This window comes from Pseudomarimonas arenosa (assembly GCF_014841215.1).
Lineage (GTDB): Bacteria > Pseudomonadota > Gammaproteobacteria > Xanthomonadales > Xanthomonadaceae > Pseudomarimonas > Pseudomarimonas arenosa.
This window is the reverse complement of the sequence record NZ_JACYTR010000014.1, coordinates 1-57,671: the sequence shown is the minus strand read 5'-3', so window position 1 is coordinate 57,671 and position 57,671 is coordinate 1. Positions and strand designations below refer to the sequence as shown.

At 64.7% G+C, this 57,671-nt stretch carries 19 protein-coding genes (1 of these 19 running past the window's edge); 4 read left to right on the top strand and 15 right to left on the bottom strand.

Annotated elements, in window-relative coordinates:
• The 14 genes from IFO71_RS09130 to IFO71_RS09065 form a co-directional block, all read right to left on the bottom strand.
• A protein-coding gene (locus tag IFO71_RS09130) for an SDR family NAD(P)-dependent oxidoreductase (protein ID WP_192029326.1) crosses the window boundary here: on the bottom strand, positions 1–6,727 show its 5' portion. The gene continues 3,851 nt to the left of window position 1, outside the view; only the first 6,727 of its 10,578 coding nucleotides appear in the window; it begins with the start codon at positions 6,725–6,727; its stop codon lies beyond the left edge, outside the window.
• A gap of 252 nt (positions 6,728–6,979) precedes the next feature.
• On the bottom strand, positions 6,980–7,972 hold the full coding sequence (locus IFO71_RS09125) for an NAD(P)-dependent alcohol dehydrogenase (RefSeq protein ID WP_192029325.1): 993 nt from the start codon (positions 7,970–7,972) through the stop codon (positions 6,980–6,982).
• Positions 7,969–8,376 (bottom strand): PaaI family thioesterase, encoded by a 408-nt coding sequence (locus IFO71_RS09120; protein WP_192029324.1) that lies wholly within the window; start codon positions 8,374–8,376, stop codon positions 7,969–7,971. Before IFO71_RS09120 ends, IFO71_RS09125 begins: the two co-directional genes overlap by 4 nt.
• 14 nt (positions 8,377–8,390) lie before the next feature.
• A complete protein-coding gene (locus IFO71_RS09115; protein WP_192029323.1) occupies positions 8,391–9,425 on the bottom strand; it encodes an acyltransferase domain-containing protein in 1,035 nt (344 codons plus the stop codon).
• Between the two features lie 6 nt (positions 9,426–9,431).
• Positions 9,432–10,670, bottom strand: coding sequence for an ACP S-malonyltransferase (fabD, locus tag IFO71_RS09110; protein ID WP_192029322.1), 1,239 nt, complete (start codon positions 10,668–10,670; stop codon positions 9,432–9,434).
• 33 nt (positions 10,671–10,703) lie between these two features.
• The gene (locus IFO71_RS09105; protein ID WP_192029321.1) at positions 10,704–11,936 is read right to left on the bottom strand and encodes a beta-ketoacyl synthase N-terminal-like domain-containing protein; all 1,233 of its coding nucleotides are present in this window, start codon (positions 11,934–11,936) and stop codon (positions 10,704–10,706) included.
• Positions 11,937–11,970: 34 nt separating this feature from the next.
• A complete protein-coding gene (locus IFO71_RS09100) occupies positions 11,971–12,225 on the bottom strand; it encodes an acyl carrier protein (protein ID WP_192029320.1) in 255 nt (84 codons plus the stop codon).
• Between the two features lie 63 nt (positions 12,226–12,288).
• Positions 12,289–13,056: a polyketide synthase gene (locus IFO71_RS09095; RefSeq protein WP_332309353.1), complete on the bottom strand. Its 768-nt coding sequence runs from the start codon at positions 13,054–13,056 to the stop codon at positions 12,289–12,291.
• Positions 13,038–13,832 (bottom strand): enoyl-CoA hydratase/isomerase, encoded by a 795-nt coding sequence (locus tag IFO71_RS09090; RefSeq protein ID WP_192029319.1) that lies wholly within the window; start codon positions 13,830–13,832, stop codon positions 13,038–13,040. Before IFO71_RS09090 ends, IFO71_RS09095 begins: the two co-directional genes overlap by 19 nt.
• Entirely contained in the window at positions 13,832–15,091 is a 1,260-nt protein-coding gene (locus IFO71_RS09085; protein WP_192029318.1) for a hydroxymethylglutaryl-CoA synthase family protein, read from the bottom strand. The genes IFO71_RS09090 and IFO71_RS09085 overlap by 1 nt, the downstream gene beginning before the upstream one ends.
• Before the next feature lie 42 nt (positions 15,092–15,133).
• Complete coding sequence (locus IFO71_RS09080) at positions 15,134–19,204, bottom strand: SDR family NAD(P)-dependent oxidoreductase (RefSeq protein ID WP_192029317.1); 4,071 nt, start codon at positions 19,202–19,204, stop codon at positions 15,134–15,136.
• The gene (locus IFO71_RS09075) at positions 19,201–32,085 is read right to left on the bottom strand and encodes an SDR family NAD(P)-dependent oxidoreductase (RefSeq protein ID WP_332309352.1); all 12,885 of its coding nucleotides are present in this window, start codon (positions 32,083–32,085) and stop codon (positions 19,201–19,203) included. The genes IFO71_RS09080 and IFO71_RS09075 overlap by 4 nt, the downstream gene beginning before the upstream one ends.
• Positions 32,086–32,142: 57 nt before the next feature.
• Entirely contained in the window at positions 32,143–41,802 is a 9,660-nt protein-coding gene (locus tag IFO71_RS09070) for an SDR family NAD(P)-dependent oxidoreductase (RefSeq protein WP_192029315.1), read from the bottom strand.
• Complete coding sequence (locus IFO71_RS09065) at positions 41,799–52,838, bottom strand: beta-ketoacyl synthase N-terminal-like domain-containing protein (protein ID WP_225444515.1); 11,040 nt, start codon at positions 52,836–52,838, stop codon at positions 41,799–41,801. Before IFO71_RS09065 ends, IFO71_RS09070 begins: the two co-directional genes overlap by 4 nt.
• Before the next feature lie 1,127 nt (positions 52,839–53,965).
• Here IFO71_RS09065 and IFO71_RS09060 point away from each other — a divergent pair.
• Both IFO71_RS09060 and IFO71_RS09055 read left to right on the top strand, forming a co-directional pair.
• Positions 53,966–54,742 (top strand): metallophosphoesterase family protein, encoded by a 777-nt coding sequence (locus IFO71_RS09060; protein WP_192029313.1) that lies wholly within the window; start codon positions 53,966–53,968, stop codon positions 54,740–54,742.
• A 111-nt stretch (positions 54,743–54,853) separates the two neighbouring features.
• Positions 54,854–55,639: a 4'-phosphopantetheinyl transferase family protein gene (locus tag IFO71_RS09055; protein ID WP_192029312.1), complete on the top strand. Its 786-nt coding sequence runs from the start codon at positions 54,854–54,856 to the stop codon at positions 55,637–55,639.
• 272 nt (positions 55,640–55,911) lie between these two features.
• Here IFO71_RS09055 and IFO71_RS09050 read toward each other — a convergent pair whose 3' ends face one another.
• The gene (locus tag IFO71_RS09050; protein ID WP_192029311.1) at positions 55,912–56,232 is read right to left on the bottom strand and encodes a hypothetical protein; all 321 of its coding nucleotides are present in this window, start codon (positions 56,230–56,232) and stop codon (positions 55,912–55,914) included.
• Positions 56,233–56,271: 39 nt separating this feature from the next.
• Here IFO71_RS09050 and IFO71_RS09045 point away from each other — a divergent pair, with 39 nt between their 5' ends.
• The gene (locus IFO71_RS09045; RefSeq protein WP_192029310.1) at positions 56,272–57,138 is read left to right on the top strand and encodes a hypothetical protein; all 867 of its coding nucleotides are present in this window, start codon (positions 56,272–56,274) and stop codon (positions 57,136–57,138) included.
• Positions 57,139–57,284: 146 nt separating this feature from the next.
• Positions 57,285–57,671, top strand: a 387-nt coding sequence (locus tag IFO71_RS09040; protein ID WP_192029309.1) for a transposase, incomplete at its 3' end; no start/stop codon positions are given.

The following is a 57,671-nucleotide window of genomic DNA, read 5'->3' as shown; positions in this document are numbered from 1 at the left end:
GCAGCCCGCCGAAGCTGTCCTTGCACACGCGAACGAGTCGTTCGACATCCTCGCGCCGGGACACGTCGGCCGCTACGTACACTACTTCGGCGCCAGCGGCGCGCATGGATTCAAGCGCCGCTTCGGCTTCCGGTTTGAGCGCAGCGCGACCGCTCAGCACCAGCCGCGCCTGGAACTGCTTTGACAGATGCTCGGCAAACATCAGGCCCAGACCGCCTGCGCCGCCGGTAATGAGGTAGATGCCGCGATGCCGGATCGGCGCCGAACCCTGTATCGGAGCGCTGGGTTCGGGACAGTCGTGGATTCGGCGCAGATAGCGCACGCCTTCGCGGTAGCGCACCGCGAGCGCCTTGCTGTCGTCGCCGAATTCCGCTGCGATCGCGGCCACCGACGCCTGGTCGAAGTGAGATTCGACGCTTGAATCGGCGCCAACAATTTCGACCACCTTGCAGGCCAGTTTCGGGCTCTCCGCGCGCAGGATGGTCGCAAAGCCTTGGATCGCTTCGTTATGCGGTTGCGCGACCGGTGATGAGCTGAAATACAGATACTGCAGACGGACATCGGCCTCGCATTTCTGGGCGATGACCGCTTGGGTCAGAAACAGGAAGGCATACACGCCACGTTCCAGCGCCTGCATCGTGGCGTCTTCGACCGACAGAGCGTTGGCGTCCGTGTCAGGCTGCGCTGACCAGGCGAAGCACACCTGCAGTTTGGTATCGGACTGCTGGCGCAACGCTGACAGCAGAGTGTCGAAATCCTCGCGCTTGCCGGCATCAATGCAATAGCGATGGGCGTCGACACGGGCAAAACCGTCGCCGGGCAACACCGCGATCAGCCTGTCGGGATCGCCGCCGGAGGCGGCCAGCGCGGCGCGGTAAGCGTCGTGGCTAGTTTCATCAGGCGCGAACAGCACGATGGTCTGTCGCGAGGGCTCGCCCGCAGAAGCGGCGAGTGGCGATGGCTGCCAATCGGTGCCGAAGTACAGAGTCGAGAATGCGGCATCGCCCTCGCCCGCTGGCGCCGCCTTGGACGCGGCGCCCGGCTTCTCATGCACATCGAGCAACGGCACGCCGACCGAATCGCGCACCTTAACCAGCACTTTGCCCTGCTCATCGACGATGAGCACGTCCATCTTGGACACGTTGGACGACTTCTTCTCGTCCTTCGACTCGGTCACGTAGCTGTAGCAGACCTGCGTCAGCGGATGCAGGATCTCCACTTCGCCCAGCGAATACGGCACAAACATCTCGCCGCCTGCGTCCGCGAGCCGCGCGGCCATCGCCGCCTGGAACGAGGAATCGACCAGCGAGGGATGCAGCACGAACTCATCGAAGCGCGTGCCGTCCAGCGCCGGCATCTTCAACGCGCCCAGCACCTCGAAGCCGACCTGCGGATTGCGGTGAACTTCGGTCAGTGCCTGGAAGCTGGGCCCCAGGCCCAGACCGAGCTCCTTGAACAACGGATAGGCGCGCTCGCCCTCCATGACTTTTTCGCAGCGAGCGCGAATCGCCGACAGATCGACGTATTGGTCTTCCGCCGTATCATCCTGGGCCGTGGCGTAGAAGAGTTTGCCCTGGCAATACAGCTGTTTTTTGCCGTCGTCGCGTTCGCTGAAGACCTCGAACAGCACAGAATCGCCGGCGGCTTTCAGCTCGACCAACACATCGTTGGGCACCGCGTTCTTAACCGTCAGCGGGCTGACCCAGAGGATGTTGCGGATCCTTCGAACCTTGCGCCCCGCCGCGATTTCGCCGGCCTTGCGCGCCAGGTCGAGATAGGCCACGCCCGGAAGCGTTGGGATATCCGAGACCAGATGGTCGTAGATGAAGAATTCGCGGTCGGTAAAGACCTTGCGGAACAGCTGGCGCTCGAAGGTCGATTCATTGCTGTCGATCAGCGGATGCAGGCCAGCAACCTGCCCAGCCGTCATCGGGCCTGCATTCGACAGGCGAGGCGTTCTGCCTTCCGCAGGTTGCAGCCAGTGCCGCTTGTCGGCGAACGGATACGTCGGCAGGGAAATGCGCCTGCCCTGCCCGCCGGTCTGCATGCCCTGCCATTCAGACACCAGGCCGTCGATCCACAGCTGCGCCAGCTTTATCGGGTCGCGCGATTTCGCCAGCAGATCGATGAAGGCTTCCTTTTCCGATCGGCTGAGCATCTTGGTGATGCCTTCCGCGTTCTTCACGTGGCCGATGAGAATGTGCTCGTCGCGGCTGCCCGTCAGGAAACACTGTAGCCTGGCGATCAACCGCTCGTGACTGTCGGCCAGGAGGGCAACGCGGTGATCAAAGGATTTGCGGCCGAGCTGCAGGGTGAAAGCGATCTCGTCGAGACTTGGCTCGGAGGAATGGTCACGGTGCTTCTCGAGGAAGGATTTCAGCCGCATCGCGACCTGCCGCAGTTGCTCTTCGTTGCGCGCAGACAGCGGGAAAATCCGTACTCCACGTCCCACCGGCGCGCGATCGCCCGGCTTTGCGCTGTCGTCAACCGCTTCGAGAATCACGTGCGCATTGGCACCGCCCGCACCAAACGAGCTGACCCCTGCGCGCAGCGGCTGCAGTACGCCGTCCACCTCTTTCGGATGCCACTCAGCCAGCGCTTGCTGGACCACAAAGGGTGAGTGGGCAAAATCGATGAACTCGTTGAGCTGCGCCGAATGCAGCGACGGCACCAGGGTGCGGTGACGCATCTGCAGCAGGGTCTTGCACACGCCCGCGATGCCCGCGGCTGCTTCCAGATGGCCGATGTTGGTCTTGATCGAGCCGATGGCGCAGCTCTGCAGCGCGACCTGGTCTTTCTCGAACGCCTGGTTAAGGCCGGCGATCTCGATTGGATCGCCCAGTTCGGTGCCGGTACCGTGGGCTTCGATGTAGCCGATGCTGCGCGCGTCCACCTTGGCCTTTTTCAGCGCCGCGCCGATGACCTCGCACTGCGCCTTCGAGTTCGGCACCGCATAGCCGCTGTTGCGTCCGCCATGGCTGATCGCCGAACTCTTGATCACCGCATAGATGTTGTCGCGGTCGCGTCGCGCCTGCGCCAACGGCTTCAGCAGCAACGCACCGACGCCCTCACCCGGCACGTAACCGCTGGCATTGCGGCCAAAAGCGCGGCACAGGCCTTCTTCCGACAACAGACCACCGGCCACGGTGATTTCCTGCTTGCACTGGTGCACATCCAGGTTGACACCGCCGACCAATGCGGCCGCGCATTCGCCGTTGCGGATGGCATCGCAGGCGAGATGGATCGCAGTCAGACTGGCCGAACACGCGGTATCGACCGCGATGCTGGGGCCGGTGAAGTTCATGAAATAGGAAACGCGATTGGCGACGCTCCAAAGGAACGAGTTGGCGATCACCTTGTTGCCGGCCAGGCGCTCCTCCGCGCCGACCATCTGGTACATCGCCCACACCGCACCGACGTACACACCGATCCTCCCCCCGCCCAGTTCATCGCTCTGCAGGGCTTCGGGGTAGTAGCCGGCGTCTTCCAGCACTTCCCAGCTGACTTCCAGGAACAGGCGCTCCTGTGGGTCCAGGGTTTCCGCTTCGCGCGGCGAGATGTTGAAGAACAGTGAATCGAAACGATCGAGGTCGTCGAGAAAACCACCGCGGTAGCGGCCCAGCACATCGCGGTTGCGTCGGCGCTCGAACCGCGACTGCGGAATCTCACTGATGCAGTCGCGACCTTGGGATAAGTTCTCCCATAGCTCGTCGGCGTTTCTTGCCTTCGGCAAACGCGCCGCCATGCCGACGATCGCGATGTCCATGTCGATCGGCATCGGCGTGTCGGATTCGCGCGCTGCGGAGGCTTGCAGGCTGTGCGCCGCATCCGGCTCTGGCGCGTGTGGCGCTGAAACCTGCAGTTTAGTCTGCGACGGTTGCGCCCCAGAGCCCTGCGCTTTGTCTGTGTGTGCCGCTGCGACGCGCTGCGGCGACAGCAGCCGATGCAGGCTGAGCCGGGCGTTGAGATCGCCCACGCCTTCGGCGGCGCTGAGATCGGGAATATTGCCGATGTCTGCGAACGCATTCACCAGCCGGTCGCCCAGCTGCTTGACCTCGTCGGCTTTGAGGCCAACGGGAATGGCCAGCCTGACCAGCTGGTTGAGCGAGGTGTTCTGCTGCATACCGACGCTGTGTGCCCCTGCACGGATGCCGGTCGCCAGATACAGCCATGCCGCGAACGATGCGACCGGAGCGAGGAGATCACGAAACGCCGGAATCCGCTTGACGTCGATCAACACGCAGTGGGCCGACGCCGGGCGCACGACAGGCACTTGCCGTTCCGCCAGACGCATTGCCAGCGCACGCACGGCATCGACGCGGCGACGGACCTGAGTTTCGAGGTAGGCGCGGTTCTGCAGCGACGCCGCAATGCACTTCTTTTCGGTGACGTCCAGCGCTTTGCCACCGTGCTGTTGCAAAGCTTGCAGCCGATCGTGCAGCGCCTGATCGTTGCTGGCGATCAGCCCACCCTTGTTGACGCAGAAATCCTTGGCCAGGCTGACCATCACCACGTCGGCCTGCGACAACAGCGCCTCGGCGACTTGCCACAGCGAGGCATCGTGCCATTCGGGATCGTGCTCGATCACCTTCAGCGCGTTTTCCAGCACGCGCGTAGCGTCGAGCACCAACGGAATCCGTTGCGCTTGCAGCAGCGCCTTCACCTCGCGCAGGTGCGCCAGCGATACTGCGCCGCCGCCCGCAGCGTTGTCGGCGAGTTCGATGCAGACGTAGCCGATGTCCGCCGCATGGGCGGCGATCTCCGCCCGCAGCGCGGACAGATCGATATTGCCCTTGAACGGCGCGTCGGACTGCAGATCGAACACATCGGCAACCGGAAGTTCCACCGGCGAGAAGCCGTTGTCGATCTGATGGAAGATGGTGCTGGGGAACAGGATATTCTGCGGCACCCGGCCCTTCTTCTCCCACACCTGGCAGAACAGTGCTTCGGCGGCGCGTCCTGATTCGGCGAGGGTGAAGTGCTTGAACGGAAATACCCGGCGCAGGCCGGCGTTCACGTCGATCGGCCGCTGGATCTGCGCGAACAGCAAAGCCATCTGCTTGTCGATGGCGGTCAGCTGCAGCTGCGCCCAGGAGTCGGTCTTCAGATCGAAGTCGACCTGCTCGGCGGGGATGTTCAGCGGATTAAATCCGGCCGCTTCCAGCGCCTTCCAGCGCGGGTTGGATGCGATGTCGAACGTGACGGTTGTGGCGACGGTCGAGGCTGGCGCCGGAAGGCCTGGCGACGTCGGCGCCGCATTCGCTGCTGCGGCGGACGCTGGCGCGAGCGCCCCGTCGTCGGTTGAAAGTTCGTCGTCCATGATCGAGGGGTCGGCGATCATCAGGATAATGTCGAGGACGTTGTCCGCCTTGCCGGCATCCACCGCCCGGCACAGGAAGATGTCCTTGCTTTCGGGGCGGAACTTGTTCTTGAACTGCAGATTGCCGGCGTCGTTGAAGATGTCCTGGCTGCGCAGGTCTTCGAGGATGCTCTCGATCGCCGGGTCGGCGTCGGGCGAATCGGCGAGTTTGCAGCCGTAGGTGCCGCCAAGGCTGAAGACGCTGCAGCCTTCGTCGCGCAGGGTCTGGATAATGTTGACGATGGCAAATTCCAGCCCACCGAGCGGCATGTCCGGTCCGTAGAATTCGAGATCCATCAGATAGCCAGCGCCGGCCGCCAGCGGCGACACCAGGATCGCGTTCTGCAGGACATCGTCGACATAGGTCAGGAACAGCCGGTGCTCGCGGTCCAGGGTGCCGGCAAGGATCTCGGCCTTGACGATGTGGATCAGCGGATTGACCTTGGTGCGCGTCGCGCACCACCGATCGATGATGTCGGCCACCGCCTTGGCGGTCTTGGCATCGCTACCGCAGACGAACTCTTCGGTACGGCAGGCGCCGGCGTTGGCGAACTTCGACACCTGATAGCGCAGGCGCTTCATCTTCTGGCCTTCCAGCGTGAACGACGGCAGATTGGTCACCCGCTGCATCACCCCGAACGGCGTCGCAGAGAAACGCTTGCCGCACAGCTCGGGCAGCCGGTCTTCGACGAACAGATTGAACTGCAGGCTATGTGCTTCGCAGTACTGGTACAGCTGCTCAGCAAGCGGCGGGAAGTGCTCTGCCGGGCCGGTATAGCCATACGCCAGCAAGATGCCCTTGCCTTTGCCGCAGTTGAAGTAACCGTGCTGCGCGTCTCCGAAGAACAGCAGTGGCGCGATCATCGCGGTGCCGCGTGACACCGAGGATTCGTTCTTGTATCGATCGAAGATCTCGCGCCGGCGTTGTTCGAGTTCCGGGTAGCGATGCAGATGGTTGAGCGCAACCATCGCCGGCAGCTGCGCTTCGCCCGTCGGGATCGTAGCCGCTCGAGCAGTGTTGACTTGCGCTGGCGCCAGATGCGCGGCAGCATTCGCCAGCCGCGGCTCCGCCTGGGCGGGCGCAGACGGCGAGACGTCGGGGAATTTGCTTAACAGCACGTCGGTATGCGCCTTGACGAAATACCGGGCGAGATCGCGAACATTGAAGTTCTCGAACAGCAGGGTCTTTGGCAAGGTGCCGAAATCCTGTTCCAGGCGCTTGAGTATCTTCAAGACCAGAAACGAGTTAACACCGAGTTCGCCGAACGGCGTTTCTGCATCGAACACCAGCGCCGCATCCGCCGCGTCGCAGATCAGCGATTTGAGATAGGTCTCGGTGCGCTCGTGCAGGGTGTCGTGGTCGATCATTGCTCAGCATTCCTTGGGAAGCTCGGAACGAGTATCGAAGTTGCGGTTCTGCATGCGTTCGTATTACCTCCACATCCCCGCAAAGCCCTGCGCTGCAGGGCTTTGCCGCCCCTTGACTCAAGGGGCGAGTTCGCTTCGTCGGACGTGTTCAGTGGTTCCCATGCGTTCCGTCCGCGGCGCGCCGTGAGAATGTCGGCGTTCTTTGGCGAATCAAGGTCGCCGCCTCCGCCCGCGATGCTTCCCCGGCACAGGTCAGATTTCGACAACGATCTTTCCGCTCGCATGGCCTTTCTCCAGATGACGGAAGGCATCGGCAGCGTCCCCGAGCGGGAAACGCCGATCGATGACCGGGCGAAGCGCCCCTTGCTCCAGCAACCCGGCGAGGGTCGCCAGATCCTCGGCGGTGGGATTTTTCGCCACCACGATCCAACGATGTCCGCGGTCGATCAGCGACATCGCGAACACGTTCAGCGCGAGGCGCAGCGGGCCGACCCAATGGTTCGTGCTGGGTCCTCCCACCCAGATGAATCGACCTTGCGGCGCGAGCACGCGCCGGCAGCGACGCAGGGTTTGGCTACTGATCGTGTCGACGATCACGTCGTAGCGGTTAGAACCCTCGGTGAAATCATGTGTTCTATAGTCGATGACATGATCGGCGCCAATGTCCTGCATCAGCGAGCGCTTGGCTTCGCTGCACACAGCGGTCACCGTGGCGCCGAAATGCTTTGCCAGCTGCACGGCATGCACACCCACTCCGCCGCCCGCGCCGTTGATCAGCACCTGCTGTCCGGACGTCACTTGGCCATAGTCGCGCACGGCGTACAGCGCCGTGCAACCCGCCATCGGGACGGTGGCGGCTTCGGCGAAGCCGACTCCCTGCGGCTTCTTCACCGCGACCGCTGCGTCGACACACAGGTATTCAGCGAGTGCGCGGGTGCGACCGGAGGAATTGTGCGCGGTCTGGCCGAACACTTCATCGCCGACACGGAACCCGGTGTTATCGCTGCCGACGGCATCGACAACCCCTGCGAAATCGAGGCCAATACCGTTGTTCTTCGGGCGTTTCAGGCCGATCTGAAGCCGCAGCATGTAAGGGCTTCCGCGCAGAATATAGAGATCGGCAGGGTTGATCGAAGCGGCACGCATGCGGATGCGTAGCTCATGCGGGCGCAGTTCCGGCATCGCCATGTCCTGTAGCTGCAGAACATCGGGTGACCCGTACTGGTGGTAGACGACGGCCTTCATGCGGCCGTCCTGATATCGGTTTCGATCTTGACGATCGTGCCTTGTGCCGCCGCGACCAGGATGGATTCCTGTTTGCGAACGACGTAGACCTTGCATTCGCACACCGCCTGCCGTAATGCGAAGGACAGCACGGAGGACTTGGCGACCAGCAGATCGCCAATGGTCGGCATCACATAATTAATCTTGAATTCCGAGGTCACGCACTGACCCAGCACGGTCGCGCCGGCAAAGGTCAGGCAGTTGTCGGCCAGATAGCTGACGACGCCGCCATGCACGAAGCCGTAACTCTGCTTGAAATCCTCGCGGATCCGCAGCGACAGTTCGGCATAGCCCTCGGAAAGCTCGCACAGCTCCGTGCCCAGCAGTCTGCTGAAGGGCTGCGATACCAGCACTTGCTGGCCCATTTCGAAGAATCGGTTCAAACGAACGCCCTCCGTGCGGAATAGGAGACGTTGCCGAGTTCGTCCGCGGTGCTGGCGGCATCGCTGAGGCCGATCGCCTGCAGCGCGCCGCGGTATTTCTGCTCGTCCATGCCGAAGGGATTGATCACATCGTTAAAGGTTGATGCGCTGTCAGCCGGGAGCAGGTACTTGACGAAGGTCGCCAGGGTTCCGCTGGGGCCCACATCGAGGAAATGAAAGTCGCCCCTGTCGAGCAGACTGCGCACCGTGGAAGCGAATTCGACCGGCTGGCGGAACGTGGTCCACATGCGCCGCAGCCAGTCCTGGGGATCGCTGTCACCGTGGTACACCCGGCCGTCCAGACACGACACCATCGGCGTGCGCAGCGGTGCGAAGTCCAAGGTTCTTGCCAGCGCCATAAACGGCGCTTCGAGCGCCTGCTGCATTTCGGTGTGAAAGCCGTACTTAACAGACAGTACTTGATGCACCACGCCGTCTCGCGCCAGTGCTTCGCGCAAGGGTGCAATCGCGTCGACCGGCCCGGTCACCACGAGATGTCGGTCGAAATTGCGCGCGGTCACCCAGCACCCCGCGAACTGGTCGGCATAGCGCGTTTCGATGTCGGGCACGTCGACCACCGCCAGCATCGTCGCCAGCGGGCTTTCAGCCTCAATCAGCCGGGCGTAATCGACCGCCAAGCCGATGCCCTGCTCGATGGACAGCGCTTCGCCGACGATCGCGGCAGTGAGTTCGCCCAGACTGTAGCCAAGCAGATAGTCCGGGCTGGCGCCCGCTTCGATCAGCACCCGCGCCAGGCTGAACTCGAACGCGACCAGCGCCGGATTGGTGTGCAGCAGGCGATCGAACGGCTGTCCCTTGTCGCCGTCGCGGTACAGCACGTCGCAGAGCGAGCCGCCGATCAGCGGCGCGGCGATTTCATCGCAGTGGTCCATCCACAGTCGAAATCTGGGATGCCGGTCGTAAAGCTCGCGTCCCATCTGGTGGTACTGCGAGCCTTGCCCGGAAAACATGAAGACAAGAGGTAGGCGCATGGAGGATCAGGCCGCCGACTGTTGGTCAAGCGAATCGTCGAGTGACAGCTCGTCGAGATCGAAATAACCGTTGAAGCCCTCCATGTAGACGGCCGCACGATGGCCGAACAGCAGCACGGCCGGCGTACGCGTGACCAGCGCGCCGTGCTCCACCAGCGACTTCACTCGGGTGCCGACCGGATGGCGGCGGTTCCAGGCCGCGACCTTCTGCTCGGCGAGCGCGAAACGATCGGTGCGCGCACTGTCATTTGATTCTCCACGCGCGTTGCCGGCATCGTTCGCGGCGCTTGCCGACGTCGGCGCTACGGCATCGACGGCACGCACGTTCCGAGTCTCCGGTTTCTCCTCGGCTTGCGCTGGCGCTGGTGCTTGCGGCGCCTGCTCCGCGACTTCCTGCGCGGCGATCTGCTTGATCTTGAGGATCATCTTCGCCAGCACATTGCCGTGGCCAATCTCGACGAATTCCATCGCATCCGAGAGCGACATGAGGTAGTGGATCGTGTCGCTCCACTGCACCGTGCTGGAGATCTGCTTCGACAGGTATTCGACGACGGCAGCATTCGGGTAGGGCTTGGCCGTCAGGTTGGCAATCACCGGTATCTTCGGTTTGGAGAACTTGCGCTTCTTGAGGAAGGCCTCGAACTTCTGCCGCGCTGGCATCATCAGTCGCGAATGAAACGCGCCGCTGGTATTGAGCGGCACGTACATCACCCGGTCGAACTGGAAGATCTCCTGGCAGGCAGCGATGTCGGCGGTGGGCCCGGAGATGACGATCTGTTGCGGCGTGTTGTGGTTGGCGATGTCGACGTGGCTCAACCCGTTCTCTTTGAGCACGTCCTCGACCTGCTCGCGGCTGGCGTTGACGATGGCGGCCATTGCGCCTTCGGTCGCCGCGCTCATCAACTCGCCGCGCTTCTTCACCAGCTTCAGGCCGGTCTCGAAGCTAAAACATTCGGCCGCCAGCAGCGCATTGAACTCGCCAAGGCTGTGACCGGCCAGGTAATCGGGTGTCTCGCCGGTGTCCTGGATCCGCTTGTAGTACGACAGCGCATTGACCACGTACAGCGCCGGCTGGGTGAACTGGGTGTTATTCAGTTCGCGCCGCGGATCTTCCAGACACAGTTCCTTGATCGAGTAGCCGAGCAGCTTGTCGGCCTTTGCCGTCAGCTCCGGGAATTCATCGAACAGATCGCCGCCCATACCGCGTGCCTGCGAGCCCTGCCCCGGGAACATGTAGGTTTTCATCGAATCCTCCTGAAGCCTGTGTATGAAGTGGGATCAGCCGCGTTGCAGGCAGATCGCTGTATTAATGCCGCCGAAGCCCATGCTCATGTTGAGCGCGCGCTCGACGACGTGATCGATGGCAGTCGAACCCACCCAGCGGAATCCCGCGTCGATGGGTTGATCCAGATTGCGCGACGGATGCAGGCGCTTAACCTGCATCTGCAGCATCACCGCTATGAGTTCCACCATGCCGGCGGCACTGAGTGCATGCCCCAGCAGCGACTTGGTTGTATTGAGATAGGCGCGATTCAGCCCAGTGGCGCTTAGCGCGGCCAGTTCGGTTTCATCGCCGACCACCGAGGCGGTGCCGTGCGGATTGACGTAGTCGATCGCCTCCGCAGACAGCCCGGCCATTGCCAAGGCGCCGCGGATCACTGCAGTTTCGCCTTCCAGCGATGGGTTGGGATTGCGGTTGCCGTCCCAGGCCATGGCCCAGCCCCTGACTTCGGCGTACGGGGTGCGCGTGGCGTCGATGGCGCGGCGGACCACGATCGCTCCGCAGGCTTCGCCGTAGATGAAACCGTCGCGGTTGCGGTCGAACGGCCGGCAGGCCCGCTCGGGCTCACGGGCGAAACGATCCGAGCCCATCGCGCCCAGCGAACGGAACGCCTGGCACTCGAAGAACGAGAGATCCATCAGCGCACCCAGCGCAATGCAGACATCGACCTGCCCTGAGCGCACCGCCTCGATCGCCTGGATCGCGGCCAGCTGTCCGCTCGCAGACGCGCCACCGACAGTGATGGCGAGGCCGCGGATGCCGAAGACTTCGCTGCACACGCCACACAGATCGGTATCCATGAAGGTCATCGCATGGGTCGGACGCAGGAACTCCACTTGGTCCCGATACTTGGCCTGGCTCAGCGCCAGCTCGCGCTGCTGGATGTTGGACCCGCCAACGATCAGGCCGATCCGGCGCGGATCGACGTCATCGAGCCCGGCGTCTTGCCACGCTTCGTGCAGCGTCGCCAGCGCCACCTGGGCCGACCACGACAGGTTGCGCAGCTTCGCCGCGGCAATGGCTTCCGGCATGCGCAGCTCGGCGATCTCCGCGCCAATGAACGGAGCGCCGCCGTCGTCGGCCGCAGACGGCTTCTGCCGGCCAGGACGCTGCATTGCCGCGAACCGGTGTTCGCCGGCCAGCAGCGCATCAGTGAACTGGCGCCGGCCTTGGCCGATCGACGCGGTCACACCGATGCCGGAGACGACGATGGGCTCAGCGGAACGCATGTTCAGAGCCGTCCATCCTGAAAGCGATTCACGTTCACGCGGCGCAGGCTGAGAGCCGGGCGTGCATCAGGGTCGCCAGCTCGCCCATGTTTTCGGCTTTAGCAAATTCAACCATCGGCGCCTTCAATGACAGCGACTCGAGCGTCAGCATCACGACTTCAGAGCGCTCGATTGAATTCGCGCCAAGTTCGCGCAGGGAGTCGGTGAACCGGAATGCATACTCGTCGAGTCCGGGCACGACTTCTCGGGTGTGGTCGACGATGGTGGCAAAGATATCTTCAAGGGTCATGGCGATCTCGTTTGTTAAGTGTTCGCGTATGGATCTGAGCTTTGGTTTGGATTGATGCTGATTTCATGTACCGAACAGCGTGGCGATCTTTGCCTTCACCTCCGGCTGGGCAAAGGTCACCGCATGCATTTCGACCTCCTGCGCGATCGTGGCGGGCAGCGCCTGGCGCAACGGCGCGCTGAGATGGTCCTTGAACTTAATCAGCGAGACCCGCGGCTTCTCGGCCAGGGTTTGCGCGAGTTCCAGCGCATGCGCCACGACCTGGTCGCGCGCGACGACCGGAAACGGAATCCCACGCTGCTGCAGCTCTTCGCCGCGGTAGTTGTTCGCCGAGAGCATCATTTCCGTCGCCAGGCCCAGGCCCAGCTTCTGTGGAAGGATGAACGTCGCACCCATGCCCGGCGTGAAGCCGTAGCGCATGAAATTGGCGGTGTAGATATTCTCTCGGCCCAGTACCACCAGATCGGCGAACATGCCCAGCACGAATCCGCCGCCGATGCCGTGCCCCTGCATCGCCGAGATCACTGGCACCGGACAGTGCAAGGGCAGTCCATACAGCGCACGGTCGGTGAATGCGCCGCGGCCCTCGGACAGATTCATCAGCTGTTCCTGGGTGCCGCCGCTGGCGAAGTAATTGTCGTAGCCGGTCAACACCACGACCTTGCACTCCGGCAGCTGCTCGACCTGCGCGAAGGCGTTCATCAGTCCCTCGGTGAGTGCCTCGGAAAAGGTGTTCTTGCTCGCCCGGTCCTGCATCCTGATCTGCACAACGTGCGGAGCGACGAACTGCAGGTCGACGACGTTTTCGATGCTCACGCCGCGCCCTCCCACGGAAACTGGCCGGTCTTCACGTAGCGCGAGATCCGCTGCAGGTTCTCAACATCGGAGAACACCTCGCGATTGGCGGCCAGCGCCAGCGGCTCGGCCGCCACGATCGAAGTCTCGATCGCGCCCATGTAGCGCTTGTAGCGCGCAACGCTGGTCTTGTTGAGTCGGCGCAGTCTTAACAGGTGCTTGCGCAACAGGTTTTCGCTGTTGTCCTCGTAGGCATCGACCAAGCCCCACTCGCGTGCGACTTGCACTCCAACCGGCTGGGTCAACAGGGTCATGGCGTTGGCCTTGGCAAAACCGATCCGACGCACCAGGAACGGCAGCACGCAGGCTGGCATCAGCCCGAACAGCAGCTCGGAGAGGCTGAACATCGCCGCGGAATCGGCAAGCACGATGTCGCAGGCGGCGACAAAGCCAATCCCTCCAGCATTCGCCTTGCCGCGCACATGCGCGATCGACACATACGGCCCGCTCGCGAGACGCCGCCAGGCTTCATACAGCGGCGTTGGGTTCTGTTGCGGCAGGCCGCCGGCATCGAAGCTCTGCTGCAATTCAGCGAAGTCCGCCCCGAAGCAGAACACCTCGGGCAGGCCTTCGACCACGACAATCTTCGCCCGCGCCTCGCAGGTGTCCAGGGCCGACGCGAATTCGGCAATCAGACGATCATTGATCGCGTTGTTCGCGTCCGGCCGGTGGATCTGCAGGTACGCGATGTCGTCGTCGAAACGCATGCGCAGCGCGCTGAATTCGGCGCTGTTGATCGAGCTACCGTCCATCAGCCAACCCACTCGTAATCGCGGTGGAATTCCTTGATCTCCTTCAGGAACAGCACCGGCTTGTCCATCGCGCTGCGGGCGCGGGGAATGAAGGTGTCGTCGAGCACGACGTTGCGGGTGCCGAACTTGACCGCATTGCTGCCGACCAGGAGCCGGTCGTACTCCTCCATCGTCAGCTCGATGCGCTTATCGAGATGCGATTCGATGCCCATTGCACGCAGGCGCTGCTGGCCTTCCTTGCGCACCACGCCGCTGAAGAATTCCGAGCAGCAGCCCGAGCCGTACGAAAACGCGCCGATGCGCTTCGGGGTTTCGAAGTCACCGTGGTCGATGGTGCTGGCGATCGCCAGTGCGGTGGTCGCGCCCATGATGTTGGCGACCCGCTGGCAGTGGATCATGCCGGGGGTGACGCGGCGCTGGAAATCCTCTTCGATCTCTTGCGGCTTGGCCTGCGCCATCTTGCGCATCATGTTGCGATGCGCGCCCTTGATCATGCCGCCGAACGGGCAGTGATAGGCCAGGTAGGTGAAGCTGGCGGAGAATTCCGCCTCCGGCACGCGCTTCTTGTATTCCAGGAAGGCGTTTTCGCAGCAGTCGAGATAAGAAAGTAGCGACAGATCCGAATCGCCGGCGTCGCCGTCGACCGTGGGCCGGCAGGTGTCCATGACTTCGTAGCCGTAATAACCATTGGCTCCGACGTCGACCTGAAAAATGTGCGGCTGGTCGCTGATCAGCATCGCAACCGCGCCGGAGCCATTGCTGGGTTCGGCGAACGACCAGTCGGCGGTCAGCGCGTCGCCGCCCTCCTCGACCATGAAGCGCGAGATATCGGTGGCGAGCACCAGCGCCTTCGCGCCCGGCGATGCCTGCGACAGCACGAAATTCACCGCCATCTGGATACCGGCTGCACCGGAGTAGCAGGCGTTCTTGATCTCGAACAGGCGGCAGTTGCGGTTCAGCCCGAGCAGCGAGTGGCAGTACGTGCTCATCGACTTGCCGAAATCGAAGGCCGATTCGGTACAGGTGATCACCATCTCGATGCGGTCCCGCTCCTCGGCGCTCAACGCGTCGACGATGGGCTTCGCGGCGTTGACCGCAAACGTGATCGGGTCTTCGTACGGTAGCGCGACGGTCTTCTCCTTCATCAGCAGGTTCTCAAACCGGGTGGTGTCGAGCCCGCGATGCTCGGCCAGCTTCCTGACGTCCAGGAATGCGGTGCCAGCGAACACGTTCATTGCTTCGATGCCAACTGCTCTCATGCTGTCCCTCTCCAAGAAACCAAAGTCCTGAATTTCCGCGCGCTACCGGCGCAGGATCTGCCAATCCAACTTCGCACCGTTAACCCAGAGTTCCGCGATCTTGCCGATCTCGCCGGTCTCGACCAGTCGGCGCAGGAACTCCTGCCCTGCCTGGGTGTCGCCGATATCAAGCTTGTCGCCGCTGCCGGTCTTGCTGGACCCGCGGTAAACCTTGCGGTGGTAGAAATCGTCCTTCTCCTCCAGGAAGCCCTTCAGCAGCTCATCGAACTCGTCGATCGAACGGACTACAAAGGCCACCCGCTCTTGCATGCTGGCCCTGCCGGTCTGCAGGGTGTGGGCAATGCGCTGCAGCGTGTCCGCACTGCGGTCGGTCCTGGCGAGGAATTCGGGATAGGCGCGCAGGGTCGCGTGCAGGGTCTCCGCGCTGCGCGCCGAGAACACCAGCAGTTGCTCGTTGTCGGTGCTCTCCGCGCTGGAGCCTGAGCCGGGATCGACATATTCCTCAATCACCACGTGCGCGTTCACGCCACCGAAGCCGAAGCTGCTGACCCCGCCAATCCGTGTCTGTCCGGACGGAACCTCCCAGTCGACCGCCTGCTGCGCGATGCGGTACGGCGTGCGTTTGAGGTCGATCAACGGACTGATCGTGTCGCAGTGCAGGCTCTTCGCGATCTTCTTGTGGCGGATCTGCAGGATAAGTTTGATCATGCCGACGACGCCCGCGCCGTACTCAAGGTGTCCGATGTTGGATTTGATGCTGCCGAGGTAACAGGGCGCGGCGATCTGCTTTTCCGCGGTGGCATCGGCGTCGAGCAGTTCCCTGGCAACGGCCTTCAATCCGCTGATCTCGACCGGATCGCCGAGCTCGGTGCCGGTGCCGTGGCACTCGATGTAACCGACACGCTGGAAGTCGATCCCGGCGTCCTCGATGGCACGCAGGATCACCGCGGCCTGGGCGTTGGGATTCGGCGCGGTCAGCGAGGTCGTTCGTCCGCCGTGATTCTCGGCCGCACCCTTGATGACGGCGTAGATGTCGTCGCCATCGCGCTGGGCGGCCCTGAGCGACTTGAGCATCAGCGTACCGACGCCTTCGCCCCGCACATAACCATTCGCTTGGTCGGAGAACGTCTTGCAGCGACCGTCTTCGCACAACATGCCCGATTTGGCGAAGCTGATGTACACATCGGGCGAGAGCAAGGCGTTCACGCCACCGACCAGGGCCACATCGCAGTGGCCTGCGCGGATCGCCTCGATGGCGCGGTGTGCCGCCACCAGCGAACTGCTGCAGGCGGTGTCGATGGGATTGCTGGGGCCGTGCCAATCCATGTAGTAGCTGATTCGGTTCGGCCCCACCGAGGACAAGGTGCCAGTCACCGAATAGGCTTCGACCGGCAGGTGGCTCATCATGGTGGTGTAGCTGCTCGGGCCGGCGCCGACGTAGATGCCGGTGTTGCTGCCCTTCAGCGTGTCGCCGCCGTAGCCGGCATCCTCGATGCATTCCCAGACCGATTGCATCATCAGCCGCTGCTCTGGGCTCATGTAGCTTGCTTCCGCCGGCGAAATACCGAAGAACAGCGGATCGAACTCCTTGATGCCGGGAACGAACGAACCCCAGCGGCTGACACCCGGATAGTCGCGCCAGTCCCAGCGCTCCTGCGGGATCTCGCTGATCATGTCGCGCCCCTCATCGAGCATCCGCCAGAATTCATCGGGGTTGTTCGCACCGGCGATGCGGCAGCTCATGCCGACTACGGCAATGTCTTCATCGCGATAGCTGCTCTGGTTGCGGTAGGCTTCGCGGAATCGGCGGGCGAACTGCGACACCGCGGTGCCATCCGCAACCGCCGACACGGCCGGTGGCGGGACATTCGCCGGCACCTTCGCTGCCGGGGCGGCGGCCTTGGCCCCTCCCAACTTCCTGCTCATTTGCGTCGCGTGGTTCTCGGCCAGGAACTGACTGAAGCGCAGCAGGTTCGACGCCTCGAACATCGCCGTCGGCATCAGATTCAGGTCGTAGACGTTGTTCAGATGCGAGACGAAGCTTGAGATGAGAATCGAATCGAAACCGAAGTTGGTCCAGTCTTCGCTCTCGTTGATCTGATTCGGCTTCATCTTCAGATGCTGCGCCGCCTGCAGGCGCATCTCCTGCAGGATCTCGCGCTGCAGCTTGTCGAGTTCGGCCGAGGAGTGCTGCGGCCGCAGATCCGCCGCGGCGATCTTCGGCGGCGCGAACAGGGCTGCATGGGCATGCTTCTGACCGTAAAGCGGCAGCAGATTGGCGTGCGGCGAGGCAAGGGCCAGACGCAACGCCTTCAGGCCTTCTGCACTCGGTAAGGGCTTGATCGCATAGGTGCGGGCGAGCGTCTGGCGACTGGCGTCGTCGATCTGCATCGTCCCTTCTTCCCACAACGGCCAGTTGATGCCGAGCGAAAGGCCCTGCGCCTGCTGTGCACGCACGCGCGCCGAGCGCGCTTCGATGTAGGCGTCCATGTAGCCATTCGCGGCTGCATAGTCGAACTGCCCGGCGTTGCCGAGCGCGCCAGCGACCGACGAGAACGCAACGAACAGTTCAAGCGGGCAACCGGCGGTGGCGCGATCGAGGTTCTCGATGCCCTGCAGCTTCGGCGCGAGTACCCTGTCGATGGCATCGGCGGTCTTGTGGATCAGCAAGGCGTCGTCGAGCAGCCCCGCAGCGTGCACCACGAGATTGATTCCGCAATGCTCGGCGACGATCTTCTCGACCTCATCGAGCCGGGTGATGTCGCAGCGGCGATGAACCACGTTCGCACCCGCTGCCCGCAGTGCTTCGATGCGCACAGTCTCCGCCTCATTCGGCGCGCGCCGACTCAGCAGAATCAGGGTGCTGCCGGTCGTGCGTTCGGCGATGTCCTGTGCGACCAGCAAGCCCAGCGCACCGAGTCCGCCGCTGATCAACGCGGTGCTGCCGTTGTGCCATTCGAACTCGTTGCCGATGTCAGCGTCGGCATCCTGGTGGGTCAGCGCCATATAGGCGCCCCCCGACTTGAAGCGGACATCGATCTGCGAATGCTCGATCGACACCGTCTTCAACGCCGCCCACAGCCCGCGTGCGGCCTGATTGTGCTCTTTAACGTGCAGTTCAAGGGCCGAGCGGGTCTGCTTGTCCGATGCCAGGGACTGGGCCGCCGCCAGTAGCGCCTTGGTCGTCGCGACGTAGTCGTCGCTCGCCTCCACCACCTGCACTGCGATGTCATCGACATTTGGCGGCGCTGCGTTTTTCCAGACCGGCCGATAGAAGCTCAAGCGATCCTGCTTGGCGTTCAGATCAATCTCGCGGGTCTGGAACCCTTCGATGATTACCCGCACATTGCCCTGCTCATCGGCGGCGACATAGTGCATGCCGTCGGCGCGCTGACGGATATGAACGATCATGCTGTCGGTCAGTGCGCCGACCACCAAGGTGTTCAGCACCGCGAACGGTACGACGTCGGCCTCCGGATTATCGACCAGCGCGAGACCGCTCTGGATGATGCTGTCGAGCGCACCGGCATCCATCACCATGCCGCGCGCAGACGCGCCCGGCAGGCGGATCGTGGCCAGACCCTCGCCTGGGTCGCCGAGGAAGATCTCCTCAACACCACGATGCGACGGACCCAGCTGAACGCCGCGATTCCTGAAGGTCTGGTAGAACGCCGATTTGCTTGGACCGGGACGGGTGATCGCAGCGCTCAGCCGCGCGATATCCAGCACGGGCGCATAGCCCTTGTTGGTCAGGCACTCAGATGTCTTCTGCAACGACACACGGGTCTGGAAATGCACACCCTGCTCGGTGCTCACTTCGACGCCGAACTGAGCTGCAGCGCCCGGATACACCCGCACCGTGACCGTTCGCTTGCCCTTGACCGTCAATGCATTGACGAACACGCTGTCGCTCAGCACGAGCATGGCGTCGTTCCCCGGAGGCGCCGATGCCGCCACCGCGGCGCGGGCGATCTCAAGGTAGGCCATGCCCGGCAGGATCTTCTGCCCCTGGATGATGTGGTCGGCGAGAAACGGCTCGCTGCCATCGAACACGGAGCTGAATTCGCCGACCGGGTAGTGGTTGTTCGCGATCATCGATGCCGAGGTCTTCATGCATTCACCGCCACTGAACGTCGGGTTTGTTCCTTGGTTGCGATGCCCGACGCAGGCGGCAGCAGGGCGCGCAGGTAGAAGTTGCTGATCTTCACCAGCGTTTCGCCGCTTTCACTGAGGACGTGCACGTTGAACATCAGCACGCCGGTGCTCGCGCCGTCGCTGGCGTGGGAACGCTCCGCCAGCACGAGGCAACGCGGCGTCAGCGTGCCGAGGATTTCGATCTCGTCGATCGCAAACGGCAAGTGCGGCACGCCACCTTCGTCGGCAGCCAGCAGGGCCACGACCGTCTGCAATGCACCGTCGATCAGGCAGGGATGCAGCACGTACTGCTCGAATTCCTTCGCCAGGGATGGCTCCAGCACAAGCCTGGCCAAGGCACAGCCGTTGCCGATCGCCACCTCGTCGATCACTTGGAACGTCGGGCCATAGTCGAAGCCGAGGCGCCGGAAGCGCTGGTAGTAACGTTCGCCGTCATGGCTTTCGCCGCAGCGCTGACGCCATTCCGGCAGCGACACCCGCGATGACGACGCCGAACCACCGCGAGCGTCGAAGCATGCCTTGCCTTCGCAATGCACGACGGTCTCGTGTTCGTCGTCGATGGTGGTGACGACGAATTCCACGCTCTCGCCGCTCGCATTTCCTAGTCCGATCCTGAGATCCGGCTGCGGACCGGTCAGCGTTAGCGGCTGAACCCAATAAATGTCCTTGAGCCGGCGTACACGTCGTTCACCAGCGACCGTCGCTGCGATGCAGGCCATTTCGATAAAGCCTGCGCCCGGGAACACCGCCTGGCCCTGGATCCGATGATCAAGGGCGTAGTACTGATCCCCGGCGAGCGCGGCATCGAAGCGCACCCGCTCCAGCGTCGAGGCATTGTGCGAGATCAGCGGATGCAAGCGCGACGGCGTGCTCGCTGGTGCCGTCTCGATCGCGGCGAGGTCGACTGCCCAATGCCGATCGCGTGCGAACGGATAGACCGGCGCGCCAGCGGCCGGCCACAGCGTCGCGCCGACTGAATCCTGCAACAACTGCCAATCGACTTTGCCGCCCTGGGTCCAGAACTCGGCCAACCCGGCGAGATCGGCGGCGGCGCACAGCGCTTGCATCTTTTCGCGCTGCTCGCGCGCGGTGCGGCCGACCGCTTCGCCCCCACCTTGCCACAGCCGTGCCGTGCGGGAGAGACCGATGTCGGCGTCGAGCCAGCGCTGCAGGGTCTGCCGCAGTTCCTGCACACTGCCGACGATCAGCGCCAGCCGCTGGGGCATGGCCTCGCGGCCGATCTGCCCGGTGCGGCACAGCGCCGCGAGATCGCAGCCGGGATTGAGCGCGAGAAAATCGACATACCGACCGGCGTATTCGCGCAGGCGCTCGATGGTCATGGCCGACAGCACGAACAGCGATGAGCCGGACACTGCGGTAGACGCGTCGGCGGAGGTTACCGATTCCGGAGCAACATATTCCTCCAGCACCGCGCAGGCGTTGACGCCGCCGGCACCGAATGCGTTGATCAGGGCCCGACGCGGTGCACCCGCCGGGGCATCCCAGGCACTCAGGCCGGTCTGCAGCACGCACGGCGAGCGGGCGAAATCGATATCCGGATTCACCACCTCGGCATGGATGCTCGGCGCGATCTGCCGGTGCTTGAACTGCATCAGGATCTTGGCGATGCCGGCAATACTGGTGGCGGACTCGGCGTGGCCGATGTTGGCCTTCAGCGACGCCAGTGCGCAGAACCCGGTGTCGGCCGTCTGCTGGGCAAAGGCCTGGGTGATGGCGGCGACTTCCAGGCTGTCGCCCATTCGCGTGCCGGTGCCGTGGCCTTCGATGAAACCGATGCTGCGCGCGGGTACGCCGGCCTGGGCCAACGCTTGCGCGATGACCTGTGCCTGCGCGTTCGGGTTGGGCGTGGCGTAGCCGCTGGAACGGCCGCTGTGGTCGTAGGCGCTGCCGCGAATCACGCCGTAGATCCTGTCGCCGTCGCGTTCGGCCAGACGCAGCGGTTTCAGTACCAGGGTGCCCACGCCTTCGCCGGGGATGAAGCCATCGTCGCCGGCACCGTAGCTACGGCAGGCATCACCGAGCGCGAGCATCCGACGATGGCAAAACGAATGGTACTTGGCCGGATGCAGATACAGGTTGACGCCGCCAGCCAGCGCGAGCTGGCACTCGCCGCGGCGCAGGCTTTCGCAGGCCAGATGCACCGCCACCAGCGACGACGAACACGCGGTGTCGACTGGAATGCTCGGGCCCTGCAGATCCAGGGTGTAGGAGACGCGGTTGGCGATCGACCAGGGCATCGCGCTGGGCGTGACCATGCGCCCCTGCTGCCAGGCTTCGGGTGCCAGCATCTGATAGGAGTTGGTGGTCACGCCGACGTAGACGCCAACATCGGCGCTCTTGCCTTTCGGGTAGCGCTGCTTCAGGCGTTCGCGCGTGTAGCCGGCGTCTTCGATCGCCGACCAGGCAGACTGCAGGAAGCGGCGCTCCTGCGGGTCGAGGATGTCGGCTTCGGCATCGGCGATGTTGAAGAAGCCAGCGTCGAACTTATCGAAGTCCTGCAGGAAGCCGCCGCGCTTGCAATAGATCTTGCCGTGCTCGGACTGCGCCGGGTCGGGGTGGTAGAACGACGCCGCATCCCAACGGTTCGCGGGCACCTCTTCGATGAGATCGGTGCCGGCGCGCAAATGCGCCCACAGCGCCTCCATATCGTCGGCCTGCGGGAACGAGGCATGCACGCCGATGATGGCGATCGGCTCGGCATGCGTGTGCGCATTTAGCGCAGGGGCAGCCACCGGCGGCTGCGTTTGCCTGTCGCTGGATGGGGCGGTCGATGGCGTGGCATTGGTCGTGTTTTCGGCAGCGCTGACGACGCCTGGTGTCACGCCCTCGCCGGCGAACTTCACGGTTAGCGCGGCCGTCGCTTGATCGACCAGGTACGCGGCCAACTCGTCCACAGTCTCGTATTCGTACATCAGGGTCTTCGGCAGATCGCCGAGGTCCTGTTCCATGGCGGCGTGGAAGCGACCGATCATGATCGAGTCGAAGCCGAACGCCTCGAAACGCTCTTCGATCTCGATTCGGTCGAGCGGAATCCTGGTTTCGGCATGCACCAGCCCGCACAGATAGGCGCGGGTCTGCGTCAGCAGAACCTCGCGGTCGATTGCCGCCGCGCCGGCCGGCTCGTTCGACATGACTGCCCTGGACGGATCGCAGTAGGCGGCGATTTTCGAGGGATAGCCGTACAGCGACAGCGCGCGCGATAGACCAGAACGCAACAGCATGTTCCAGTAATCGAAACCGATCTCGGTCGGCAGCGCGCACAGCCCGGTCTTTTCTTCGGTACGTCGCAGACCAGCCGCAGACAGTTGCATACCGCCGGCCAGCCAGTACGGCCAGCCGATCGACAGGGTTTTGCCGTAGCGCGTGCCGCGCGCCCGGGCGACTTCGCGATGGTCGGCGAACGCGTCCATGAAGGCGTTGGCGTAGGCGTAGTCGGTCTGGCCGACGTTGCCGAAGCTGCCAGCGCCCGAGGAGAACAACACAAACAGATCCAGCGGCTCTTCGGCGGTGAATCGGTCCAGCTGCAGAGTGCCCTGCACCTTCGGCGCCAGCACCCGGCGGAACTGTGCGTGGTCTTTGCGGATCAGCAGCGCATCGTCGTTGACGCCGGCGCTATGCAGCACGCCGTTCAGTGCGCCGAAGCGCGCCTTGATGTCGGCGATCAGTGTGCGCGTCTGCTCCGCATCGGTGATGTCCGCCTGCAGATACACAGCTTCTGCGCCGAGCGCACGCAGTTGTTCCAGCGCTTGCTCGCCGCGTGCGTCGAGTGTCGAGCGCCCGCTGATGGCCAGCCTGGCGCGGTAGTGTTCAGCCAGATGGCGGGCGAACAGGCGGCCCAGACCGCCAAGGCCGCCGGTGATGAGGTAGGTTCCGCCGTGCTTGAGCGGCATCGGCCCGGCCGTCGCGTGTTCCGGCGACTGCAGCGCCAGCGCGCGCACCGAGCGCTGGCCCGCCGCGCTGCCCTGCGTCCGGTAGCGGACTTCGGTTTCGCGCTGCGGCGCGGCCTGCAGTTCGTCGATCAGCGCCGTTACGGTGTCGATGACGCTGGTCGCGGGATCGATGTCGTCGTGCTCGATCGACAGCACGCGGCCGTGATAGCGATTGTTCTCCAGCGCCAACGAACGGTAGAAGGCCGCCAACGCTTCGCAGGGCGCAGTGTTGGCCTCGGCGCTGGCGTGGAAGAACGACACGAACGCACACGGCGCCTGCTGCGCGCCGGCACCGGCTAGCGCCCTACACAAGCCAAACAGTGCATCGATCCCTGCATGCAGGGCGCGTTCGATAGCTTCGTCGGTCGTCCGCTGCGGCGACAGGCGCGCGGCGTTGGCATTGTGGATCACCCGGGTCGGCGTACGGCCCTGGTGTCTCAGCGTGTCCAGCAGCGACTCGAACTGCTGCGGCTGAGTGGCATCCACGCAGTAGTGATCGGCGGCGTCCTGGCGGAAGGCATCGCCCAGACGGACGAGTAAAATGGTCTTCAGCGGCGACGCGATGTGCAGGCGCGCCTGGATCTGTTCGAACAGTTGATCATCGGTGTCGATGATCAGCAGCACGTCGTCGGGCCCGAACGCGGCGAGCGGCGCGGGTAACGCGGCGTCCCGCCAGACCGGCGCATAGCAGGTCGACCGTTTCTCTTCCTTGCCCAGCGCAGGCAGCGGCGCAGGCACGGCTGGCGTTGCGGCAGGCGCACGGTCGCCGGCCTGACCTGGGATCGGGGCAAGGGATGCAACCGGCCGTGGCCAGTAGCGTTCCTTCGCGAAAGGATAGCCCGGCAAGCCGTGAAGACGCTGCGGCAGGTGGTCCGGGTAGAGTGACGGCCATTCGATCGTCGCGCCCTGCGCCCAAAGCGCGGCGAGCTCAGCCGACCGACGCGGGCCGTTTCGCCGCAGCAGATCGGCCGCCTCTTCGGTCGGAATCACGGCATCCTGGCTGCGCGACAGCGTGCCGCGATGGCTGGCGCCGCCGGAAGTCGACAGAAATTCGCGCAACTGCATGCGCAGTTCGTCAACCGAATCGACGACGAACGCGCAGCGCTCGCGCATCGCGTCGCGCCCGATCTGCAGGGTGTAGGCCAGATCGCGCAATGCGATCTCCGTGCGCTCGTCAAGGAACGCGAGCAGATCCTGTGCCATCACCATGAGCTGCGCTGCGCTGCGAGCGGATAGCGGGACGATGCAGGGCGACGCATCTATTGGCGCGGCCGCGCCCGCTGAACGCAGCGCGGGCAGGTACTCTTCGATCACTACATGGGCATTGGTGCCACTGAAGCCGAATGCACTGACCGCTGCGCGACGCTTGCGACCCGCCAGCGGACGCCAGTCGTGATGGGTCCGGCTGAGGTAGAACGGCGAGGCGGCGAAGTCGAACATCGCGTTCTCGTGCCGCAGGTTCACGTTCGGGGCCAAGGCCTTGTGGCGCAGGCTCAGCAGCACTTTGTGCACGCCGGCAACGCCGGCCGCGCCTGAGGTGTGACCGAGATTGGTCTTGACCGCGCCCAGCGCGCAGGCGTTCTTGCCGGCGCCGTGCTCCTTGAACACGGTCGACAGCGCTTCCAGTTCGATCGGGTCGCCGAGCTTGGTTCCGGTGCCGTGGGTTTCCACGTAGTCGATCGACGAGGCGTCGATCGCGTAGCGGCGATAGGTGTCGCGCAGCAGCTCGATCTGGCTGTTGACGCTGGGCGCGGTGATGCCGTTGGTCTTGCCGTCCTGGTTGATGCCGGAGCCGATGATCACGCCGTGGATGCTGTCGCCATCGCGCTCGGCGTCGGACATACGCTTCAGTACCACCGTACCGACGCCCTCGCCCGGCACGAAGCCATCGGCGCTGTTGTCGAAGGTCTTGCACTGACCGTCGTGCGCCAGCATGCCGGCGCGGCACATGCCCTGGTAGGACTCGGGAATCAGGTACAGGCTCACGCCTCCGGCGAGCCCCATGTCGATTTCGTGGTTCAACAGCGCCTGGCAGGCGAGATGGATCGCGACCAGTGAGGACGAGCACGCGGTGTCGACAGGAATCGCCGGCCCTTTCAGATTCAGGTGATAGGCAATCCGCGCCGCGCCGATCGCGAAGCTGTTGCTGGTCGTTTCGATGTTCTGCGGATTGCCCTTGGCCAGCAGGAACGAGTACTCGCTGCTCATAATGCCCATGTAGACGCCGCACTTGCGCTCGCTCAGCGCGGCGCCGGCATAGCCGGCGTCCTGGAAGGCGCGATAGCCTTCCTGCATGAACAGGCGATGCTGCGGGTCCATGACCTCGGCTTCGGACGGCGAGATCTGGAAGAACATCGGGTCGAAATGCTCGGCGCCATCGAGCATGCCGAGCCACTTGCAGTACACCTTGCCCGGTGTGCCGGGCGTCGGGTCGTAATACGCATCCACGTCCCAACGTTCCGGCGGAATTTCGCGGATCGAGTTGCGACCCTCGGCGAGGTTGCGCCAGAGCTGGTCGAGATTGTTAGCGCCGGGATAGCGTCCGGACATGCCGACAATGGCGATCTTCTCGTCGTTGCGCGGCTCTGCGACCGCGGGCCGCGCCTGAGGCGCGCGCGAACGACGCTGAAGGACGATGCCGTCGCCAGCGGACACCCGCGTTGCCGCCGTCACCGGCATTTCGCGCTGCGCGGCGGGCGCTGACACGGAGGCGGATTCAGGACGCGCGGGCGCCTCAAGCGCAGGCGCGGGAACGGCCGGTTGTGGACGCGATGCGAGTTCGCCCTGAAGGAAACGGGCCAGTGCCTGGATGTTCGAATAGTCGTAGACCCGGGTCGCCGAGACCTCAAGTCCGTAGGTCTTGTTGATCGCCTTCACCCATTCCACGCCGACGATGGAGTCCAGCCCCAGGTCGACGAACGAGCGCTCGTCGTCGATCGCGGCTTCGTCCAGGTACAGCGCCTGCGCCAAACTCAAACGCAACGACCGCTTCAGCGCATCGAAGTCGACGCCGACGACGGCCGGCGCGACGGGCGCGGGCTGCGCGGTCGGGGCAAGCTGTACAACGGCAACAGCAGGCTCGGCGACCGCAGGTTTAACCGGCTCGGGCGCAGCGGCTGCCGGCGACGCCTGCACGCTGGCCGAGCGCGCGACGGCCCGCTCGGCTGTCACGGTCTGGGCTGGCACGGCGCTCAACTGGCTTTCGACCAACTGGCTTTCGACAAAGGCAGCCAGCGCCGCCAGATTGCTGTAGTCGTAGACCCGGGTCGCGCCGATTTCCAGACCCAGGCCCTTGTTTATGTTCTTGACCCATTCCACGCCGACGATCGAATCCAGACCCAGATCGACGAAGGGACGGTCCTCGTCGATGGTGGCTTCGTCGAGATACAGCGCCTGCGCCAGCGTACGCTTGAGGAAACCGCGGACGTCCTGCGCGGGCGGTGCGATGCGCGGTGCAGCGGCGCTCGGTGATATCACGCCCCTTAACACCTCGTTCGACGCTGCCGCATTGCCCGTCGGCACGACGGGCACGGCCGCGGTCGTGGCCATCGCAGTCGGCATCGTCGCGGCCAGTGTCGTCGCATTCAGCATGGGCAGACGCGAAGCGTTCGGCTTCGGCAGCAGACAGCCGAAGTTCGCCGGCACCGCTGCCGGTGCCGGCAGCGCGATGGCAGTGGGCTTTTCCAGCACCGGCGTGGCAACGAATGCGGCCAGTGCGGTGTCTACAATCTGCGCGGGCGACATCGCACCGGCCTGCGTCGGCAGCAGCCGGCCGCGGCCCTGCGCGTGCACGTACTCGTGTTCGCCTTCGCCACTGAAGATGTCGAATTCGATGCTGTCATCATCGCCGGATGGGGTCAGCGCGATGTGCAGCGGGGTCGCACCATCGACCATGAAGGACGAGGCGAAACACACGTCGCTCAGATCGACCACCGCGGTGGCGGGCGACGCGCGCCTGGCACAGGCGATGGCAGCGCGCGCCATGTCCAGCAGCACCGACGAGGGCAGCTGCGCGCCGGCGCTGTCGGAGACGACGAACGGCGCGTCCGGCTGGAACAGCGACGTGTAGCGCAGCTGTTCGAGATCGGAGGTGTTTTCGTGCAGCAGCGGATGCAATGCGTTGCCGGCGGTCGCGCGCGACTCGGTACCGGACGCGGCGCCCGTTGCGGTGATGTGGGAGAACATCCCCTTGATCGGATCGATCCAGTATTTGTCCCTGGCGAACGGATAGGTCGGCAGATGCATGCGCGACGGCGTCTGCTGTCCGTGGAACTTGCGCCAGTCAAGATCGAAGCCTTTCGCCCACAGCTCGGCCAGCTTGGCCAGCTTGCGTTGCGCGATCCATTTGCCGAGGGCTTCCTCGTAATCGGGATCGGCAGCGAATAGGCCCAGCATCTCGCGGTGCGCCTTCAGGTTGCCGCGATAGGCGCCGTCGACCGCGGCAGCGGCCGCGCCGGCATCGACGCATGTGCGCAGCAACTGCTGCAAGCGGTCAACGGAATCGACGACGAAAGCCAGTCGCTCTTCCATCGGCTCACGCCCGACCTGCAGCGTGTACGCCAAGGCAGCGAGATCAATCCGCTGACCCGCTTCCACGGCGTCCTGCAGGAAGGCCAGCAGGTTCCGCGCCGCCTGCAGCAGCTGCTCGGAGCTGCGCGCGGAGAGCGGCACGATAACCGGCATACCCGTCTGCACAATGGGCTGCACGATGGGCTGCGCATTCTCGGCCGGTTCTTCGATGACGAAGTGCGCGTTCGCGCCGCCGGCGCCGAACGAGGACAGGCCGGCGATGCGCGGCATGCGCCTGCCATCGACCAGCGGCGCGTCCCACTCGCGCAGCGACTGGTTGACCTCGAACGGCGTGCTGGCGAAATCGATGTTGGGATTCAGCCGCTGCGAATGCAATGACGGCACAATCTGACGGTGGCGCATCTGCAGGATGAGCTTGGTCAGCCCGGCGATGCCTGCCGCCGATTCGCAGTGACCGATGTTCGACTTGGCCGAACCGATCAGGCAGAACCCCGCGTCCGCGGTGTGTTCGCGGAACGCCTTGCTAAGGGCCGCGATCTCGATCGGATCGCCCAGCTTGGTGCCGGTGCCATGCGCTTCGATATAGCTGATCTGACGCGCATCGACGCCGGCATCCTTCAGCGCCGCCGAAATCACCGCGGCCTGTGCCTGCGGATTGGGCACCGTGTAGCCGTTGGTTTTGCCGCCGTGGTTCAGCGCGCTGCCGCGGATCACGGCATGGATGGCATCGCCATCGCGCCGCGCGTCAGACAAGCGCTTCAGCACCACTACACCCACGCCTTCGCCCGGAATATAGCCGTCGCCGCCTTCGCCGAAACTCTGGCAGTGGCCGTCGCTGGAGATGAATTGCCCCGCGCTCAGCATGCTGTACTTGTCGGGGTGGATGCTGAGATTGACGCCACCGGCCAACGCCATATCGGTGCGGCCCAGCTTGAGATCCTGACAGGCCAGATGGATCGCGGTCAGCGATGACGAGCACATGGTGTCCAGCGTCATGCTTGGTCCGTGCAGGTTGAGCACGTACGACACCCGGTTGGCGATGCTGGCCAGGCTGCCGGAACGGTTGTACTCGCCGTACATCACCCCGGCATACACGCCGACCTGGCCGGGCAGGGTGTCGCCGTGCGACATCTGCAGACCCTTGCGCGAATAGCCCGCATCCTCCATCGCCATCCAGGCGTGCTGCAGGAACAGCCGCTCCTGCGGGTCGATGTAGGGCGCTTCACGCGGCGAGACGTTGAAGAACTGTGCGTCGAACTCATCGACGCCGGTGATGAAACCGCCCCACTTGCTGTAGTGCCCGGGCTGTTCGCGGTCGCTGCTGTAGTAGTCCTGCCAGCGCCAGCGCGACTCCGGAATTTCGACCACGCAGTCCTTGCCGTCGCGCAGATTGCGCCAGTAATCCTGCAGCGTTTCGGCTTCCGGGTAGCGCCCGCTGAGCCCGACGATGGCGATAGGCTCGGATAGCGCGCGCTCGGATGTCATGTGCGGGGACGGCGCGCGGCGCAGCAGGCCATCGGCCTTGGGGCCCTGGCCCTTGCCGCGCAGCGACGGCCGCGCCTCCGGGCGCGCCGCGGCGGGCACTGTTCGTGGAGCCGGTGCGGCCGGCGCGATAGCGCTGGCCGGCGACGTCTGCTCAACGGCCGGCGCCAGCAGCGTCTGCAGCGGAGCCCGATAGGCCTGCGCCAGATGTTCGCCCAGCGCCGCGACCGTCTGATACTCAAAGAACAGCGTCTTCGACAACGGACCGAGATGTTTTTCGAGCTGGGCGGTGAGGCTCATCGCCAGGATCGAATTGATGCCGTAGTTTTCCAGTGCCTCGTGGATATCGATCTGCGCCGGCGCAAGCTTCAGCAGCGGGGCGAACTCCCTGCGCAGGAAATCGCGGATCTGCGCCGTCAGCTCGCTGCTGCCGTTGCCGGAACCGACCACCGCATCTATGGAAGCGTCGCCCGCTGTAACATCGAACTCGCGCGTCGCGAGCGCCTGTGTGGCCTGGCGTGTCGGCGCACGGCGCGGCGCAACGGCCGCCGGCGCATCGAACAGTCGGCGCAGCCGGCCGCCTTCGCCCTCAACCGTCAGTGCCTGCGCATATTCGGACGCCAGCATCCGGCGGAACACCGCGATACCCGACGCGCTGCGCATCGGCAGCATGCCAGTCTGTGCCTGCAGCAGGCGCACGCCCTCGGCATCCGGACGCATGCCGCCCTCGTCCCACAGCGGCCAGTCGATCGTCAACGTCTTGCCTGATCGCTGTCCTTGCAGGACGCGCGCCTGGCGGAAGGCTGCGAACGCGTCGAGAAAGCCGTTGGCGGCCGCGTAATCGGCCTGCCCGACATTGCCGAACACCGAGACGCCGGACGAGAACAGCGCAAAGAAATCGAGATCCGCATTCGCACTGGCGTCGTCGAGATGCCAGCTGCCGCGCACCTTGGGCGCCAGCACCGCGGCCACATCGTTGACGGCCTTTTTCACGATCAACTCGTCGCTGCGCGCACCGGCGCAGTGCAGCACGCCGCGCAGCGCACCGAGGTCACCGATCGCATCGATGACGCGACGGCATTGTGCAGCATCGTCCAGGTCGAGCTGGCGATACTGCAGCCGATCGCCAAACCCAAATGCGTCCAGTCGCGCGGCAATGTCGGCGTTCGGCGCCGAGCGCCCGGTCAGCACGACCTGCGCGCGTTGTGCATGCTGGAGGATGTCGCGAGCGAACAGGCCGCCGAGACCGCCGAGGCCGCCGGTGATCAGGTAGACCCCGTTTTCCCGGTAGGGCGAGTTGCCCAGGTCGCCGACCGTGGGTTCCTGAGGCAGGAGTGTCCAGTCGAGCGTGCGCAATCCTGCCGCGCACGAGAGCAGGGGCGAGCGCTGCGGCTGCGTGGCGGCTTCGGCCAGATCGGCAGCGAGCGCTTCCGGCGTCGTCTGTGCCTGCACTACCAGGAGTTGCGTGGTGAGCGCAGGGTGCTCCAGCGCTGCGGTTCGCAGCATGCCGCCCAAGCCGGTCAGCAGCCGCCCTTCCGCGCTATCGGTAATCACGCATTGCAGCAGCGTCGCTTCGCCGTCGGTCTGCTTCAGTGCATTCTGCAAGTGTTCGAACACCTGCAGCGCGATGGCCTCAAAGCGCAGCGCTGGATGTGCGGAATCGGCTGCCGACAGCGACTCCACCACGCTGCCCGGACGCAGGGCCGACAGCGCGGCGCAATCGAGGCCGACATCATCACAAAGCAGCACCCGCAGTTGCGCGAAGTCTGGCGTGCCGATCGATGCGGTTCGGCGCGGGCGCGGTTCGCTCCATTGCGGCACCGCGACCAGGGTTTCGACGGTGGAAGGTGCTTGCGCGGCGGCGCTGCCGGCGTCGAAGCGGCGCGCACGGAAGCCGCGCATCTGCACGCAGACCGTGCCGTTCGCGTCGCAGAGATCCAGATCAAGGGTGATCTGCGTCGCATCGTCGGATGAATCATCGACACGGCGCACCAACGCATGCAGTTGCTGCGCGCAGTCGCCGAGCATGCGCAGCGATTCCAACGCAAAGGGCAGCATAGGGTCGGCGGGCGGCGCATCGCGCCCACCCAGTCCGATGGCCGCTTGCAGGGCACTGTCGATCAGTGACGGATGCAGGATGTAGGCGGCGTTGTCCTCGCCGGCCAGCGCGTCAGGTAGCGCGAGATCGGCCAGGACCTGGCCGTCGCCGCTGTCCAGGGCGAGGATGCCGCGGTGCGCCGGGCCGTAGTCGATGCCGATCTGCGCGTACCGCCGGTAGACCGCGTCGGCATCCCAGTGTTCACGGCGCATCGCGTCGCGCAGTGCGGCCAGATCCAGCGCCGCTGCGTCGCCATCGTCAAACCGGTAGTTCTCAGGATCATGGAAGCGCACGCGGCCGGAGACGTGATCGATGCGCTGCCCGGTGTCGGTTTCGCTGAACACGCTGAATGCGAGTACATCCTCGTCTGCATCGAGTTCGATCAGCTCGAGTTCGATAAAAATCGCGCGCTCGCCTTCGACCGCGAACGGCGATAGCCACAGCACGTTCTCGAATGCAATCAGCGAGGTGGTTGCAAGCTCGGGTACCGCATCGGCGACCGCCGCGCGGGCCATCTCCAGATAGGCGACGCCCGGCAGTACGGCGACAGTGGCGCCCGTGGGCATCCTCACCCGATGGTCACGCAGGAAGAACTCATTGCCGCTCAGCTGGGTGCGGTAGCGCTGCCGGGTCAGGGTCGAGACATTCAGATGCAGCAGCGGATGCAACCGCGCTGGCGTTGCCCGACGGCCGGAGAACTGCCGAATCAGCTCCAGCGCGCTGGCCTTGCCCAGACGCCTGCTTTTCAGCTCGGTAACGATGTATTCGACGAAATCCACCATGCCATCCGTTCTCTCAAGTCCTTAACGCCTTTCCCTACCCTTCAAACATCCGCCTCAAGCCAATTGCTTCACCCGCGCCGCCACTTCCGCGGCGCTCATCGTTTCCTCCTCCAGTTCCGCGAACAGCCCGGCGATGATGTCCAGGTTGTTCAGGTACCCGTCGGGCGGCGGCGCGGCCGTGGCCGCACCGTTGGCCGCACCCGGCTTCTCCTCCGACGGAAGCCAGCAATGCATGCGTGCGAAGGCGTAGGTCGGCAGATGGATCCGCTCGGTCCGCCGCACGCTGTCCGCGTCCTGTGCATGGGCCGCCGGCCGGTAGCCCTGCGCGCTCAGATCAGCGATTTGCTGCTGCAGCAGCGGATGCAGATGCCGAGCCTCAGCGGCAGCGCGGCCCGGCGTTGGCGCAGCAAGGCTTTCACTCGGGACGACCCAGTAGGCGTCATCGGCAAACGGATACGGCGGCAGGGCGACCCTCGGCGGCCTGCGCGCGCCGTACAGCCGGCGCCAGTCCAGCGCCAGACCCTTAACCCACAGTTCGCACAGCTTCAGTGCATTGCCGTCGGCGATGCACTTGTCGATCACCAGGGCCGACATGCCGGCGTCTTCGTTGAGCAGACGCACGCCTTCGCGGCCCTGCCGCACATGCGCGGCGAACACGCCAGGCGGCAGCGGCCGGTTCGCCGCTGTGGCGTCGATGTAGGCGCCCAAGGTGTCGATGATGTCCGGCACGCTGTGCGCCACGAAGCCCAGTCGTTCGTCCATCGGGTCGCGATGGCACTGCAGGCTGTAGGCCAGCGCGGCCAGATCGCTGGCGGCACCAGACTGCAGCAGGTCGCGTAGATCCTGCGCCTTGCGCAGCAGTTGCTCGGGCGTGCGCGCCGACAGCGGCACGACGCAGCCGGCATCCGGCGCCATCGTCGACGCGACGGCAACAGTCGACAGCGGCGTGGTCGGTTGGTGTTCGGCCAGCACCAGGTGGGCATTGGTGCCGCTGAAGCCGAAGCTGCTGATCGCAGCGTGACGCGCTATGCCGTCGGGCGAAGTCCAGTCACGGGCAACCGTGTTGACGAAGAACGGGCTGGCGTCGAGATCGATGTGCTCGTTCGGCGTCTCGAAGTTGGCGCTGGGCGGCAGCGTGCGGTGCTTCAGCGCCAGCAGCAGCTTGATGAAGCCGGACACGCCGGCGGCGGTCAGGCAATGGCCGATGTTGGTCTTCACCGAGCCGATCGCGCAGTACTGCCGGCGGTCGGTCGCCGGCTGGGTCGCTTGCAAGAACGCCGACTTCAACCCGTCGATTTCGATCGGGTCACCCAGCTTGGTGCCAGTACCGTGCGCTTCGACCAGTTCGATGCGGCCGGGATCGATGCCGAAGCGGTCGTAGACGTCGCGCATCAGACGCTGCTGCGATTCCGCATTCGGCGCGGTGATGCCATTGGTGCGGCCGTCCTGGTTCACGCCCCAGCCGCGCACCACGCCGAGGATGGTGTCGCCGTCGCGTTCGGCGTCGGCCAGGCGCTTGAGCATGACCACGCCGACGCCTTCGCCTGGTACGAACCCGTTCGCGCGCTGATCGAAGGTGTAGCAGCGTCCGTCCGGCGAGAGCATGCCCGCACTCGCGGTCTTCAGGAACATGTCGGCATTGGCCATCACGTACACCCCGCCAGCGAGCGCGATGTCCGATGCGCCGCTGACCAGGCTGTCGCAGGCCGAGGCGATCGCCACCAGGGACGATGAGCATGCGGTGTCGATCGACACGCACGGCCCCTGCAGGTTCATGAAGTACGACACCCGCGCCGCGAGGATCGAGGCGGCGACGCCGGTGAACCCGAGTGCGCTAACCTGCAGTTCGCGCGAGAGCAGGTTGTAGTCGCCATAGGCGCAGCCGACGAACACGCCGCACCGGCTGCCGGACAAACGTTCCGCGGTGTAGCCGGCGTTCTCCATGCCATGCCAGCAGCACTGCAGGAAGAGGCGCTGCTGCGGATCCATGGCTTCGGCTTCCAACGGCGACAGGCCGAAGAACAGCGGATCGAAGCGGTCGTGCCCTTCCAGCACGCCCATCCACTTCGAATTGCTCTGGCCGAGCCCGGGCTGCCCTTCGACGTAGTAGTCGCGGGTATCCCAGCGCGAAGGCGGAATTTCACTGATGCAGTTGCGACCGTTGACGATGTTGTCCCAGAAGCTGTCGACATCCTTCGCCATCGGGAAGCGACCGGCCATGCCGATCACCGCGATCTCGGTGGGGTGCATGCCGATTGCGGCCGCTGGCGCTGGCGCCGCGACCGCGGTCAGGTCTGCACTGCGCCAGGACACCAGCACCGGCCAGGCGGACGGTGCGAACGGTTCGATGGCGGCGCTGTCCGCTGCGGGTTGCGCCGTCGCAGCGGGCGCCGTGGCATGCGGGCCGGCGGCGACCGGTGCGTCCGCTGCGACCCGCTGCGCGAGCGTGTCGCACACCAGGCGCGCGAACTGTTCGACGGTTGGGTAAGTGTAGACGCGGGTCGCCTCGATGGAGGTGTCGTAGCGCTGGTTGATCGCGCGTACCCAGGTGACACCGGAAATCGAGTCGAGACCCAGGTCGACGAAACTGCCATTGGCATCGATGCTATCGGGCGTCTGCCGCAGCTCCTGCGCCAGCAGATCGATCAGCGTGCGACGCACGGCACCAAGGTCGATGCTCACCGCGGATGACACGGACGTTGATAAGGACGCAGACCCGCGCTGTGGCTTGGCGGCCTGCGAGGTCGTCGGCGCCTCCGCGGTGCTGGCGACGGCCGCATCGGCAGTCTGGCCGGACTGCGCATCGGTCGCGAGCTGTTCGCCGATGTGCTTGGCGAACGTATGCAGGTTCGGATAGCTGTAGACCTTGGTCGCTTCGATCGCCAGGCCGAAGTGCGCGTTGATCCGACCGATCCAGGTGACGCTGGAGATCGAATCCAGGCCCAATTCGACGAAGGGCGTGAGCGCCTCGATCTCGGCTTCATCCACGCGCAGTTCTTCGGCCAGCAGGCGGCGGATGATCGGCAGGACATCGTTCGGTAGAGCAGCCATGGCGGCGGGCGGGCGACGCGACGCAGCGCCTACCGCTGCCTCTAATGCGGCTGCCTCTGGTTCGGTCTGCGACGGCGCGAAGCGCTGTTCGATGCGCTGCAGCGCGTCGGCCTGCCCCACCAGGGTGGTTTCGTGCATCGCGACTTCGCGCGTGAACAGCGCCTGCCAGGCTTCGAACTGCGGCGCCATGCGCGCGGCCTTCCAGGCCAGCAGATCGGCGCGCGCGTGCCCGGCAATGCTGCGCGCCAGGGCCAGCGCTTCGTCCAGCACGCGATCGCGCGGCAACACGGTCAACGACGGATTGCGCCGCGCCAGTTCCGCGCCGGTGATCTCGCGCCCGGTGAACAGGCTGTCGCGGGCCAGATCAAAACCCAGCCGGAGCGGCAGGATGCCGGTGGCTCCGGCGCCGGGCGTGAACCCGAAGTTCATGTACGGGCTGAGGTAGCGGCTTTCCTCGCTGAAAAGCACGCTGTCGCAGAACAGCCCGAGGGTCCAGCCGGCGCCGATGCCGTGGCCCTGCATCGCCGCAATCACCGGCAGCGGGCAGCGCATCGGCAGTTGGAACACGTCCTGGTCGGTAAAGCGTACCTTGCCCTGCTGGATCGCCTTCAGGCCGTCGCGGGTGCCGCCGGAAGCAAAATAGCTGTCGTAGCCGGTGAGCACGACAACCTTGCACGCCAGCGAAGCGTCGATGCGCTCGAATACTTCCTGCAGCCCGGCGATCAGCGCATCGGAGAACATGTTGCGCGCGTCGCGGTCTTCAAGACGCACCAGCACGACGCCGTCGGCATCGACGCTGGCCTGGATCACCGACGAGGCCAGGGTCAGCGTACCGGTTTCGATAGCGTTGTCGGTCGATTGAGCGTCAATCTTCGCGCCGCTCTCGGCCGAGCTGCTGTCCGCGAGTTCCTGCAGCAGCGCGTCGCTGGCGGATGCGGCCGCGGCAAAGCCGGCAGCGAACTCGCGAGCCAAGTGTTGTTTCAGCAGCCGCAGCGCGTCGGCGGATTTGTCGGCGAGCTGGCTGCAGTACTTTTCCACCGTGGCGTCGAACTCGCTGCGCGACACCACCACCGCGCCCCACCCGGCCGCCTGCAGTTCGCGGCCGCTGAGCGGACCGTCGCGGTTTGCCAACTGCGATGCCAGCGGTTGGCCGAAGCGCGCCGCAAGCCAGTCGCGCTGCGTGGCGGCATCGGCGGCCGTCGATCCTGATTGCGCTGTGGCGAAACCGTAGTCCTGGTCGTCGACCGCGATGACGAGGTCGCAGGCACAGGCGAGTTGGAAGCCGGTGTTGAGCGCCGCGCCGCTGAGCAGGGCCAGCGTTGGCGCAGGAAACGCGGCCAGCTCGCGCAGCAGCGCGTGCGTGGCCTCGTGATCGAGCGCCGCCTCGACGTCACCCAGAAAGACGCGCTCATCGCTTTCAATCAGCAGCGCCTTCAGTGAGGGCAGCGCGGCCGCATGCGTCAGGGCCGGTCGCAGCGCATCGACCAGTGCGGAATTCAAGGCATCTTCAGGCGCAGGCAAACGCAGCGCAAAGATGCCGTCGCCGCGATCGCGCAGCAGTACCGATGCAGCCGAGGTCTTTTCGCTGTGCGCCTGATCATCGCCATTTACCCGCAGCGCAGCGCCCTGCATTGAAAGCGACAGCGAGGGTTTGTCCAGCGTGGCCGCCGCGCCGGCCACGATCTGCGCGGTCGATGGCAGCGCGATCGCGCCGGGTTTTTGCAGCCTGGCGGCGAACGACCCTGACTGCACGTCGACGTGCACCGCATGGTCCTGCTGCGATGCGCGGCCTTCGAACCGGCGATCCGGCATGCGCTCGCGCAGCATCGGCTGCGGCGCAAGCTGCGGGGCCGCGGCGGCCACCGCCGCCGCAGCAGGCGCGGTGGGTTCACTACGAGGCGCGGCAAGCGCCACGGCGGGCAGCAAGGTCAGCGCGGTGATTTCGATGAGCACGGCACCGTCGTCACCACACAGGGACACATCGACGCACGGGGCATCGTTGCGCCGCGTTGCGGCGTGCCGACGGATCCATGCGTAACGCGGGCGACCGCGCGCAGCATGCACGCGCATCTCGGCGAAGCTTGCAGGCAGATGCAGGATATCCGGCGAGGGAGTCAGCCAGTGTGCGGCGAGCATCGCCGCATCGACGGCGGACGGGTCGATCGCGCAGTCCGCGAACACGGTGTTCGCTGCATCGGCCGGTTCAAACGTCAGCCACAGTCCATCCGCGGCGCGCTGGACCGACGCGACGACCGCATAAGGCGCGTCGGCTTCAAGTCCAATCGCGCGCTGCGCTTCGATCAGCGCGGCACGGTCGGCAAACAGCATCGAGGCAGCACGCGACAGCGCGGAGATGTCGAGCATGGGCGCGGCCGACTCGGCGCTGGTATCAAGCAGGCCTTGGCACAACACATGGCCATCGGCGGGCGCAGACAGTTCGAACGCCGCTACCTGAGGTTCGGGACGTAGCCCATGGCCCGGCGGCAGCACCGCGATCTCCAGCTCGATCGCCTCGGGCATCGACCGCGGCGCACCGAATCGCACGTCGCGCAACACCCAGGCCCTGCCCGGTTCGAACGGGTCCTGCGCAGGTGTGTCCAGCCCGTCCACCAGCGCGGCCCGGGCCGCTTCGAGCTGCAGACCGCGCGCAAGGATCACGCGCCCCTGGGCTCTGAGACCGGTGATCCGCGGATCGTCGGCGCGGAAATGACTGATGTAGCGCTGCTGCCCTGGCTTGGACGCGTTGCGGTGAACGAGCGAATGCAGTGGCGAATGGATCGCCTGCGCCGCCCCGGCGCCGACCGGCGCGTCCATGGATTCCTCACGCCGGTAGCGTTCGCGCGCGAACGGATACACAGGGAGGTGCATGCGCCGCGGCAACGGTGCGTTGTGCAGCTTCGACCAGTCGAGGTTGAGACCTTTACTCCAGATATCGAGCAGCCGCGACAGCTTGCCGGCAACGAACCAGCCATCGACGCTGGCCTGGAGATCTCGGTCGTCGCTGAACAGCGCGATGCTCTCGCGGTGGCGGCGCGACTGCGCGTAGTAGAGGTCGTCGGCGAGCGCGCCGTCCTCGGGCGACTCGTCGGCGAGGAAGGCGGCGAGCTTGTCGATCAGGTCGGCGCGCGAATCCACCCGCATGGCCAGGCGCTCGTCCATCGCCTCGCGCCCAAGCTGCAGGGTGTAGGCCAGGTCGCGCAGGTCGATGTCGGCATTGGCTTCGACGAACACCTTCAGTGCCGCCGCCTTCTGCCGCAGCTGCGCCAGGCTGCGCGCCGACAGCAGCACCGCACAGGGCCCCGTCGAAACGGAGTGTTCATTCCGGGAAGCGCCGGCATAGGCTTCGACGATCAGATGGGCGTTGCCGCCGCCGGCACCGAACGAGGAAATACCCGCAATCAGCGGTGCTTCCCTGCCGTCGATCACCGGCGCATTCCACGGCCGCAGGCGCTGGTTGACCTCGAACGGCGTGCTGGCGAAATCGATGTTGGGATTCAATCGCTGCGAATGCAGCGAGGGCACGATCTGACGATGCCGCATCTGCAGGATGACCTTGGTCAGCCCGGCGATTCCGGCCGCCGATTCGCAGTGACCGATGTTCGACTTCGCCGACCCGATCAGGCAGAAACCCGCGTCTGCAGTGTGTTCGCGGAACGCCTTGCTAAGGGCCGCGATCTCGATCGGATCGCCGAGCTTGGTACCGGTACCGTGCGCTTCGATATAGCTGATCTGCCGCGCATCGACGCCGGCATCCTTCAGCGCTGCCGAGATCACCGCGGCCTGTGCCTGCGGATTGGGCACCGTGTAGCCATTGGTCTTGCCGCCGTGATTCAGCGCGCTGCCGCGGATCACCGCATGGATGGCATCGCCGTCGCGCAGGGCGTCGGACAGACGCTTCAGCACCACCACGCCCACGCCTTCGCCCGGAATGTAGCCGTCGCCACCTTCGCCGAAGCTCTGGCAGTGGCCGTCGCTGGAAATGAATTGGCCGGCGCTGAGCATCGCATACTTGCCCGGATGCAGGCTGAGATTGACGCCGCCGGCCAAGGCCATGTCGGTGCGACCCTGCTTCAGATCCTGGCAGGCGAGATGGATCGCGGTCAGCGACGACGAGCACATGGTGTCCAGCGTCATGCTCGGCCCGTGCAGGTCGAAAACGTAGGACACCCGGTTGGCGATGCTGGCCAGGCTGCCCGAGCGGTTGTATTCGCCGTACATCACTCCGGCATACACGCCCACTTGGCCGCCGCGGCAGGCCTGCAGCGCGGCGCGGGTATAGCCCGCATCCTCGATCGCCATCCAGGCGTGCTGCAGGAATAGTCGCTCTTGCGGGTCGATCTGTTCGGCATCTCTCGGCGTGATGCTGAAAAAGCGCGGATCAAATTCGTAGGCGCCGTCGATGAATCCGCCCCAGCGGCTGCTGTGCTGTCCGGTGACCGGCGCGTCGCCGTCTTCGGGATGACGATAGTGGTCCTGCCAGCGCCAGCGATCGGCGGGGATTTCGCGGATGCAGTCCACACCCTGCGACAGGTTGCGCCAGTAGTGGTCCAGATCCCAGGCATCCGGATAGCGGCCGCTGATGCCGACGATGGCAATGCTTTCGTGGTGACGCGCCACACCACACATCGATTCATCGTCGATGACTGGACTATCGATGCCTGTCATCGCTACGACGGCGTCCGCGTTTGCTGCGTCAGTGATTCGTGCCGCCGGCTGCGACTGCATGGCGTCGAACGCGGGAGGCGCCTTGCGCTTGCCGGGCAGCAACGATCGGGTGGCCGATGCGGCAGGGCCCAACTCGAATGGGCTTTTCGCGGACGGATCGGTTCTGGATGGCACGACCACGGCGGGCACGGGCGGCGACAACAGAGCGATCAGGCGCTGCGCATGCGCCGTGCAGAAGTACTCGTTGAGCTGGGCGATGGTCTGGTATTCAAACGCCAGCGTTTTCGGCAGCCTGCCGAAGATCGTTTCGAGGTGGGTCACCAGCTTCATCGCCAGGATCGAATCGATGCCGTACTGCTCCAGCGGCGCCTGCGGCCGCAGCCGGGCGGCGGGAATCTTCAGCACCTGGGAGAGCTGCCGACAGAGGTAATCCAGCGCTTTCTCGCGCAGAACGTCGTCCATGCTCGACGCGGAGGCCACGGCCGTTTCCTGTTCCTGAGGCGCGGTCGCGTACGCAGCTTCAACCGCGGATGCCGTTGCGGAACTGGTCTTGGACTGGCTGGTGGAACGCGTCGCTGAGTGGGCCAGCGAATCGGTCGCAGCGAGCAGTGCCCGCATCGCCGAAAGCTCGCCTTCCATCACCAGCAGACGCTCGGCGGAAAGCTCGAAACCACGGTACATCGCGCGCATCGCAGAAGCGGTCGACAGCGGACGCATGCCGGTGTGGTTGTGCAGCCGCTCGTGGGTGGCGGCGTCCATGCGCATCCCGCCGTCCTGCCACAGCGGCCAGTTCGCCGACAGCGAGCGGCCTTGGCGTTCGCCGCGTGCTGCGAGACGGTTGCGCTGCTCGGCGAATGCGTCCATGAAGGCATTGGCGGCGGCGTAATCGACCTGACCGACGATGCCCCAGCAGGCGGCGAAAGACGAACACAGCAGGATGAAATCCAGCGGCATGTCGCGCGTCGCCAGATCGAGATTGACGAGACCGGCGACCTTCGGCGCCAGCACCGAGGCAAACGTTGACGGCGTTTTGCGCAGGATGAACCCGTCGTTAAGGATGCCGGCGCAGTGCAGGATGCCGTGCAGCGGCTGGCCCTCGGTCCGCAACTGAGCCACCAGGGTGTCGACCGCGTTGCGATCGGCCACGTCGAGCTCGACGTAGTCGATCCGGTGGCGCGGGGTCGCCAACGCATCCAGGCTGCGGCGCCCTTCGGGCGTGAGCGTCGAGCGTCCCGCCAGCAGGATGCGCGCGGAGCGGCACTGAGCGACGATCTCGCGCGCGAACTGCAGGCCGATGCCGCCGGCACCGCCAGTGATCAGATAGCAGCCGCCTTCCTTGAATGCCACTGGCGCTGCGCTCTGCGTCTGGCCTTCGGGATGCTGTCCCAGCACGCGCCAACGCAGCACTTCGCGGCGCAGGCTGCCGGCCTCACGCACATGGCGAACCGCCGCGCCGCGCGGCGAATCGGTGCAGGATTCGTCACGCACGATCTGCTCCAGCTCGGCGGCATCGACATCGCTTGGCACCCTGATCACGCGTGCAAACAGGGCCGGCGTTTCCTCCATTGCCGTCCTGAACATGGCATCGAAGCCGCAAGCGACCGTCTCATCGGCAACCAATACCAGCGCGCGAATAGCCCGCCCGCCCGCCAGCATCGACTGGATCGCCGAAAGCCCCTGCAGCGCGGCATCGGTGAAGCTTCCGTCCGCAGCGGTGACGTCCGCCGGGGGCACGAACGCTTCGATTTGCGTGTCTGCACGCGCCTTCTTCAAGGTCGCGGCCACTGCCGGATCGACGCCCCAGAGGAAAATCCTGTCAACCGGTTGTGCCTGGACTGAGGCCGCCGCTGCGAAGCCCCATTCGGGTGTCGCCAGCACAACACCCTGCGCGGCATCGGACGCCTGTCGTTTCAGAGCCTTGATTCGCACCAGCGCTTCGGCCTGGGCGAGACGGCCTTCGGCGACCTCCCGATAGATGGTCAGCAAGGAATCCTTCATGAGGGCAACCCGAGTTCAACCGCATCTTCGGCAGACATGTCCTTTCTGGAAACGCTGTCCAGCAGCTCCCGATAGAAGCGTTCGTCGAACATCTCCGTACCGGCTTCATCGGTGGGCGCCAGGTGCACCGAGGCCGCGTGGCACTTAACGCTGGCGTCCACCATGCCCGCCTCACTTAGTGTCCGTGCGTGATCCGGCGTTGCGACCTTGTCGCCGCCCACCGGCCGCCAACCAAAACCACGGATGTCGACGCAAAGCGCACCCTCGGTATCGAATATGGCGACATCGCAGCTCTCCACGACCGCATTGCCGCCTTCGTCGTGGCTGCTCACCGGCGTCAACACCACCACCACGTCCGACGGACAGGCAGCGTGCAAGGTCAAGGACTGCAGCGAGAACGGCACCGACGGTGCCTGCGGCAGGGCCTGCAGCGAGGGCAGGAAGCCAATGCAGGCCTGCAGTGCGGAGTCCATGATTCCGGGTGGCATGCGGTAGGCGTCGCCGTCGATGGCGGGGAGCGAGACGTCGGCGATCAGTTTGCCGCCGACCCGCGAAATCGAGCGGATGCCGCGGTGTGCGGGGCCGTAATGCAGTCCCATTCGGGTGAAGGCGGCGTAGATCTCCTCGCCGCTCCAACATTCGCCGCGCTGTGCCAACAACTCGGCGTCCGTCATGTCCTGGTCAGCCGCATCGACTAAGCATGCTTCGCCCTGGCAATGCAGAACACGCGCATCGCCCGAACCGCTGGCGATCTCGAATGCGATCAGACCGTCCTCCTCAACGCCGAGTTCGATCTCGACATTCGCCGGCCCGTCAACCACGATCGGCCGCCACCAGACCACATCACGCAGCATCAATCGGCCGTGCGATGTGGTCGAGGCGGCATCGGCGAAGACATCCGGCAGCGCATCGGCGATCGCCGCCACCGCCATTTCCAGATACGCGACACCAGGCAGCACGTGCTCGACCCTGCCCTCGCCGAGACGCACGCGGTGGTCGCGCAGGAAGGTCTCGCGGCCGTCGAAGATCGACCGGTAGCGCTGCCGGTGCAGGGTCGACGCGTTGACCTGCAGCAGCGGATGGATCGTCGCCGCTGCGCCTGCGCTCTGCGCCACTGCTGCGCTATCTTGTTCCAGCCAGTAGCGCTCGCGGGCGAACGGATACAGCGGCAACTCGACGCGTCGCGGCGCACGGCCAGCGTCGGCCGGATAAAGTTTCGCCCAATCAAGCTCGACGCCATCGACCCACAACTCAGCGAGCTTGGCGAATTTCCCCTCGCGCAGGCAGGTATCGATCAGCACCTTCTTCAGCTCGGCATCCTGACCGATGAAGGCCAGTTTGCCGGCACGCGACAGGCTGCTGCCGAGGTGCATATCCGCGAGTTTCTGGCCTGCGGCAAACGCACGCAGCCGCGTTTCGAGTTCGCCCAGCGAGTGCGCGACCAAGGCGCAGCGCTCCTCCATCGCTTCTCTGCCTACCTGCAGCGTGTAGGCGATGTCGTGCAGCGACGGCGTGGCCGGCGCGTTGTCGGCGTTGCGCGCCACAAATCGATTCGCCAGCAGGTCGGCCAGCAATCGCGCGCGCTGTCGCAGTTGCTCGGTGGTTCTGGCCGACAGCGGAATCAGCGCCGGACCTGCGGAGCTAACGTGATGTTCAGTAGCACGGCGCGTATCGCGGGTCGGCGCCGCGTCCAGCACCAGATGCGCATTGGTGCCGCTGAACCCGAACGAGCTGACCACGGCCGAACGTCCGCCCTTCGCGTTCTCCGGCCAGGGTTGCAGTGCGGTGTAGACCACGAACGGGCTGTCGGATAGATCGATGTGCGGATTGAGCCGCTCGAAGCTCGCCGCCGGCGGCAGTTGGCGATGCTTCAGCGCCAGCACCAGTTTCAGCGCGCCGGCGACGCCGGCCGCGTACAGCGCGTGGCCGATGTTGCCCTTCACCGAGCCCAATGCGCAGTAGCCGGTTTTCTCGGTGTAATGGCGGAACGCCTGGGTGAGACCTTCCACCTCGATCGGATCGCCCAGCTTGGTGCCGGTGCCATGCGCTTCGATCAGCTGGATGTCTTGCGGATCGATCCCGAAGCGGTCGTACACGGCGCGCATCAGGCGCGTCTGCGACACCGGGTTCGGCGCGGTGATGCCATTGGTCTTGCCATCCTGGTTGACGCCCCAGCCGCGGATCACCGCGTGGACGATGTCGCCGTCACGCTCGGCGTCGGCCAGGCGCTTCAGCATCAGTGTTCCCACGCCTTCACTGGGCACAAAGCCGTTCGCCCGATGATCGAAGGCAAAACAGCGGCCGTCGACCGACAGCATGCCCGATTGGCCGGTTTTGACGTGCATCGTCGGCCCCGCCATCACCGCTACGCCGCCAGCGAGCGCGAGGTCGCAATTGTGGGCGAGCAGGCTGTCGCAGGCATTGGCGATTGCCACCAGTGAAGATGAGCAGGCGGTGTCGATCGACAGGCACGGCCCCTGCAGATTGAGAAAGTAGGCGATGCGCGCGGCCAGGATCGACATCGCCGCACCGGTAAAGCCCTGGCTGCTGAGTTGGTGTTCGCGCGACCGCTGGTGGTAGTCGGTCGCGCCGCAGCCGATGAACACGCCGCAGCGGCTGCCGGACAGGCTGCGCGGGTCGATCGCGGCGTTCTCGATCGCGTGCCAGCAGTTCTGCAGCATCAGCCGCTGCTGCGGGTCCATGCTCTCGGCTTCGGTCGGCGAAATGTTGAAGAACAAGGGATCGAACTTGTCGCAGTCCTCCAGCACGCCCATCCAGCGGCTGTTGGTGGTGCCGGGAATCGAGATGTCCTCGCTGAAGTAGCGTTCGATATCCCAGCGCTGTGGCGGCACGGTATCGATGCAGTCCTTACCGCCGGCGATGTTGCGCCAGAAGGCGTCGAGATCGGCGGCGTGCGGGAATTGGCCGGCGATACCGATGATGGCGATGGCGTCGGCAGCCGTGCCCTTGCCCGTGCGCATGCCAGTGATGCGGAGCTCGGCCTTGCCGCGCCACGACACCAGGGTGCGGGCCGCCGGCGCGGCCGGGCGCAGGGGCTCAGCGCGCGGCCCGACATCCGATTGCATAACGACGGGTTCCGCCGACGCCGGCACCGACGAAGACGGCGACGCGACGGGACGCGACGGCAGCAGGCCAGCCAGAAAGCGCGCGAACTCGGCCAGGGTCGGATGGCTGTAGACCTTGGTCGCTTCAATGCGGGTGCCGTAGGCGGCATTGATCCTGCGCACCCAGGTCACGCCGGTGATCGAATCGAGGCCCAGGTCGACGAACTGCCGGTGCGCGTCGATCTCTTCTTCGGGCATGTGCAGTTCCTGCGCCAGCGTGTGCCGCAGCGCAAGAGAGAGTTTCGCCTCCACGGCAGCGGCATCCGCTGCGACCGGCGCGACCGGCGCGCTGGCCACAGATGTCGTCGGTATCGGCAATACAGCCGGCGAAGCCACATGTTCAGCGGCAGGTTGAACGGCGAATTGCGCGGCGTGCCGCGCCGGCCTGGCGGCAATGGCGACAGGCTGCGTTCCCGCGTCGCCGCGCTGCGCAACGCGTTCGACGATGAAATCGGTGAACTGGCGCAGGGTCGGATGGCTGTAGACCTTGGTCGCCTCGATCCGGGTGCCGTAGGCGGCATTGATCTTGCGCACCCAGGTCACCCCGGTGATCGAATCGAGGCCAAGGTCGACGAACTGGGTGTCCTCGTCGATCTCGTCCGCGTCCATTTGCAGCTCAGTCGCGAGCAGGCTCCTCAGGGCATGGGCGATGTCGGGCAGCGCAATCTCTGGCAGCGCTGCAACGGCCTGTGTAGTCACGGCCGGCACTGCGGCGGTGTCTTCATCGGTGTGGAAATGCTGCATCACACCCTGCAGGGCGTGCGCCTTGCCGACGAAGCTCTGCGCGTGCAGGGCCAGCTCGCGGGCGTAGGTGTCTTCGACCACAGCAAGGCCGGGATCGGCGAAGTATCGCTTCAGCGCACGCACGTCGGCGGGCGCCCGTGCCGCGATCGCGTCGGCCAGCGCCAGCGCGTGGGGCAGCACGTCGACGCGCGGGACGCAGGCATGCGGCAATCCTTTCGCGAGTAGCTCGCTGCCGCTGTGCTCGACGGCGGTAAACAGGGTCTCGCGGGCGAGATCGGCGCCAAGCGTGGCCGGGAAGATCTGCGTCGAGCCGGCGCCCGGCGTGAAGCCGTACTGCATGTACGGGCTGATGTAGCGGCTTTCGGCGCTGAACACACACAGGTCGGCGAACATGCCCAGGGCCCAGCCGCCGCCGATCGCGTGGCCCTGCATGGCGGCGATCACCGGCACGCGGCAGCTCATCGGCAACTGGTAGATCTTGGTGTCGGTGAACTGGGCCCTGCCCTGCTGGATCGCCAGCAGACTGTCGCGAGTGCCGCCACAAGAGAAATAGGTGTCGTAACCGCATAGCACGACCACGCGGTAGTCATCAGCCGACGCTTCGATGTGAGCGAACACCTCTTCCAGCCCGCGGACCAGTGCCGGCGAGAACATGTTCTTTGCCTCGCGATCGACCATGCGCACGATCAACACGCCGTTGCCGCGACGTTCGGTCTCGATGGCGGGAAATTCGGGCATCGGCCGCCGTGCCGCGCGCGGGCCGGCATCAGCGACGGCCACATCGGAAACCGCAATGTCTGCAAGCCGGGCCAATGCGGCGGCACGGCGACGCGTGCGCATTTCGGCTGCACGCAGCGGAAACCCAGCCGCCAGCGCCGCTGCACGCGCCAGCACGTCGGCCGCATCGCCGGCCACGACCGCCGCCGCGGAGACCAGCTCGGCCCCAGTGACCGCCGCCGGCCCGAACAGACAACGTTTGGCGCGATTGGCGCCGAGGCGGTGGTCGAACAGCACGGCCGCCCGCTGCAGCAGCGACGGGTGACGCCACAGCGCCTCGGTCGAATAACGCGCGTGTTCGGCGTGGACGCAGGCATCCGCGCTCAATCCCAGCAGCCAGCCAGCGCCATCGGCATCGCCTTCGAACGCGACCACGACCGGCGACGGGTACTCGCACAGTACCTGCTGAAGCGCCGCCAGCTCGGCATCGACACGCCGCGCTTCGTCGGCCTCGGCGATGGCAGGCAGGAAGCCGTCGAGATTGCTGCACAGCACGATCGAAGCTCCGCCGGCGAGCTGTTCCAGCTCGGTCAGCGTCGCGCGCAGATCGCGCAACACCGTGGCCGCGGTGCTGTCGTCGCCCGCGCCAGACAAGCGCACCGAAATCGTCGAATCGGACAGATACTCAAGTGCAATGCCCGGTCGCGGCTGCGGCAGTTCGACGGGCACCGTCGCGGACGATGGCAGTGCATCGGATGCGTCCGCGCTCGGACGATCGTGGGCGCCGAGGTGGGCTACGCAATCCTGCAGCGGGGCGACCATGTGCCTCTTCAGCAGGCGCAGCGATTCCCGCGGCTTGGTCGCGATACGCTCGGCCAGCGACAAGGCCGCAGCCATCGTGTCGCCGCGCGCGACGACAGGAACAGTCCATCCCTTCTGCGCCAGCTCACGCCCGCTCAGAGCGCCGCTGACGCAGATCAGATCTTCCGTCCAGGCATCGCCGAAGCGGGCCGCCAGCAATGCGGCCTCCGCCGCCGTGGGCTGCGCTGCGCACCGCGGATCAGAAAAGCCGTAGCGCGATTCGCGCGCGCAGACCATGAAATCACAGAGCGCGCCGAGCAGGAAGCCGGGGCCGTCGGCGCCGCCGCCCAGCACCGCGACGGTCGGCAGCGGGAACTCGACCACGGCGCGATACAGCCCGGCCGTGATGGCGTCGTCGAGTGCCTCGGGACTGCCGTGCAGGGCCTCGGCCTCGGGGCTGACCAGCAGCACTAGCTGGGCGTCCTCGCGCGGGCGCAGATGTTCCAGCGCCAGCAGCAACTGGGCGATGAGCGCGCGATCCAGTTCGGGTTGCGGCAGGACGATGGAGAACACGCCGCTGCCGTGCCCGCGCAGTTCGACGCACTTGGGCAGCGCATCCGCAGCCACATCCGCGCCGAGCTCTGCCACTTGATTCGCGTTCGGCGACAGCAACGCGATCCTGGGTGTGTTCGTGGGACGCAGTGCCGGCACGGCATCGATCTCTTCGATGGCGCGCAATCGCATGGCATTGGGCTTGGCGGTGACCGGGCCGCTGCGCGCCTGCACTCTCGCAGAGGACGCAATCGTCGCAGTCGGCAGAAAGACGATACGCGTGCCGGTCGCGGACAAGGCCGGCATCGGCGCGACGGTTTCCTCAGCCTTGCCTCCCGCGGCGACTTGGCTTGCCGTGCTTTGGATTACCCCGCCGTGCATGACCGCGCTTTGTGCCGACTCTGGTGCGGGCTCGTCGCCGAATGCGCCCGCCCACGCCAGATCGACACCGTCCGCACGGAGGCAGGGATTGCCTTGCGCGTCGTACAGCGCGAAGTCGCAGCGACCGGAATGATCGTCCCGCTGGTGGAGCACCAAATACGCTGGACGCTCGCCGGACCACAACCGAACTGTCTGCACCGCGCGCAACGACACATCGGACGGCGCGGCAGGCGTCTGCCCGAGTTCATCCAGCAGCCAGGCCGCGGCGAATGGCACCGATGAAAGTGGCAGCGTCCACGGCTCGGTGCCGGCTGTTTCGGCGGCGAGTTCGACTACAAGTTCGCGATCGGTGCGCGCGAGGCGCTGCGCGGATAGCGCCTGCGCACCACGCGTCGCCATCCGCTCGCGCACGATACTGGCCGGCACACCCTGCGCAAGGCGCGCGCCCAGAGCCGCCACGTCTGCGCGCGCGCGCTCTGCGTCCGGCGCCACGAACAACGCATGTCCCTGGCAATGCACGCGCTCAAGCCCGTCTCGAACCAGGTAGATTTCGAAGCCCAGCGCATCGTGGCTGTCGGGCAACAGCGCGATATGCAGCTCGCAACCTTCGTCGACCTGGATGCTGTCGTCGACGACCACGTCCTCGAGGCGCAATTCGTGGGCGGCGACCTGCTCGGGATAGGCCGCGGCGATCGCCGCACGCGCCATTTCCAGGCACAGCAGCGCCGGCAAGCGCCGTCGGCCGGCGGCATCTTGCAGCAGGAAACGCTCATCGCCCTTCAAGACGACGCAGTAGGCCGGGCCGCGCAAGGTCGAGGTGTTTCGCTGCAGCAGCGGATGGCTCGCCGCAGCCTTGCGGGCATCGCCCAGCGCGCGTTGCGGCTCGATCCAGTGACGCTCGCGTGCGAAGGGATAAGTCGGCAGCGGGATGCGTCTGCGGCACGCTCCGGTATGCAACTGCGGCCAGTCGATCTCGACACCCTTGACCCAGTGCTCGGCGATCTGCGCCAGATCCCGCCGAGCCAGCCAGCCGTCCCGGCGTGCGGCAAATGCGGGATCGGCCTTGCACGCAGCGAGGAACTCCTTGTGCTTGCGCACACTGCCGCGATGCGGCTCCGAGCCGACGTGTGCCGCCTGCAACTGAGCGCGCAGCTCATCCAACGACATCGCGACAAAGGCGATGCGTTCGTCCATCGCCTCGCGTCCAACCTGCAAGGTGTAGGCGATGTCGCGCAGGGCGGTGTCAGCGTTGCGTTGCAGGAAAACGATCAGGCGCTCGACTTTCCGCTGCAACTGCTCGGTCGTGCGTGCCGACAAGGGCACCAAACAGGCACTTTCGTTGTGGCCGCCGCTGTGCGGTGCCGAGGGTGGCTCGTGCAACACCACATGCGCGTTGGCTCCGCCGGCGCCGAACGACGAGATGCCGGCGATGCGTGGCACTTCGCGAGCCGCGCCCGCTTCGCTCAGCACCGGCCGGCGCCAGGGCGCCAGGCTGCGCTGCAGGTGGAACGGCGTGCTCGAGAAATCGATCTCGTCGTTGACTTCTTCTGCATGCAGGGTCGGCACCAGTTGCCCATGCCGGAACTGCAGCAACACCTTGGTCAGCGCGGCGATGCCGGCGGCCGACTCGCAATGGCCGATATTGGATTTCAACGAGCCGATGGCGCAGTGCTGGCGCTCAGCACCCGCCTTCGCCGGCGCGCGGCGGCTGGCGCGGAAAGCCTTGGTCAAGCCGGCGACTTCGATCGGATCGCCGAGCGCGGTGCCGGTGCCATGGGCCTCGATGTAGCTCACGTCGGCGGAATCGATGTTGGCACGAGCCAAGGCGGACGCAACCACCTCCGCCTGCGCGGCCGGGTTGGGCACCGTGTAGCCATGGGTGCGGCCGCCGGTGTTCAGCGCGCTGCCCTTGATCACCGCGTAAATGTGGTCGCCGTCGCGCAGGGCCTGGTCCAGCGGCTTGAGCACCACCGCACCGACGCCTTCGGCATCGACAAAGCCGTCGGCGTTGCGGCCAAAGGCGCGGCACTGGGCCCCTTCCGACAGCATCCCAAGCGCGGAGAGTTCCAGCATGTGCTGCGGATCGACGATCAAGCTAACGCCGCCGGCGATCGCGGCCTCGCACATGCCGCTGTACAGGCTGTCCAACGCGAGATGGATCGCGGTCAGCGATGAAGAGCAGGCGCTGTCCACCGCAAGCGAAGGGCCGGAGAAATCGAACAGGAACGAGACCCGGTTGGCGATCGAATAGAACAACGGCTGCGCGGTGTAGCGCGAATTCATTACCCCGACAAACACGCCGACCTTGCCAGCCGAAGCCAGCGTCGCCGGCGTGTAGCCGCTGTCCTCGATTGCGTGATAGCTGGTCTCCAGGAACAGGCGTTCCTGCGGATCGATCTTCTTCGCTTCCTTCGGCGCGATACGGAAGAACAGCGGATCGAACTTGTCGATGTCGTCGAGGAATCCGCCCCAGCGCGTGTAGCTTTTGCCGGCCTTGCCTTTTTCGGCATCGTGATAGTCCTGCCAGCGCCAACGGTCGGCGGGCACTTCGCTGGCGCAACTGCGCCCGGACGCCAGGTTGTCCCAGAACGCGTCGAGATCGGGCGCCTGCGGATAGCGGCCGCTGACGCCGATGATGGCGACATCGAAACGCGCAGCGGGCGCGTCGACCCAAGGCGCTGCTTCGGCGGCGGGCTGCATCGGCAGTGCGGCTGGCGCATCGCTGCGCCGCGCCAGCCGTCGGCGGCCGGAGCGGTCCAGCGCTTTACTCGCCGCGCGCGCGGCCGGCACCGGCACCGGCACCGGCACCTGCGTCGATGAAACTGCAGTCGCGTGCACGCACGTCGCCTGCGCGACCCTTGCCCGATCGAGTTCCAGAAAATGGGCGACCAGGCCGTTGATGCTCTTAACTTCAAAGAACAGCGTGCTGCGCGTGGCCGGAAAAAGCTTGCGGAACTGCGTGGTCAGCTGGACAACTAAAATGCTGTCCAGCCCGTAGTGTTCCAGCGGCTTGTGGGTTTCGATCTCGCCCACCTCCATTCGCAGCACGCCCGCGACGATCTCCCGGAACAGCAGCGCGCAGGCAGCGCGCAGCGCCGCATCGTCCGTCGTAGCCGTTGCCGTTGCCGCCGCAGGGAGCGACGCAGCCGGCACACTGTCTGCAGGCGAAACGGCTGCCGCTGTCCCACCGCGCGCATCGAGCGCCGACATCACAGCGGCGCGATCGTTGGCGAAGAAGTGCTGCACCAAGCCGTCGATGCTCTTCACTTCGAAGAACAGCGTGCTGCGTACGCTGTGGAACAACTTGCGGAACTGCGTGGTCAGCTGGACGACGAGAATGCTGTCCAGGCCGTAGTGTTCGAGCGGCTTGTGGGTTTCGATCTCGCCCACGCCCATCCGCAGCACGCCCGCGATCATCTCCCGGAACAGCAGCGCGCAGGCAGCGCGCAGTGCGGCATCGTCGGTCGTTGTCGTCGCCATTGTCGTCGCCGGCTGCGGCGCCATCGGCACAGGGGCAGGCACAACCGTCCTGACAGCCGCGTCCGGCGGGATTAGGCGCTGACGCACCACGCCGTCGCTCTTCGCCGTCAGGATCAACTGACCCAGTCCGTGATCGGCCTGAGCCGGGAAGCGGATATCGAGAAAGCGCTCGGCCTTTAACAGCGATTTCCACTGCGCCGGGGACAGGCACGGGCAGTCAGGCAACCGGAGCTTCTCGTCCTCGTACAGCCACCAGCCGTCAAGCAGGCCGAAAGTGAAATGCGTCTGCCACGACCACTCGCTGAGCTCATTGACTAGCAGCATGCCGCCGCGCTTCAACAAGGCCTTGGCGTTGCGTAGCGTCTCGCGCATATTCGAGGTGGCGTGCAGCACGTTGGTGGCGATCACCGCGTCGTAGCGGTTGCCCTCGATCGGCTGCAGCGCAAGCGGCTTGCCCACATCGAAAATCGCGGTGCGCAGCGCCGGAAACTCTGGCTTGTAGACCTCCTGCGCATGCAGCAGAAAGGCCTTGGACAGGTCGGTGTAGCAATACTCGTCAACTAGATCGCCGAAACCGCGCAGCATCGGCAGCAGCCCCGTGGTGGTGCCGCCGGTGCCGGCACCGATCTCGAGCAGACGCAGGCCGCGTTCGCCGCCCGCGGCCCGCGCGGCGAATTCCGCACGCAGGTTTTCGCCGAGCACCCGATTGAAGTGATCGGCGATCAGGTTGTGCTTGTAAATGCCCTCGACCAGACGCATGGACGAATCGGGGAACAGCACGTCGGTGGCGGGCAGCGCCCCGGTCAAGATATCGGGCAGCCCGCGCAGGCAGGCTTCAATCAGGCTGAGATAGGCGCGGTGGTTGGCGTTTTCGCACCAGCCCGGCTTCGCCGCGTCCCAGCGCGACCACAGCGCATCCATAGCCTCGTCGACGAGAAAACGGCAATGCCCTGTTTGCTGATTGATGGCGACCAGCCGGCGCGCCTCGAAATGACGCAGATTGGCATCCAGCCAGCGGCGGTGCGCGGGGCGCAGCATGTCGTTGCGTTCGGTCGGCACGTATTCGCCCTGCGCATCGGCGAACAGCCCTCGCATCTGGGCCGCCACGATAGCGGTGGCCAGGCGCTCGGCATCGGCGGGCAGGCGGGCTGCTTCGAGGCAAGAGCCGGAAAGATGCGCAGACGGCAGTTCTTTCTCAGACATAGCCGCCCACTGCGCGAACCCTCGGGGACGCATTCGGCGCACAACGGAATCCCTGCCCGTTGTGGTCCTTGAACGTCGACCACCACAACACGCGCGAAGACTTCATTCCAGCAGCGAGCAGCGCATTCCTCAGCAGACGCTGCACCGCGGATGCACGCCGGCTTTCGCATCCGGCGGGTTCGTGAACATCGACGTGTTCGAGAGCCAACGGCTTCGGCACGGCGCCAAATCTCTCAAACATTCGCTTGAGGAGGCTCAGCACCCACAAACGGTTGCCCCTGAGCTCGCCAACAGGCGAGGTGGAGTCGGCAACCGTTCTTGACATGTCACTGAACAGAGACTTCAGACAAGCTCCGGCACCTTGCCGCGGAACCGCAATCATCGCTGCTACTCCGCCTGCCGTTGCAGGCAGTCAGCGAATCGGCTATGTGCTACCCAAGCTGATGATCTTATTGCCTTCCTGCCCCACGATCCCGCACATTCGACCCGCATTCAATCCCCCAACGAATACATCGTGTCCCGCACCGAAAGCGCCGCAAGAGTGCCGGCTAGCCATGACGAAGGCGTGACATCTGCAAGAACACATCGGGATTGTTGCGTTACCGCATCGCAATCTGCCCCGCCGGCCGTGTTGTCGGAACGACCAGCTTTTTCGTAGACAGCTGAGTGACTACTGCGAGGCTCATCACATGCTGTTTAGCCTAAATCACAGCAAAACAAGCAGTTCGATGGCAACACACTTCCCCCGAAGCGCAATTCATCATTACGCAAACTTCTCAAGGACTGCAACACGAAACAGCGCTTGGCTAAAGGCGCCGAATAGCAAACTGTTTCGGCGAAAGGACTTAGCTGCGTGCACATTTCTTCGTACTGACTATGCGGTAACAAGCGAAACCAGTCGTTTGGATGCAAACACGATCAAACCGATAGTTCTTCCCGCCATGCAGCTTTACGGCACTCACTCTGGTGAGAACGCCGACACCCCATCGACATCCCGACCGTCGCAGAACACGCCATCGCGATGACCACAGCGACCAACTCGAACTAACCGTTTGACCGCAAACACGATCAAACCGATGGTTTTGACGACAAGGTTGTAATTCGCCCACCACCCTGACAAGAATGTTGTCATCCCATCGGCACCCGGCTCAACGCAGCACATGCGACTCTTTGCCATCTCCGACATTCATGTCGACTACGACGACAACGCCAAATGGGTTGGCGCACTGTCACGGTCGGACTATCGAGATGACACTTTGATGGTTGCAGGCGATATCAGCGACCGCTTGCCAGTATTGCGATGGTGCCTGCGCGAACTTTCGGCACGCTTTCGCAACACCCTGTTTGTGCCGGGCAATCATGAACTCTGGGTAGTACGCGATACGCCACAGCAGCACTCGCTGGACAAGTTTGAACTGGTCGCCGGGGCGGCCACCGAGGCCGGCGCGTCCATGCAGCCATTGCGGCATGACGATCTAATGATCGTGCCCCTGCTCGGCTGGTATGACTTTTCCTTCGGCTTCCCTTGCGACATGCTGAGACGTGCCTGGATGGACTTCATAGCCTGCCGCTGGCCCAATGGCATGACCGAACCTGAGGTCAGTCGCCATTTCAGCGCTCTCAACCCGACTCAGGTACCGGCCGACGTGCAGCACGTCGTCACTTTTTCACACTTCATGCCTAGACTCGACCTGATGCCGGCATGGATACCGCAAGCGCAACGCAAGCTCTACCCGGTGCTCGGCGCCACTCGCATTGATTCAGAGCTGCGCCAACTCGGGGCCCGAACCCATGTCTACGGGCATACACACATCAATCGCCAGAAGACCATCGATGGCATCACCTATATAAACAATGCGTTTGGCTATCCTCACGAGCACCACTTCGGTACTCGCGGATTGCTGGAGGTCTCCGTCGCGCAGGAATCGGAAGCATAGGATGAAGATTCGTCGCGCCGCCTGTCGGAAGGGCAAGGCCATAGCGCAACAGCAGCAAGGGCGGGCACAAACTGCGCTCGGCCGCTTGCCCGGCCCATTCGGACCCAGCCAATGCTAGGCAACAACGACGTGCATCTTTGGACGTGGCACTACACTCAGTTCGACCCGGCCACACTATTGGCATATCGCAGCCTGCTCACCGAGGACGAACGTCAACAGATCGGCCGCTTTCGTTTCGAGAACGACCAGATTCGCTACCTGGTGACGCGCGCCATGCTGCGCACCACGTTGTCGCGCTACGCCGACCTTCCGCCGTCTGAATGGCGATTCGACTACAACCCCTACGGGCAGCCGAGAATTTCTAGCCGGTTGCCGGGAGCGGACTGGTTGCAGTTCAACCTTTCGCACACCAAGAGTCTGATCGTCCTGGCCGTCGCCCGACACACCCAGCTTGGTGTAGACGTCGAGAACTTCGTGTCGCGCCCGGCCCCGCTGGATATCGCCAGTCACTTTTTTGCTGCCGACGAAGCCGACCAACTTGCCCGCCTTCCTCCCGAAGCGCAGCAGAGGCAGTTCTACGAGTATTGGACTCTGAAAGAGTCGTACATCAAGGCGCGGGGCATGGGGCTATCCATTCCTTTGGACCAGTTCTGGTTCAGCTTTCCCTGCCAGCGATCTCTGGATATGCAAGTTCACGCCGAACTGTCAGACGACCCAACCCGCTGGTTGTTCTGGAGCATGAATCCCTTTCCTGAGTATCTGCTGTCGCTCTGCGTAGAGAGGATCAGCCGCATTCCTCCCCGTTTGAAAATGATGAGGACAGCGCCAGGCACAGCTGAGCCCGTAGCCATGGACCCAGTTCCCGTGCGCACATCTCGCTGCTTGTCGGCTGTTTGAACCGCAGGTTCAGCCATTCTGTTCGAAAGGAAACAAAGCACCATCGTTGACTCGTAACTCAACGCGATGTTTTGAATTCACTCATAGCACGCCAAACCGGCAAGAATTGCGGTGCGGTGCGAGTCGTTCGGAGGGGGCGACGCTGCATGCTAAAGCGCATACTCAATGCCAATCAACTACCACACGTTGGGCAGCTGCGAAACGTGCTCAATACTGTTCGCAAGCTCGCCGCCGTTACGCACTGCGAATCCTTGGCCGACTACACAAACGATTCAACTCTTGGCAACCACCTGGATCTGGTCTTCACGGTAAAGCACCAGCAACAGCGCGCCTTGAATCGAATCATGCGCAAGCGCTTGTGCGGCGGGCGATCGCTCAAAGTCTTGGGAGGGCGCACACTCCGCCCCTACCGTGACGGCTTGTTGGTCCAGCAGGCGCTGCGCAATGGGCATTCGGAGAAAATGCAGATTCGCGAGCCATTTGGCCTGGACCGGCGTGAAATGCGACTCGCCGTCGCGGCTGGCGATGAAGTTCGCATTTACGACGCCTGTGAGCACACCACGCACGTGTATCGCAACCCATGGTTTGCTCAACTGCACTCCGTGTACTTTTCGCCCGACGGATCGCGGCTGTTGGTGGTGTCCACCGGATTCGACACCGTGCTTGAATTCGACATCGAACGCTGCGAGCTGACCATGGCATGGAACGCCTGGGAACACGGCTACAACATCTCGCCCGCGGGAATCAGGATCAACCGCGGCGGCCAGGCGCGCTTCGACAGCGACCCACATTGCGTGGTAGTCGACAACCCCGACGCCTGGCGTGGATTCGGCCTGCCCACCGGGCTCACGGCCGCCCATCTGAACAACGCTCGCTACCGTGATGACCAGAGTTTTCTGGTCACGCTGTTTCACCACGGCAGTGCTTTGCTGGTGAATCGCCAGGGCGAATCACGCGAAGTGCTCAACGGACTACTCAGCCCACACGGCTTCGAGCCGGGCTGGCAACACCAGTATCTGGTCACCGACACCCGACGCGGACGAGCCATCTTCCTTGACGAATCATTCGAAGTGAATCGAGTGGTGTCCATGGACGCCTGCCCACCGAGCAGCAGTCGAGCCGGCCTGGACGAATGGCTGCAAAACGTCCTGCACCTGGAAAATGGCCTGTACGCTGCCATCGATATTCATCGCAGTTGCATCTGGCTGTTTCAGCCCTCCGGCAAACGTGTTCGTCGGGTCGAAATCAACCCCAACTGGGCGGTGCAGAATGTCATCGCCGTGCCGCCACAACACGTCAAGTGCCTGAACCGAAGGCTGGATCACTACAGCGAAGTCATTCACCAGGTCACCGATACGCGCGGACTGATGCAAACTCCCAATAGCAGCACACGCCAGAAACGAAAGCGGCCAACCCGAAGACCCGAAATGGCGGCAAGAAGCGGCGGCGGCCAGGCAGAAGCAGCTGGTACGTCACACTCAAAAGCCACCAGGTCATAGCATCAATTGCAAATCCCCTAACCTGTCTGTTGTGCCTTCAAGACCGCGCCGCGTCAAGATAGTTGTCGCCTAACAGGCTGCTGAAATACCTCCTCGCATCGTAAACTTGTCTCATCCTTCAGATACACCGCTGGCAAGGAAGCCCGATGCGCGGAGCCGATGTCTTCATGGAGCAGTTGTTCACGGTCCGTAAGCTGGACGACTTCGTTCCCAAGGACCACCCGTTGCGGCCGATTCGCGAGCGTGTGAATCGGGCGTTGGCTCGACTCGACAGCCTGTTTCAACGCATGTACGCCGAGGATCGCCGGGGCGGACGGCCCAGCATTGCGCCGGAGAAATTGCTGCGAGCAATGCTGCTGCAGATCTTCTACAGCGTGCGCTCTGAGCGTCAGCTGATGGAGCAGACCCATTACAACCTGCTGTTCCGTTGGTTCATTGGCCTGTCCATGGACGATGCGGTGTGGGTCCCTACCGTGTTCAGCAAGAACCGCGAGCGCCTGATTGAGCACGATGCGGTGGTGGCACTGTTCAAT

What these genes read in the sequence shown, in the direction of transcription:
- IFO71_RS09125 (WP_192029325.1), bottom strand. Translation starts at nt 7,972, where the DNA reads ATGAAGGCCGTCGTCTACCACCAGTACGGGTCACCCGATGTTCTGCAG.
- IFO71_RS09120 (WP_192029324.1), bottom strand. Translation starts at nt 8,376, where the DNA reads ATGGGCCAGCAAGTGCTGGTATCGCAGCCCTTCAGCAGACTGCTGGGC.
- IFO71_RS09115 (WP_192029323.1), bottom strand. Translation starts at nt 9,425, where the DNA reads ATGCGCCTACCTCTTGTCTTCATGTTTTCCGGGCAAGGCTCGCAGTAC.
- fabD (WP_192029322.1), bottom strand. Translation starts at nt 10,670, where the DNA reads ATGAAAACCTACATGTTCCCGGGGCAGGGCTCGCAGGCACGCGGTATG.
- IFO71_RS09105 (WP_192029321.1), bottom strand. Translation starts at nt 11,936, where the DNA reads ATGCGTTCCGCTGAGCCCATCGTCGTCTCCGGCATCGGTGTGACCGCG.
- IFO71_RS09100 (WP_192029320.1), bottom strand. Translation starts at nt 12,225, where the DNA reads ATGACCCTTGAAGATATCTTTGCCACCATCGTCGACCACACCCGAGAA.
- IFO71_RS09090 (WP_192029319.1), bottom strand. Translation starts at nt 13,832, where the DNA reads ATGGACGGTAGCTCGATCAACAGCGCCGAATTCAGCGCGCTGCGCATG.
- IFO71_RS09085 (WP_192029318.1), bottom strand. Translation starts at nt 15,091, where the DNA reads ATGAGAGCAGTTGGCATCGAAGCAATGAACGTGTTCGCTGGCACCGCA.
- IFO71_RS09080 (WP_192029317.1), bottom strand. Translation starts at nt 19,204, where the DNA reads ATGAAGACCTCGGCATCGATGATCGCGAACAACCACTACCCGGTCGGC.
- IFO71_RS09070 (WP_192029315.1), bottom strand. Translation starts at nt 41,802, where the DNA reads ATGAAGGATTCCTTGCTGACCATCTATCGGGAGGTCGCCGAAGGCCGT.
- IFO71_RS09065 (WP_225444515.1), bottom strand. Translation starts at nt 52,838, where the DNA reads ATGCGTCCCCGAGGGTTCGCGCAGTGGGCGGCTATGTCTGAGAAAGAA.
- IFO71_RS09060 (WP_192029313.1), top strand. Translation starts at nt 53,966, where the DNA reads ATGCGACTCTTTGCCATCTCCGACATTCATGTCGACTACGACGACAAC.
- IFO71_RS09055 (WP_192029312.1), top strand. Translation starts at nt 54,854, where the DNA reads ATGCTAGGCAACAACGACGTGCATCTTTGGACGTGGCACTACACTCAG.